The sequence below is a fragment of the Blautia luti genome, from assembly GCF_013304735.1.
Lineage (GTDB): Bacteria > Bacillota > Clostridia > Lachnospirales > Lachnospiraceae > Blautia_A.
On sequence record NZ_JAAITI010000011.1, the window covers coordinates 1 to 57,671 of the forward strand.

The following is a 57,671-nucleotide window of genomic DNA, read 5'->3' on the forward strand; positions in this document are numbered from 1 at the left end:
GGTGTGGAGCGGGGGAAAATCCGGAGATAACTTCAAAGGATTACCTATCGCTATCGGGTGCAAAATCCCAGGGAATTAAGCAGCTGATGAGCGGTGGTGGTGTTATCCTGATCGGAACACAGCTGATCCCGCTTCTGAGTGGATTATTTGGTTAAGAGAAAGGAGTAGAGATCCATGTTCAGTCAGATTTTTGATGCGATTGAGGAATGGATGAGGGAACTCTTAACCGGGATGATCACTTCCAATCTGGACACGATGTTTACTGATGTCAATCAAAAGACCGGTGAGATTGCTACCCAAGTTGGACAGACCCCGCAAGGGTGGAACAGCAGCATATTCAGTATGATCCGGAATCTATCGGATTCTGTGATCATGCCGATCGCAGGTATTATTATCACACTCGTACTCTGCTACGAATTGATTTCTATGCTGACCGAGCGTAACAACATGCATGATATTGATACCTGGATGTTTTTCAAGTACTTCGTAAAAATGTGGATCGCTGTATATCTGGTGAGTAACACATTTACGATCACAATGGCGGTATTCGATGTGGGCCAGCACGTAGTTAATTCTGCAGCCGGTGTTATCAGAGGAAGTACCGCCATTGATATTTCTTCGGCATTGACGGATCTTTCCGCAACACTGGAAAGTATGGAAATCGGAGAACTTGTTGTATTAGCGCTGGAAACCCTTATTGCCGGCTTCTGTATGAGAATCCTGTCTGTACTGATCACAGTGATCATGTATGGACGTATGATAGAGATTTACTTATATACCTCAGTTGCGCCGATTCCATTCGCAACTATGAGTAACAGAGAATGGGGACAGATCGGCACGAATTATTTCAGAGGACTCTTTGCCCTGGCTTTCCAGGCATTTCTGATGATGGTATGCGTTGCAATCTATGCAGTGCTTGTTGCAGGTATCCAGTATTCAGATAATCTGAGTTCTTCATTATTTGGCGTTATGGCTTATACGGTGATCTTATGTTACAGCCTCTTTAAGACAGCATCATTAAGTAAGTCGATATTTAACGCGCACTAATTTACAGGAAGGAGTGAAAATCATGGCATATGTCAGCGTACCGAAAGACTTAACGAAGGTAAAAAATAAAGTAGCATTTAACCTGACCAAAAGACAGCTGATCTGTATTGGGATTGGTGCTGCAATGGGAATTCCAAGCTATTTCCTCTTGCGTAATGTGATGGGAAACAGTAATGCGGCAACGGTCATGGTGCTTTTGATGTTACCGGCATTTTTATTTGCCATGTACGAAAAAGACGGGATGCACCTAGAAGATGTTCTGATGCATATGATCCGGGTGAAGTTTCTTCGTCCACCCGTCAGAAAATATGAAACTGAAAACTATTATGAAACAGATCCGGAACAGATCAGACAGTCTCCGGATGCAGAAAAACCGAAAGGAGGAAAAACGGTTGCGAAAAAAGAAAAATAAGAAAACTGTCGCAGATACCGGATGCAAAAAAGTAGACAGAAAAGAGAAAAAGAAAAAGGAAAGGCAGGAAGAAAAACACAGGCAGAAAAAACTGTCCGTCCAGCAGTCGATCGCTTATAAGGAAATGGGAAAAGATGGGATCTGCAGGGTACAGGGAAAAACGTATTCTAAGTGTATTCGCTTCTATGATATCAACTACCAGCTGGCTCAGAACGAAGATAAAAATGCGATCTTTGAAAACTGGTGTGATTTTCTCAATTACTTTGATGCCAGTATCCATTTTCAGCTGAGCTTTATCAATCATAAAAGCAGCATGAAAGAATTTGAACAGGTCATCCGGATCCGTCCTCAGGATGATGCTTTTGACGATGTTCGTATGGAATATGCCAAGATGTTGAAACAGCAGCTGGCGAAAGGAAATAATGGACTGGTGAAATCAAAATATATCACCTTTTCCATCGAAGCAGACAATATCCGGGAAGCAAAGCCAAAGCTGGAACGTATTGAATCAGATATCCTGAACAACTTCAAGATCCTTGGAGTTCCAGCCTATCCATTGAATGGAGTGGAAAGATTGCAGATTTTGTATGAGACTTTCAATCCGGATGTGATGACAGATTTCCAGTTTGACTATGGATCCATGATCCGGACAGGACTCAATACAAAGGATTATGTGGCACCGACCAGTTTTGTGTTCCGGGACAGAAATACATTCCAGATGGGAAATACCATCGGGGCTGTCTCCTATCTGCAGATCCTGGCGCCGGAGCTTACGGATAAGATGCTGGCAGAATTTCTGGATATTGATAAGAACCTGATCGTCAACCTGCATGTGCAGTCGGTGGATCAGATGAAAGCAATCAAGCTTGTAAAAAGCAAGGTCACAGATATCAACAGAATGAAAATTGAAGAGCAGAAAAAGGCGGTAAGATCTGGATACGACATGGATATCATCCCATCGGATCTGAATACGTATGGCGGAGAAGCCAAACGTCTTTTGGAAGATCTGCAGTCACGAAATGAGCGTATGTTCCTTGTAACAGCGCTCTTTTTAAATACTGCAAAGACAAAACAGGCACTGGATAATGCCATCTTCCAGACGGCCGGTATTGCACAGAAATATAACTGTGTGCTGAAACGTCTGGATTATCAGCAGGAAGAAGGATTGATGAGCAGTGTTCCGTTGGGAGTAAATCATATCCCAATCAGGCGGGCTCTTACGACTACCAGTACAGCAATCTTTGTTCCGTTTACGACACAGGAGCTTTTTATGACAGGAGAATCCTTATATTACGGATTGAATGCACTCAGTAACAACATGATCATGGTGGATCGTAAAAAGCTCAAAAACCCGAATGGACTGATCCTTGGTACGCCTGGATCTGGTAAATCCTTTGCAGCAAAAAGAGAAATCACCAACGCTTTCTTTGTTACGAAGGATGACATTATCATCGGAGATCCGGAGGGTGAGTATTACCCACTGGTCCATGCACTTGGCGGACAGGTCGTACACATTTCACCAACCAGTAAGGATTATATCAATCCGATGGATATCAATATGGATTATTCCGATGATGACAATCCACTTGGTGTAAAATCCGATTTCGTCCTGTCCTTATGTGAGCTGATCATGGGAAGCAGGGATGGCATTGAAGCGGAAGAAAAATCCGTGATCGATCGTTGTCTTCCACTGGTGTATCAGAAGTACTTTGCAGATCCAAAACCGGAAAATATGCCGGTCCTCGGTGATCTGTATGACTGCCTTAGAAAACAGAAAGAACCACAGGCCCAGAGGATTGCAACAGCACTGGAAATCTATGTAAATGGATCACTGAAAGTGTTCAATCATAGAACCAACGTGGAACTGAATAACCGTATTGTCTGCTTTGACATTAAGGAACTTGGAAAGCAGCTGAAGAAAATCGGAATGCTCATCGTCCAGGATCAGGTATGGAACAGAGTTACGATCAACCGTGGCATCAAATCTACCAGGTACTATATCGATGAATTCCACCTTCTGCTCAAAGAAGAACAGACAGCAGCTTATTCTGTAGAAATCTGGAAGAGATTCAGAAAATGGGGTGGTATTCCAAGTGGTATCACCCAGAATATCAAAGATCTTCTTGCCAGCAGGGAAATTGAAAATATCTTTGAGAACAGTGATTTTATCCTGATGCTGAACCAGGCGGCAGGTGACAGACAGATCCTCGCAAAACAGCTGAATATTTCCCCATATCAGTTGTCCTATGTGACGAATTCCGGGGAAGGAGAAGGACTTCTTTTCTATGGAACAACAATTATTCCATTTAAGGACAAGTTCGATAAAAACTTGAAGCTGTACAGTTTGATGACTACAAAACCGGAAGAAGTTGAAAAACGAGAGAAAGAAATGGAGGCGGAAAAGCATGAAGGAAATCGATAAGATCCGAATCAGGCAGTGGAACCAGGATAATCCTTACATTCAGATGAAAAATCTGGAAAATGCGCAGCCCGGATACCGTGTTCATACAGTTAATGACGATCATCATCTGTATGAGCTTCCGCTGGAAACACAGAATATTATCCTTGACTGGGTATTCTGGAATTTCTATCCGGCACAAAAGATCTACCCACATCTTACCAGTGATGATCTGAAAGAAGTTTTGTATAAACGAACCCAGATCCATCTGTACAATAACCAGTTCAAGGAAGCCATGCTGATCAATAGATTCTGGCCAAGAGATCCGAGTGAGCTGAACTGGGTATTTCATATTCAGGCAAGCTCTCCGGCAATCAGGACACAGGCAGATGGTTATCCTGGTATCCCGATTATAGGACGCCAGGAACTGAATGAGTACAGAAAGAAAAGTTGTGCCAGGAGGTGATGACCTATAGCTGGAAAAGAATTTAAAGGCAAAGATAAAAAGGTCGCAAAGATGACCAGGGATGGTCTGACAGAAGAAAATCTTCGTGATGGTAGTGTAAAAGATATCAGTCACAGGAGTCGAGGACGACCGGAAAATAAGGAAGAATTTGTTCCGGAACGGGAACGAAAAAAGGCTGAGAATGAAGATTCAAAATCGGGAAAAGGGAAACGACTGCAGATGGAAAAGATCCGGAAATCATCTGCCCGGCAGGAGATATTCGAAGATTCAGTAGAAAACGGAACAGAAGATGTAACGGATAATAAAACAAAAGATACATCGCATGATAAGTTGTCTGCCTACCAGAAGAAACTGCATCGTCATGAAAAAATCCCGGATGATGATAACAATCTGAACAGTCAAAAGAAATCCATTCGGAAGAAGCAGCTGCAAAAACAGATGACCAAAGAACAGGCAAAAGCCGGAAGATTATCCTTTGATGATGAAGGAAATCAGATGGTGAAAGGTGCTGGCATGAAACCGGGAGGGACAGCCGGGAAGTACATTGCCACACAAGCTGTTATATCTGGCATGAAAGCAGTCACTTCCGAAGAGGAAGAAACAGATGAAAATGCAGGTGTGGAAAGTGCCAGACTTGCAGAGCGTGAAACAGAAGCTGCGTTACGTGGCCTACGTCATGCTCAGATCCGGAGCAAACGAACGGATGTGAAAACCCATCGCAAAGGTTATCGTGAGGCTACTGTAGAAAAGAAACTGAAATTTGGTTCTGCAGAAAGTATGGAAGGAGTCAAACATGCAGAATCGGTAAAGAACGCTGAGCAAAAGAGACATTTCTATAACCGCCTCTTTCAGAAAAAACGATATAAGGATGCATACCGGGCAGCCAGAGCCGGAAAATCCGCTGGCAGTCTAGGTGGAGCGACAACCATTGCCGGTGTCGAGAACATGACGGTAAAAGCAAAGATTGCCTTGAAAGAGATCATAAAGCGTAATCGTGCCATGTTCGCAGGCATCGGTATTTTTGCGCTTCTTTTTCTTGTCATAGCAGTATCTCTGGGGAGCTGCAGTGCTTCTATCGAGGGTGCTGGATCTGTAATCGGTATTACAACGTATCCAAGTTCAGACGAGGATATTTATGCTGCCGAAAACAGATATGCTGCTTTGGAAAGTGCCTTGAATCAGCAGATCAATGAGATGGAACGAAGACATCCAAATTATGACGAGTATCAGTACAACATTGCTGAGATTGGTCATAATCCATACCATCTTATCTCGTATCTTACCGCAAAATACGGGGACTGGACGTACTCAGATGTTGAAAACGAGCTGCAATCTCTTTTTGAAGCACAATATCATCTGAATACAGAAGGTCGAACAGAAACGGTGACAGAAACCAGAAATGTTCGAGTCGGAGAATCATTAGGACAGGTAGTGACCAGCGGATATTGTAACTGTCGAATCTGTTGTGGTGTATGGTCCGGAGGTCCAACTGCCAGTGGGGCATATCCAACTGCAAACCATACCATTGCTGTAGATGCTTCCAATCCATTTGTGCCGATTGGCACTAAGGTAGTAATGAATGGTGTGGAATACACAGTTGAGGATACCGGAGCCTTTGCACGATATGGTGTGCAGTTTGACGTTTACTATGATAACCATGCTGCCGCTTCTGCTCATGGACATCAGACCTGGGAAGCCTATATCGCAGATGACAATGGCAGTCAGGAAGTAACGGTTACCAGTACAAGCACTAAGAAGATTCTATATGTGACACTGACAAATGGAAGCTTTGACGCTGTGGCAAGAGCCAATCTGAATGCGGAGCAGCTGATCATCTATAATGCATTAAATACGACCTATGGAAACAGAAATTATCTGTGGGATGTAAACAATGTGACCAGTGGATCAGGCGGTAATGGAATGAGTTATGAGATTCCACCGGAAGCACTGCAGGATGAAGAATTTGCCCGGATGATTCGGGAAGCAGAAAAATATCTGGGAGTACCTTATGTATGGGGTGGCTACTCTTCGTCCGGATTTGATTGCTCAGGTTTCGTATCCTATGTCATTAACCACTGTGGTAATGGCTGGAACTATGGACGATTGACCGCGGATGGATTAAGAGGCGTATGTACTTATGTATCACCGGGAGAAGCAAAACCAGGAGATTTGATCTTCTTCCAGGGAACATATAACACATCCGGTGCAAGCCATGTGGGTATCTATGTCGGCAACAATATGATGATCCATTGCGGGGATCCGATCCATTACTCAAATATCAGCACATCCTACTGGCAGCAACATTTCATGTGCTTTGGAAGACTGCCATAAAGGGGTGAACGAAGGGAGGTGAAAGTTTGAATAAAAAGATTAAAAAATATCTGGATGAGATTGCCAAGACAGAGAAAAAGATCGCGGATCTGCAGCAATATCTTAGGGGTGTCCAGACTGCATTAAAGCAGGAAGAGGACAATGAGATGATCAGGTGCATCCGTGGTATGAAGATGGATAATGATCAGTTATATGATCTTTTGGATGGTATCCAGAGTGGAAAAGTTAAATTTCAGGTAAGCAGGGAGTCTGACGATGAAGGTTCAGGCTCCTTTGTATTCACAGAAGAAAATAAGGAGGAATATCAGAATGGTGAAATGGAAGAAAATGAATAAGAAAATGACAGGACTGCTGTTGGGAGTCATGATGCTTTTTACAGCATCAACCACAGCATTTGCCTATGTGGATGAATCGGCAGAGGCATCCAAAGTAGAGACAACTCAGACGGAACAGTCAACAGACAAAGAAGAGAAAAAGGACGAGGCGACAAACACAAACGAGGTGCTGCCGGAAGATGGAACAGACAAGGGAACTGCATTTACGACACCTGGCAATGGTGAAGTCAAGGATGACATTACCGATGATTCCACAAAGGAATTTCTTACGGTTACAACGAAGAATAACAATACTTTCTATATCGTGATCGACCGCAGTGCCACATCACAGAATGTCTATATGTTATCCCAGATTGATGAGAATGATCTGTCCGAATTTCTGGATAAAGACAGCACTGCTACTGTCGTAACACCACAGCCAGATAAATCAAAGGTAGTGCTGGATGAAACAAATAATGAGGATGTAGACAAGGAAGCTACTGTTGATCCTGAGAAAACTTCATCTGCAAAATCTAATATGGGCGTAATGGCAACTATCCTTATCCTGGCTCTTGGCGGTGTGGCAGCATACTACTACTTCAAGATCTATAAGCCAAAGAAGGAAGAAGAAGAGGATGATCAGCCGGAAGGCTTAGAAACAGGGGACTTAGAGACTGTAGAAGATGATGAAGAACTGGATGACGAGCCAGAAGATTTTGAGGATTCAGAAAAATAAATAAAATTTTTTTAACGGAGAGCCTGTAAAATGCAGTCTCTCCTTTTGTATATGTGAAGGAGGTAATACATCATGTATTTAGTAATTGCAGAAAAACCAAGTGTATCAAGAGCAATCGCAGAGGTGATTGGAGCACAGGAACGAGAAGACGGATATTTAAGAGGAACCGACTGTATGGTCAGCTGGTGTTTCGGACATCTGGCAGAATATGTTTCACCGGATGCTTACGATGAGAAATTTAACCAGTGGAGATATGAAGATCTCCCGATCATCCCGAAAGACTGGAAAGTTACAGTCTCAGAAGATAAGAAAGATCAGTTCTATATCTTAAAAAGACTGCTCAACAGTCCGGAAATTGAATATGTCGTAAATGCCTGTGATGCCGGACGTGAAGGAGAATTAATCTTCAAACATGTCTATGACTTATCCGGAAGTAAAAAGCCGGTGAAACGATTATGGATTAGTTCTTTGGAAGATTCAGCAATCCTTGATGGAATGCAGCATCTGAGATCCGCAGAGGAATACCGGCATCTGGCCGAAGCTGCTGTATGCCGTTCTCAGGCTGACTGGCTGGTAGGAATGAATGCAACCAGAGCTTACACCACAAAGTACTTCAAAAAGCTGACCGTTGGAAGGGTTCAGACACCGACACTTGCCATGTTGGTGGAACGTGCCGGACAGATCAGCAATTTCCAGAAAGAAAAGTATTTCAATGTAGAACTGGATTGTGACGGAATTCCGGCAGTAAAACCAAAGATCTTTGATCCAGATGAGGCGGAACAGTTAAGAAGCAGATGCCAGGGAAGTGAAGCTAGTATCACTGCAGTAAAAGAAACGGAAAAGAAAGTAAAAGCACCAAAGCTTTATGATCTGACCACATTGCAGAGAGAGGCAAACCGTATCTATGGAATGACAGCAAAACAGACACTGGATACCTCCCAGAGCCTGTACGAAAAGAAGCTGATCACTTATCCAAGAACGGACAGCCAGTATCTGACCGAAGATATGGAGCAGACTGCTAGAAATGTGGTTCGTCAGATTTATGAGAAATATCAGCTGACAGGTCCTTTTGATCAGACGGAGCAGCCAAATGTGAAGAAAGTCATGAATAACAGCAAAGTGACAGATCACCATGCAATCATTCCAACGCTGGAGCTTGCATCCTGCCATCTGGATGAATTGAAATCCTGGGAAGAAAAGATTCTGTTCCTGATTGCAGTCCATACGGTCATGGCAATGAGTAAAGATCACATTTACCAAGAAACAGAGATTGAGGTGGAATGCCAGGAAGAAATCTTCAAGGCAAAAGGAAAAACCGTGCTGCAGGATGGATGGAAACTCTTTGAAAACTGCTTCAAGAATAAGGATCGCATGGCAATCACAGATCCGGATCAGGAAATGAAAGACCAAATCCCGAAAGTAACCAAAGGACAGACTTTCTATGCTGTAGATGCAGAAAAGACAGAGCATTTTACATCGCCACCAAAACCATACAGTGAAGATACTCTCCTTGCGGCAATGGAAACTGCTGGAAATAAGGAATTCGATGAAGATACGGAAAAGAAAGGATTAGGAACTCCGGCAACAAGAGCCGGTATCATCGAAAAACTGATCTATTCCCAGTATGCCACCCGAAAAGGAAAACAGATCCTTCCAACAGATGATGGAAAAGTCCTTGTTGAGATTCTGCCAGACTTCCTGAAATCTGCAGGTATGACTGCAGAATGGGAAAACCAGTTGCTTTTGATGGAGCATGGAGAGATTGCACCGGAACAGTTTATGACTGGGATCAAAAACATGCTTACCATGATGCTGAATGGATGTGATGCGATTTCCGAAGAAGAAACAAGAAGATTTCAGACCAGAGAAAGCATTGGAACCTGTCCGGTATGTGGAAGCCTGGTATATGAAAGCAAAACCAACTTCTATTGCAGCGACCATGATTGTCACTTTGCTCTCTGGAAAGATAACCGCTATCTGCAGAGCATGGAAAAAAACATGGATAAAAAGATGGCCGCAGAACTTCTGAAAAACGGAAGTGTGCATGTAAAAGACCTGTATTCCAGAAAGAAAAATATGTACTTTGAGGCAGATCTCCATATGGATACAGATGAAACCGGAAAGGTGAATTTTTCTTTATCCTTTCCCAAAAAGAAACCAAAAAACAAAAGCAAAAAGAAATAAGAAAACAGATTAGAGGAGGAAACGAAGAATGAATTTTAATGAATTTGTAAATGAAGTAAAGGACAATATCAAACTCTTTTTACCAAAGGATTATGAGAATGCAGAAGTATCAACGATGGAGTGTCAGAAACTGAACCGTGCCTATACGGGACTGATGGTGAGAAAAGAAGGTGAGATGCTTACCCCGACGATCAATCTTAACCAGCTGTATGAAGCATATAAAGCACAGCCTGGTGTAACAATGGAAACTGTATGCAGAAAGATTGCAGATATAGTTATTGAGGCACCGATACAGGTTGATCTGAAAGCTATTTTTAATTATGAAGATGTGAAGGACAAGCTGTTTATCCGTGTATCATCAGCCGAAGCAAATAAGGAAGTCCTCGAAAATGCGCCACACCAGCTGAAGGAAGATCTCGCAATCACCTATCATGTGGCAGTAGGTAAGGATCAGGATGGATTAAGTTCCATGTTTATCAAAAATGATCTGCTTGAACAGTATGGAATCTCTGTAGAACAGCTTCATGAAGATGCTATGAAAAGTTCACCGCGTGTCATGGCCCCGGAGGTATCAAGTATAGGTGCATTGATAGATGAAATGTACCAGAAAAATATTCTCATGCTGACACCGGATGAACGTGAAATGCTGCAGGAAACATTGCAGGAATCAAGCGAGATGCCGACATTCTTTGTTGTTACGAATACAGAAAGAATTGATGGAGCCGGTGTGATCTTTTATCCGGAATTCATGGATAACATGGGGGAACTTCTGGGAAATGATTTCTTCATTTTGCCATCATCCATCCATGAAATGCTGGTCTTGCCAGATGACGGGCAAGTGGATGCAGAAATGTTAAGAGATATGGTAAAAGAAGTCAATGCCACTCAGGTAGCACCAGCAGAACGCCTTACCAATGATGTATATCACTTTGATACAAAGGATCATGTCTTTGAAAAAGCTGACAGATTCACAGAACGTCAGAAAGAAAAAGAAGCACAGGCTGCAAAAACAGAGAAAACAGGAAAAGAACAGCCAGATCAGAAACCGAAAACAAAGAAACATGATATGGAACTTTAATACCAAGCATGAAAACCGTTAAATGAGCAAACGCCCTGCGGCATAAAGAAATGTCGTGGGGCATTTTTGAAAAGGAGAAGATTATGACGAAAGAAAACATTAAAACAAATACAAGCTTAAGATACAGCCAGTATCAAAAAAGATTATTACACACATTTTCGTTTGAAAAAATGAAGAAGCAAATTGAGATGTTACATGATCAGGAATTTATTATAAATGTGCCGATTGGAGGTGTTGTTGATGGCAGATAAATTAGAGCAGGTAGCAATTCGTATGGTGGAGCAGCCGCCACTTTATAGTAAAGAACCAATGAACAATCCGGATGCCGCCATTCGTGTTATGAATGAATTTCTTTCTCAGATGGATCGCGAACTCTTTTGTATTGTTAATCTACAGGCAGATTTAACACCAATCAATATGAATATCGTATCTGTAGGTTCATTGAATGAAGCATTGATTAATCCAAGAGAAATATTTAAGAGTGCAATTCTTTCTAATGCTCATTCAATGATGCTCATTCATAATCATCCGTCAGGAAATCTGACCCCATCTACATCGGATATCCAGACTACAGCAAGAATGCAGGAATTAGGTGAATTGATGGGGATTTCCTTGGTTGATCACATCATTACAGGACGGGATGGAAATTACTATTCCTTTCGAGATAAAGGAGAATTTCCAGATAGCAGGAACCGTTTTTCAACTCGTGTTGAAGACATTGATTTAACTAAAGGAATGGTGACAGAAGCCATCGCACCCTATGAAGAAGTAACAGATACAAAAGAAAAAGATAACGTAAGAGATATTTCAACGGTGCAGACAGCAACAATTCCATTACCGGTTCAGGGAAAAGATATGGACAGCATTATGCAGTCACTGGAATCCGGTGTGGAAGAACTTTTTACAAGTAACCGCTATCAGGAATTTCTTAAAACCATGGCAAAGTTTCACAATTATTCCTTTAATAATACAATGCTGATTGCTATGCAGCGACCGGATGCCACACTTGTTACCAGTTACAAAAACTGGCAGTCCATGGGTAGACAGGTCATGAAAGGCGAAAAAGGAATTACGATCATCGCACCAGCACCATATAAGAAAATGAAGGAAAAAGAGGTCCTGGATGAAAATCAGCGACCAATCATGGGAACCGATGGAAAACCTAAGACTGAAAAAGTGGAAGTTACGGTTCCACATTTTAAAGCAGTTACCGTCTTTGATATTGCTCAGACATCCGGGGAACCAATCCAGACACTGACACCGGAATTATTGACTGCAGCTGTGCAGAATTTTGATTCTTTCATGCAGGCTATTCAGAAAATATCCCCAGTGCCGATACGATTCGATGAGATCGATGGCAATGCCAATGGATATTATCACAATGCAGATAAGGAAATTGTGATCAAAAAAGGACTCAGTGAAAGCCAGACCTTAAAGACTGCTATTCATGAAACAGCCCATGCAAAATTGCATGACAGGGAAATCATGGAAAGCCTTGGTGTAGAAAAAGACCGATTGACAAAAGAGGTCGAGGCTGAATCCGTTGCTTACTGTGTGTGCTCTTCCTTTGGTTTGGATACATCGGATTATAGTTTTCCTTACATTGCAGGTTGGAGTAGCAGCCGGGAAATGAAGGAAATGAAAGCATCTATGGATGTGATCCGCAAGACAGCCGGTGAAATGATCGATCAGCTTACAGAAGAACTGGAAATCATTCTTGAAGAAAAACAGAAAACAGAATTACATGAAAAATACGGAATTCTGGTAGATGCACTGGAAGCAGCCGGATACCGCTATGATTATCGGGAAAGCGAACCGGGACATATTGTACTGGCACCGGATGGGACACATGAAATTGCTGGGTATTTGCAGTTTGAATCATGGGGAGATATCAAAGACTGGCTGGAAGATACGATTGCAGAAGGGACGGATGTTTCGGAAAGAGTTGATCGGGCTATGTACCCATTTAAGTATGATTATACCCTAGAGGAAGAAATGTTCAGAGGTAATGGTGACCGCTATGCGATTTATCATGTGGATGAAGACACACCGGGAAAACAACATTTATTTATGAATATGGCAATGGTCAAAGAAGATGGAATTACAATCGATGCAGAAAATTATAAATGTGTCTATTCTGGCAGATTACATGAAAATGAAAAGCTGGATGATTTGTATGCCGTATTCAACGATAATCCACCGGCAGATTATAAAGCACATTCTATGTCGGTCAGTGATGTTATCATTACAAACCGTGGTGGGGATATGCAGGCATATTACGTGGATCGATTTGGATTTGCAGAACTTCCAGACTTTGCAGCACAAAGAGAAAAAATACTCGATATTGTCCCGGAGATTGAAAATGTGGATTATGAAAATGATCTTACATGTATCAGCTTTTATGCGGCTGAATGTGCTGAATTTCCTGTAATGGGTGAAGTTCACTATGATCTGACATTACCGGAAGCCTTGGAAGCTTATGAGAAAATCCCATCAGAACGTATGCATGGACTGAAATGTGTTGGCTTTGATCTGAAAGACGGAAGTGATTATGAAGGAATGCAGAGTCTGATGATCGAAGGAAAAATACAGAAAGAATTTTTGAATTCGATTCCTGGATTTAGAGAAAATTCTTATGTGCAAAATGCAATCAGTCGTGTGGAAAAGTACTTGGAAGAAAGACATCCAAATGTGGAAAATCCACTGAAATTCAATAAGAAAGTGGATAACGAAAAAAATATAAGCGAAGAAAAAAACGAGAAGGAGCTGAATATACAGATGAAACCAATACCGAAAAAGAAAAGGGGGGAAATGAGCCTATGAGAAATGTAAACTTGGAAGAAAACGAACTGACTATTACTGCTATCTTCCAGCAGCACACAAAGGAAGAAACAATCCAAACACTGAAAGAAGCTTTGGAAGTTTTGGAACAGGAAGAAAGTGATCCTGAGAATGATGAAATGATTGAGATCATCAATTCTACAGTTGGAAAATTACAGCAGATCGAAGACAAATACTACTATTCTCTGGACCTGAATTATTATCTGAATAACTTGGAGGACGATGCCTATGAAGCTTAATCAATTTGCAGTCTACCGAGTAGATCAGCAGACAGCAGGAAAAGCACTGTGGCATCTGCCATATCAAGAAGCAAGACAGCAGAATGTGTCGATTACTGTCGAAAATTACCGAGTAATCTCGATTCATGAAATGCAGGAAGAAGAAAAAGTCGCTGACATCTGGAAACGAATGAAAAAGCAATGTGAAGTCAGTGACGTACTTGTACTGAACAGGGATGGAGAAATCAACTGCTACTATGTAGATGAGAACTATCCACAATATCTGGCCGGATTCATTCGTATCAATACATCGGGCGCACTGATCACTATGGAGACTGAGAATTATCAAATTGACGGAAAAAAAGGGAACTGGATTGCAACAGACACCATCATCATCGACGGGAAACAGTTTTATCTGATGGAGCATCAAGTATACCTGGATCAGGCTCAAGGTGTTATCCTGGATGCCTATGGGAAAATGGTTGTCGAAGAATGTAAGAAATTCGACGAAAAAACAAAACAAAAGATCCATAATTACATTCAACAGCAGGCACCGCTAAATTCAGTCGAACAGTTAAAACAAGATGGTCAAATCCGTCTGGAACATTACCAGAAATTCTACCAGAACGGCACTTATGAACGGAGCAGAGAATCCGGTACCGAAGCTAATTATGATATGGTGGATGGTTTGGTGAATAATCAGAAGAGGAATCAGGAAAAGACCTTTGATGTTCGCAGCAACAAACAGACTTCCCGAAATGAACAGGATAATAAACCTAAGAAACGAAGATCTGTGATCAAGCGACTCCATCAGAAACAGATTGCTATTGCTCGCCGGTCCGGAAAGCCGATACCCAAATACCTGGATCAGGAAATGGAAAGAAAGCGGGGGTAGAATATGCGAAGGTTAAAGTGTGAAAAAGAAACGATTATTCTGACCAATGAAGATGACGGATTCTATGATGTGTATACCTTCAATCAGAGTTTGCAGAAACGGTTACGGACCTTTGCTGAGAAGTATCCGGATGATTGCTGGTTGAAAGGATCTGCGGAGGATGGAAGTGAAACGTATATGATCAGAAAGGGACGGTTGTCTTTAAAACTGGTACCACCATATAGCACTTCAAGAAAAATGCAGGCAAAGGATATCAGCAAGATGAAAGAACTATCATAGGATGCGATTTAAGAGAAAAATGTCATGTGTAGACATGGAAAAATGAAAGCAAAATACGTTAGTTGATAAAGTGTATAGGCTCAAAAGGGAAAGTGCCCTTTTGGGCCTTATTTTGTGTTATTCCTCAAAAATGGGAATTATAAAGATTTAATTTTTTATTATGGATGTATATTGCAAAAGCTTATTTTGCTATACTGACAATATCAACAGAAGCCGGAGAGAGGAGCTGATCGTGGTGTAAGATAAAATTCCCATCCTGATAGGTAACTGCATAGATAAAGTTATCTATCAGGATTTTTTGAGTTATAATATCATTTTTTAACAACATGTATTTGACAGATTTCCTCGTAGAAAGTATCATAAATATATGCAACAACTGAATATCGTGGACTGTCCAGCTATATTTTTTTATTTGAATAGTCTTGCGTACAAGAGTATATAATCAATAAATAAATGTCTAATAAATCTTCTGGTCAACAGGTACAATATTGGTAACATAGACTAGAAGAGAGGTGTATATACTTGTGTGTGGAAGAGTATATTCCGTTAAGAATTGCGGAACTATGCCGGAAGCGAGGATATACAAAATATAGGTTAGCTCAGCTTACAGGAATAACGCAGACGGCTCTGGGAAATATGCTGAATCAGAAGAGTATGCCGACGATGGCTAATCTGGAAAAAATATGTGATGCATTTGAAATTACAATCGCACAATTTTTTTCAGATGATGAAAGCAGATTGGATCTGACAAAAGAGCAAAAAGAAATACTTGAGATTTGGGATGGCTTGGATGAGAAGGAAAGAGAAATTTTTATGACTTTTATCCGCAGCCTGAAGAAGTAATGGACAGTTCGACAAAGATGCGAGCTGTCTTTTTTATTTGAATCTATATAAAATATGCATTTTATACGCATGAAGAAATTGACAGAAAATTTCGGGGGGGGGTATAATTACACTGTATACTTATGCCACTTTTGAAAACACAACATCAGATGCTGGTACAACCAAAGTAAACAACAAAAGACGAATTTGACGAGGTGCTGAATGGCTTATACGGTAAAACAATTATTAGAATCGAAACAATTTCCTGATATGAGATTAGTGACATGTAAAGAAAATCTGAATCAGGAAATTAAAGGTATACGAATTATCGAAATAGAAGATATGGAAAGATATCTGACTGGAGGAGAGCTTCTTCTTACAAATATGAAAGTGTATTTCGGAGAAACGGACAGAGAGTTTCGGAAACATTTGAATGAACTGGAGAAGAAACAGGTCAGTGGATTTATTATAAAGCAGCATCCGGACATGGTACAGAAAGTCAATTATTATGATATTTTATTAAAGTTTTGTTCGGAACGTAATATTCCAGTGATAGAAATTTCGGAAGATGAGTATTATTGGGGTATTATAAAATATGTTATTCTGCAGATCTATGATGAAAATATCGCACGGTTGATTTATTTCAAATTGACACACGACAATATTTCTAACATGTTATTGGATGGAGAGGATTTTGAAGATCCAACTAAAAATATTTTGTTTCTATTGTCTTCCATGATTGATAATCCGGTAGCGTTATATTATAGTAACTTAACTTGCTGTGCGTCCACAACGCAGGATCTGTCTGATTTTGTATTTGAGAAAAATGTTGAGAAATATAAACCGGATATTGTTACCAGATTTGAATACAAAAAACAGAGAAAAGAGCATACGCAATATATTACAAAAATACATGTGTTAGGCCGAACAGAAATTTATTTGGTAGTCACGGAAGTGAATATGCCATTAACAATACTGGACTATATGGCATTGGAAAATGCTGTTATTACTTTACAGTATAGTTTTATGGAAACATATGCTAAAAATGAGATAGAAAAAAAATATCAACGAGATATTGAATATAGCTTGCTTAATGGTTTATTAACGGGCGATGAATTGAGTAAAGCTGCAAGAATGCTAAAATTGAAAGATACAGCTCAATATTGTGTGGTAAGTTTTCATACGATTTCAAGCAATAGCGAAGATTATTATACAAAAGAAGAATTAGAAGAAATCGGAGTGATAGAAGGCGAGATTCAGAGATTACTTCCGGATGAACATATTTACCAGAATCTGAATCAGATTGTGTGTATTCATGAAATTAAGCATGGGGAAACACAAGCAGGGTTCCGGGAAGAAATGGAAAAATTATATCAGACAGTACAGAAGCAGATTTTTCACAGAAATAAGACAACGGATTTTCAGATTGGCATTGGAAGTATTGTTAATGGATATGGAGATTTGAAAAAATCTTTTAAGGATTCAAAGAAAATCATAGACTATATGGATATGTTCAGATATCTCTATGGTGATAAGAATATATCGGTAGCCGATTTTTCTAAGCTCGGTTTTTTCCAGATTTTTGAAAAAATCGAAAATCGTGATGAACTGATGGAATATGTGCCAGAGTCACTTGTGAAATTATATTGGTATGATAAAGAACATGATGGAGAACTGATTGAAACGTTGCAGGCGTATCTGGACTGTGATAAGAGTGCGAATAAAGCAGCTGAAAAACTCTATGTAAATTATCGTACTCTTTCAGGGCGATTGAAAAAAATAAAAGATATTTCCGGCATTGATTTCAAGAATTCTGCTGAGATGCTGGCTGTTAGAAATGGAATCGTTTTATTCAAAATGGCAGAAACACTGTAATTCAAAGAGAAACTATATCTCTATGGTATGGTTTCTTTTTTTTGCGAAAAACCGATAACTACAAATTTTTTGTAGCAAAACGTGAAAATATCTTCCTATTCTCTGTATTATTTTTGCAAAAAACAAGTGCTATACTTTAACCAGTACATAAAAGGATACCTTGATTATCTAAGTTGATATGAAGCAGGAATGAAACATGAAAAAGAAACAGGTTGAGAAAGAACAGAATAATGAGAAACAGCTTCCCAGACAGGAAACGACACTGGGAGAAGATATCTTTCAACTGTTATTGAAGATTGTTCTTATCATTTTGGCAGTCATCCTTGTTTTTACATTTATGTACGGGATGGCGAGAATCAATGACGTATCTATGAAACCAGCAATAAAAGATGGTGATCTGGTCATGTATTATCGACTGGACAAGCGTTTTGTGTCCGGTGATATTGCAGTATTTAAGAAAGATGGCAGAACAACCACAGGCAGGGTCGTAGCAGTCGCAGGTGATACCGTAGATATAACAAAAGACGGTTTGATGATTAACGGTGCTACGCAGATTTCACAGGATATTTATTTTGACACCACACAGTTTCAAAATGGAGTTGACTTTCCAATCACTGTTGGCGAAGGTCAGATATTTGTACTGGGTGATAACAGACCGGAAGCGTCAGACAGCAGAATCTATGGCTGTATTAATATTAAAGACGTCAAAGGAAAAGCGATTGCGGTTATTCGGACCAGAGGACTCTAATCTCCTCCTCCGTTAATCAAATAAAAACAAACAATATTATTTACAAGGGAGGAATCATTATGAGCATGAACAAAATGTTCAAAAAAGTGCTCGCAGTTGTTGCTGCTGGTGCCATGACGATGGGAATGGCAATGCCAACATTTGCGGCAGATCCGGGCAAGACAACGGAGGCATGGATTACTAAGACCTACAATACAGAGGCCGGAAAGGCTGAGAAGTTTAGCTTTACAGCAGAGCAGGTCAAGACAGGAACTGGTATAATTACAACAGATGCAGCGGTTACTATGCCGGAGATATCATTTACCGATACTGAAACAGGAAAAACTTCTAGGAGAGGTAAGATTACATTTCCGACATATCCAGAAGCAGGAAAGTATGAGTATACTGTAAAAGAGATACAGACAGCAGATCCAGCAGTAGTCAACGGTGATCATGAAAAAATGATCATGTCAGGGGCTGAGTATACAATGGATGTATATGTTACAGATGGTGCAACTGGTACAGAAATTTCTAATATCGTTGTAAATAAAGTGAAAGATGATGCAGGTCAGACAGAAACTGGTAAAGTAGATATTGGAAATACCGATACTAATACTTTCAACTTTACTAACACTTATGTACAGGAAGCTGGTACAGGTACAGATCCTACAGATCCAGATCCGACTTATAATAAGTTTGGCTCTTTGAATGTGTCTAAAAAGATTGTTAATGCAAATGGTACAACAACAACTCCTGACGATGAGTTCGCTTTCACAGCAACATTTGCATTCCCGGATGGAACAGATGCAAACACACTTGGCGGAATCAAGGCTGCTAATGGAGATACTGTTACATCTGTTGAGGGCGGAACATACACATTCAAGTTGAAAGCAAATGAAAACATGAAGTTCACTGGTGTTCCAGTAGGAACAACAATTACTGTAAAAGAGTCTGCAGCTAAAAACTATAAAGGTAGTGCTGAAATCACTATCAATGGTACTAAGCTGACTCCTGTTGCTGAAACATCATACAACAGAGAACTTACAGCAGTAAATAGTCAGAAATTAGGTCAGAAACAGAATACCGTTGATGTAACCAATACATACAACGATGTACCTGTAACTGGTATCATCATGAACACTCTTCCATACGTTCTGATGATTGCACTTTGCGGTGTAGCACTGATCGCTTTTGTAGGATTCAAACGCAGAAGATTACAGAAATAATAAAATATAGCAACCAGGAAAGGGGATGTGTGCGGCGTTGCTCCGCCGCATCCCTTTTTGCTAATTTTGCGAGCAAATTGGTCAGATGAACCAGTTTTGATAAATATAAAAGAAACAGAAATGGTGAAAGGAACTTGTACATATGCTTCGGATGAAGAAAGTGCTGAAAGGAATTATCAGAGGATTAGACCATATTGTAAACTTCACAGCCTTATCGCTGATTCTTGCAGCCATGTTTCTCTCAGGTTATATGCTGTGGGACTCCCACCAGGTATACCAGACAGCAGATGCAAAGAACTATGAAGCATATATTCCGACAGAAAAGAATACAAAATCTTTTGAAGAATTACAGAAAATCAATCCGGATGTGATTGGATGGATACGAGTGAATGACACAAATATCAATTATCCACTGGTGCAGACGGACAATGATGATACTTATATGAATACAGATGCGGAAGGAAACTATTCCTTAAGCGGAGCAATCTTTTTACATTGTGCAAATAAGCCGGATTTTTCGGATTTTGATAATATTATATATGGTCACCATATGGAAAAGCACATGATGTTTGGAGATATCGGTGAATTTACAAATGAACAGTATTTCAACGAACATCCATATGGAAATCTGTTCTTTGATGGAAAAAATCATGGAATTGAATTCTACGCATTGTTACAGGTAGATGCTTATAATGAGACGATTTTCAATGTGTGTCTGGACACACCAGAAGCGAAACAGGAGTATCTGCAGGAAATCGAGAACAATGTTTTATATAAAAGAGATATGAATATAACGGAAGATGATCATCTGGTTTTGCTGACCACCTGTACATCGGATATGACAAATGGAAGAAATATCCTGATGGGACGCTTAACAGATCAGATATATCCGGAAAAAGAAAAAGCCAAAAACGTAGGTACAGGAATTGATGAACTGAAAAATGCAGTAGGAAAAGTGCCAGTTATTGTATGGTTTATCCTGATTGTCCTTGTACTGATGCTGATAGCAAGACAGATAGAAAAGAAAAGAAACAAGAAGAAAGAAGGAGAGGGAGAAGCATGAGAACAACACGTTTGACAAAAATAGCCATGGTTATATTCCTGTCCATGATATTCTTTCTGGGTGTTCAAAAACCAGTACTGGCAGCTGGCAAAAACACAACAGTGAAAATACCAGTGGAACAGATATTTGAAGTAAACAATTCTGCAGATGCTGACAAAACAGGCTCTTATGTTTTAATAGCAGATCAGATACAAAATCCAATGCCGGAGGGAAGCAATAGAAGAACATTTACCTGGAATATGAGTGGTAATTCTTCTACAGAGCTGATTATGAATGTCGGACAGGCAGGAGAATATCATTACAAGCTGTACCAGGCAACAGAGAATAAAGAAAATTATACATATGATTCAAAAACCTATGATGTAACGATTGAAGGATTCTTTGATTCCAATAATGAACTGATGGCGGTAACAGTGGTCAAAAATGAAAATGGAGATAAAGTATCGAAGGTTTCATTCAAAAACTCGTATACCGGTCAAACTGGTAAAAATCAAAACCCGGTTCCATCTTCCCCAAGATCAAAGGATATTATTCATAATGGTTCGCCGGTAAAGACAGGTGATGATAGTCCGGTTGCAGGCTATTTGTTCTTATTCTTTGGCTCAGTTATCTGCCTTTGCGGATTACTCATGGAGAAGCAGAAGAACAGGAAGGAAGATGCGAAAAATGAGGCATAAGAATTGGAAAACATATTTGAAAATAGCATGTTCCTGGCTTCTAATCTTTTCTGATTCTTCCTTTTTCAATCAATGAGTTTATGTACGGAACAAAGAAAAGAGAGAGAGGTGAGCACTTATGCAGCTTACTAATACAACGGATTATGCAATCAGGATTGTCTGTTATTTGGCAATAAAAAAGCGCAGGGTTACAACGGCAAAATTAGCTTCTGAATTAAAGATTCCGGAGAGCTATATTCCAAAAATCACAAAGCAGTTAAAAAAAGAGAAGATTATTTCAGCTTCTGAAGGTATCAGTGGAGGATATGCCCTTGCCAAAAATCCAGAAAAAATTTCTTTATTTGATGTCATATCATGTATGGAATCAACAATGGCAATCAGTCGCTGTCTTGAAAAGGATGGATTTTGCTCCAGAAACTATACGGATTGCTGTAAAGTACATCAAGTCTTATTGGACTTACAGAACACTTACAATAACCGATTAGAAAATGTGAAAATCTCTGATATTATCAGACCGGGGAAAGATGAATATTTTGGGCGATTTTATATCATTCTGAAAGTTAATTTAGCGGAAAACAGTTATGAATGTATCTATTCTCATAACAGGGGGATTTATGATGATGTAAAAACTGCAGGAACATATGATGATTTTCTGAAAGTATATTGTGAAAAATATGTATGTGAAAAAGATTGTGAAAAACTGCAGGAATTTTTGAAAAGCGATTCGTTGACAGAGCATTTGAAAAAGGGCTGTTCAGAAGAAGATATCGTTTATCAAAGAAGAAGCGAGAAAAACTCAGAGACTTATGTTTGGATGGAAGTAAAAAGATTTGTGGATGAAAATGAGAAAACTGCTGTTATTACATTCCATAATGCAAAAGTTATCCCTAACACAATTGTAAATATGGAACGGGAATTAAGACAAAAAGCACAGGATGAGACAAAACAGTATTGGAAAATGGTTTCGCTTCTGGCTGCAGTGTTGAATCACAATAATCTTATAGAAACAGAACATCAGGATGATATCTGTTTTTATACAAAACAAGTGTATCTTCAACTACAGAAAAACTATCCGGAGTATGGGATTACAGAGGAAGAAATAGAAAATGTCTCTCATCTGGCTCCAATTCATGATATTGGAAAAATCCGTGTGCCGATAGAGATATTGAACAAAAACGGTAAATTAACAGCTGATGAGATGGAAATTGTAAAGCAGCATCCTCTTACAGGGGCAGAGATGACATTGCGGTTTCCACAAGGAACTACGACAGAAAAACTTAATAAGTATAGCTATGAAATATGCAGATATCACCATGAAAGATATGATGGATCTGGTTACCCGGATGGACTAAAAGGTGATGAAATACCACTTTGTGCTCAGATAGTAGGCCTTGTGGATGCTTATGATGCATTGGTCAGTGTACGCCCCTATAAAAGAAAATTAAAGCATGAAGAAGCCATAAGAATGATTGCCAACGGTGAATGTGGTGTATTTTCAAAAAAACTATTGCAGTGCTTTATAGCAGCGGCAATGCAGAAGAAATGGATAAAAAAGGCAGATAGTTGAGAAAAGTAAAATATGTTTTTAGGAGGAATTTGTGTGAAGAGGAAAAAGAGATGGCTAAGATGGATAGCCTGGACACTTTTATTGGTTTTGTGCATGAATAGCGCAGGAACGACAGTTTTGGCAGTTTCAGTGGAAGAAGAGAATATTCCAAATATAAATAGTACTCAAGAGGGTGAAATGCGCACAGAAGATTTTATTCCGGAGGAAAGTACATCATTGTCGGAAGAGACGTCGAAAGAAGAAAATACTTCGCCATCAGAAGAGACTCCTGGAGAGGAAATCACCCCGCCATTAGAAGAGACTCCTGGAGAGGAAATCACCCCGCCATTAGAAGAGATTCCGGAGGAAGAAATTACTCCATCCCAGGGAGAGCTTTCAGAAGAAGAAAAAGCCTTCGAGGAGCAGATTGCACAAGAGGAATCACCGAAACTTCAGGAGATTTCCGAAGGCTTTGATATTGATTTCTATGTCATTATCGACGGAAACAAGGTAAAGCTTCAGCATAATGACATTACTGGCATTGCAACATGGAAAGACGGAAGAACTACCTATTATGGTGTTTCCATGGAGGACCTGCTTCTGATATATGAAGAATTTGGATTTGTGAAAAATGGTGAGAATCAGAATCCGGATGCAAATAATAAGTTTGTATCTGCATACCGGGGAAAAAGCGGGATAGAATACGGAAAAGTTTATACAGACACAGAATCCGGAAAGACATATGTTTCTTACAATTATGGACAGAATAAACAAGGGGAAGCGATAGATGTTTACTACCTTCCAAATGGAAAAGGCGTTGCATTAAATTTAAAAGATTCTGTAAAAAAGGACAACTCGTTTTATTCCGTAGAGGTAAAGGGAGAAGGGCAGGATCGGATTCGTTATGCATTAACAGGAACTGTAGTGGAAGAAGCTGTGGCTGATTTTAATCCCCAATTGTCGGACCAGACAGACCAGATCGAATGGACCTGTATGGGAACAGATGATAAGGTGATAGATGGTATACGGGAATCAGGGAACCAGACGAGGTTCACAATCGGAAAGATCACACAGTCTTATGTGATCCAGAGAGCGGATCAGACAGCCTTTGACATTCAGTTTTATATATATGCAGACAATGAGGTTCGAAAGCTGCCGGCTGATTCTCTGAAAAAGGTGTATAAATGGAACCGTCAGGGCAGATGCTATTTATCTGTCAGTGATCTTGCTGAGATTTATAGAGAGTTCGGCTTGAATGCAGAGGAAACACAGTCCGGAAATTATTTTCCATATACAGTCCGTGGTGAGAAGACATTAGCACAGGCGACAGTGGTAACTTATAAAGGACAGCAATATGTATCTTATAACCTGGACAAGCAGGAAACAACTGTACCAACAGACGTTTATTATATGCCAAAAGGAGCATCTGATGGCGAAAAAATTCCGGATAATAATTCAGACCAGATTAAGCAGAATAAGAACAGTTTCTATTCGGTTACAGTGATCAATCCGGATGGAAATCGAACGGTGAGTTACTATAAGAAAGATTCTGCGGTCACAATTTCCGTTGATCCAGGAGATACGAAGGAAAGCGACTGGCTTTGTGCCAGTGAGGATGAAAATGAAACAATTTTTCCGGTGAAACAGGGCGATAAACTAACCTTTTCTATTGGGAAGATAGAGCAACCATATACGGTTGCATGCAGCACTTTTGCACCAGCAACCTTGAACATTAAATTCTATACTTTTGTAAATTATGAGAGATATAATGTTCTAAACGAAGAAATTCCTGTTATAAAAGATACTACAACAAAGCCGGGAACAGTTTATTATTATATTTCTAATGATGAGTTAAAAAAGCATTTTGAAAAATTTCATTACGATGGTTCTATTCAAAATGGAGCAAAAGAGCGTTTTTATTATTCCAAGAGAGATTACGATACAATCCATAATGCAGGGAAATACACGATAGAAGGTCATGAATGTATTTATATAGGAAAGTCCGGAGAGCCGATGGATGTGTATTACCTGCCAGACGGACAGAATATGATCACCATGAATGCAAAGACCTTACTCGAACACGACGATGATAGATATAACGGTTTTTACAGTGTGACAGTACAGGATGACGATGGACAGGTTTACAGCCAAACAGCTTTGCGTGATCTTCCGGCAATTGATTTTGTTGCAAGAAAGTCAACACTTACAAGAACAGTTAGTACAAAGCCGCGTGTAGAAGAACAAACGCAGGATATAAACTGGGAATGCAGAGAGGAAGATGGTACTCTTTCAGCAGTTACATGGAGTAAAAATGAAGAAGAGCATACCATGAGCTTTACTATTAAGCCAGATGATGCAGTACGTCCATATGTGATTGTTCCTGATAATACAGAAAAACCGGCAGCAACAAAAGAAGCAAATATCAGTTTTTATGTATTTATCGATGGACATTATAAGCTGATAAAGAACCTCAATGCTGAGCAGCATTACATAATCAAAGCAAACAGTGGCCGAGCCAGTCGTTATTATTTGCGAGCTAAACCAGATGATACGATTTCTAAAATTTACAGTGAGTTTGGTTTCACTCCGAGCAAGCTGGAGCCCGGCGCAGATCAGAAAGAGAAGATTCTGTTTGGTTATGCGACAGACAGCCGTGTGTTTGTACAGCACCCTTATAAGGACAACGATGGTACATGGTATATTCCTGTCCTGAAAAACGGGAAAGATGTATCTGTCTATTATTTCTCACAGCCAAACCCACTGAATCCAGACAGAATCGAAAATTATTTTGATCGTTTGACAGGACTTTCTTCTCAGGTTGGGCTGGCAGGAAGACATTTCAGTGTAGAGGGAAGTTTTCATCTGATTGAAGTGTTGGATCCACTGAACCTGACCAAAAGAGAGGCGATTAAGAGACAGTATGTAGGCCATGGGGAAGCATATACTGTGGAAGTACCAAAGAGGGCAAGTTTAGAAGGTGAGTATTATGGCAAGGAGATTGTCTGGAGTTGTACATCTAATGACAGGGACGAAAATGAGGTTCTTCCGGAACCGTCCGGAGATGATAAGGTAAAATTTGAAATTCCGAATGTTAACTCATCTTATGAGGTGATCGCAGACAAACCGCTGGAGTCTGGGGCAGTCAGGGTTATCTATAATACAACTCGTTATATGAAGAAACTTCCTAAGGAAGCTAAGTTGACCCCTCAGGTTGAGAATAAGACAAGACATACAGATGATTATGAGAATGAAATAGAAGCTGGAAAACATAACGTTAAGTCACCATATCCTCTGGTTTATGATCATGAAGATAATGACAGCAAAGAGTTGGAACAGTATGAATTCGATCATTGGGATTACAGAAACAAAGACGGAAAGTGGCAGGAATGCGGTGCAGGGGATTCTATTTCTGATCTTATAAATAATAATGCAAGACAGCCAATCACCCTCTATGCAGCGTGGCGTAAGGTGAGTAACCAAAATCGAAAACAGGTACAGTTTTATATCTGTAAGTCAGCGATGCCGGAAGATGGTTCGGTAGCATTACCAACCACGAATGTAGACGATTATACAAGTGCGGTTGCCGTGGCAAACTGTAATGTGAAGGCAAGTATATTGCATGATGTTCCAGTTCTTGGAAATAAGAATCCATCTACGTGGGAACAGTATGCGGATGGAAATAAGAGAGTGCAAGAACTTTTGCAGGGAACTAAACCAGATGAGGGATATATTGGAAATGGAGACTATATCTACAAGATAGATAGAATTCCTTCCGATGAAGAGGTATTCCAGACAATTCGTGAAAGCGGACGTATGATTCGTATCGGAGACAGGGAGATTCCGCCATCGAAATTAGATACCGAATTCTTCACCATTTATTGGTATTCTTTCAAAAGTGAAATGTCCGATGGGTGGCATATTGACGGACGTATTGTAGCAAAAAATGGTTACCTGACAGTAAAGAAAGATTTTGTCGGAATGCCGGAAGCAATAGAGAAAGTCAAGAAAGATTATTATATCCAGGTAGATATGGATGAAAAGCTTTTAGATGGAAAACCTCAGCCACCTGCATTTCATGAGCATATGAAACTTGTGCTTCCTTCAGAAGATAGCCAGAAACCGGATGCAGAAGCTCCGCAAGCGGAGGATGCTCCAATAGAAGTTGTAGGTACATGGACAGATGATACACATACAAGCTGTACGTGGATCGTTAAGGCGGACTCATTCTGGAAATACACATTAAAAGAGTACAACTATAAGCCAAAAGATTCGAATGTGAAATTTTCAGGTTGGTACAATGTTCACAATTCTCATGAACAAGGAGATAATGTAAATTCATGGGAAGCATATCCAGAAAGTGGAATTCAATTCACAGGACGTGGAATTGGACGCGGTGGTGAGACTCTTACTATTGAATTGGAGAACCGTTATCAGAAAGAGGGAATACTCACACTGAACAAATTTGATGAGTCTACCGGACGGGGAATGGAGAAGATCAATTTTGCTGTCAGTAAGAACGGTGTTGAGGAGGAAACGGTAACAACTGATAAATACGGAATCGCACAACTTCACATTCCGTTACAAGATGAAAACAAACAGAACAGAACAGCAACTGAGACGTATTTGTTGCGAGAGACAAACTTACCGACGGGATATGTAGACACAGGAGATATACAGATCACAGTTGAGATTGCCAATGGAGCATTCAAAATCACTGATGCAAAACTGGTGGATAGGGAGGCTAACGAAAATCAGGAGGCTGTTAAGGCACCAGTTGATGGTAAGATAGACGGAAAATCTGTTCTGCTTCAGCGAGGAGATACCAGCCTTAATATCCGAAATTTTGCTAAAACAGGCACTCTGCATATCAAAAAGACATGGGAAAATCCAAATGATGCACTGACGGAAAAACAGGTGAAAATCAGATTGTATCAGAATGGAATTTCTACAGGACAGGAATTCTTGCTGAATGAAGAGAACGGATGGGAACACACAGTCGACAATGTTCCACTATTCCAGGACAGAAATCCGGTGGAATATAAGGTGGAAGAAATCGAGATAGGAAAGACACATTATTCTTCGGACTACGGGGATGGTTTCCTATATTATGAAGTTATTTATCCAGAGATTCAGTATTTCGATTCAAATGGACAACAAATATTCCCGAAGGATGAGAATGAGTTCAAGGATGTTTCCAAGATGGAACTGGAAGTGCAGAATCTGCATTTCAATCTTGCTGAACGAAGTTTCTTAAAGACGGATGATCTTCCAAGAAACCGACTTGCTGGTGCAGGTTTTCTGTTCTACAAAGTACCGTATGATGATGTTACGAAAGAATATGCGGATGATACAGGATATACAGTAGATTATGACAATACACAGAGCAAGGACGATATCGTTCTGAAAAAGGATGGAAAAACGTGTACGACGTATCGTTCCTTAGAAACAGATGAAAATGGAATGCTTCAATTACCGGAGGACTTTGAGAACGGACGATACTGGATGGTAGAATCTGTTACTCCAAACAAAAAGGACAAAGCAGATAAAACCAAAACACAGTATCAGGATAACTTTAATTTATATATGGTCGATGTAGAATCCGGTATTTTATTCCTATATGAGAAATCATCGATGACAAATACTTGGAGAGCTGTTTCGGACAGACATATCGTCAATCATCCGCAAAAAGGCGGGGTGACGGTTGAGATTACAAAGGAAGTCACTGGTCCACTTGGAAACCGCAAGAAGCCATTTGATATGGAAATTCTCTATTGGGAAGATGGTCAAAAGCTGCGTAGCAAGACAATTAGAACTTCTTTGAAACATGGAGATAAAGTTACATTAAAAAATGTAGATATATCTTCGGATATCATAATAACAGAAACTGTTGATACATCAAAATACGCTGTTTCGATTTCTAAAAAAGAAGAGAATGATAAGTATTCAAATCCAGTGCAGGCAACATCGAATGGAAATACGGCTGTCATGAAACAGCGGATTGAGGCTGCACGAGGAGATGTGATCGAGTTAAAAATCACAAACGAAAACACACAATTAATACCGGAAACAGGGGTTCGTCTGGGAACAAGCAGGCATGTATGGCTATTACTCGCTATAAGTATCGTTAGTCTTGGTTTGATTGTAGGATTATATAAAAAGAGAAAAATGAAGTAGCCATTATTTAAAGAAAACTGATCCATTGCGGTGGAATCAGTTTTCTTGTGTTATACGGTTTAAAACGTTTCTGATATTAGTGTTGAAGTGGTGGTGCAACGGTACGATTGATATCGTTGTTTGATATATGAGGAGCATTGAGTAGTACTGTGAAATTCTGCTGGATGATATCTAGTGTTTTCTGTTTTTTCTGCAATTCCTGTTTTCCTCGGACAGTAGCAGCTTGTTCAGATTCAAGATGTTCAATCCGCTTCTGAATTTTATTAGAGCTTGGGATTTTGGTAATACCGAGATCTTGCAGTTCTTTTTTTAGTGAATCGTGGAGCTGGTATTCTGCCTGATGCTTGGTACGGTAAGCTTTTGGATTTTTTGCAGATTTGCAATCTTCAATCACTTTACGGCAGAGCCGGTAAGAATCGCAGTGTTTTTGAATGACTTTCTGTGTACTCAGCTCACTGGTGATTTGAGCTATTCTCTGATCAGTCGCTTTAACAGAAGAAGCAATGAATCCGGAAGAAGATATAACTAATACTATTATGTATAAGGGTAATAGAAATTTTCTGATGCAATTTTTAGTAACAAGTTGCAAAAAAATGAAGGTGTATCATGTTGGTGACTCCCAGAATCGGGAAATGATTTTAGATAAATTCAGATTAGCTCTTTTAAATGAAGAGTATATTATTTCCACGGATATTCAGGAAATATTAGGACGTGGTTCTGTCTTGTCATTCCGGCAATCATTGCTATATAAATTTTCTAAATCAAAGTTAGAGAAAATGTCTGCATAAAACAAATTCGTTTTACGCAGACGTTTTTTAGCTAGCGGGGAAAAATCAACCCAACTCTGCCCCAAGTTCATACCTCCAATACTCCGCGGCCTCATACTCTCTGGGTTCTGAGAGTACCGGTACGGTAAAGAGTTCAACCGGAACACCGAGTGTTGATGCGAAGAGTTTCATAAGATCCTCTTTCGGTGTTCGGACATCGCTTTCGTACTGAGCAATCCGGACATCGGCACAGCTGTCGGGAAAGCCAACAGCCATGCCAAGTTCTTTCTGAGTAAGATGATTTTTCTGTCTTAAGTGTTTTAATTTTCTTCCAAATGTAATCATAGTATTATTCTCCTGTACTTCCAAATGCCCCAGTTCCTCGTCCTTCACCAAGGTCCAGGACAAAGTCTGCGATCACGACTGGTGTGATTACCAGCTGACCGACGCGTGTGTCTTTATGAATGGTCTGAGAAGATGTGCTCACGTTACTGATAATGGCATGGATCTCACCACGGTAACCGGAGTCAATCGGTGGAAGTTCGCATACCAGTCCTTTTGCTGCCATGCTGCTTCGAGGAAAGACATATCCGGCAAATCCATCCGGGATGATGAGACCGAATCCAAGCGGAATTCTTGCAATCTCACCTGGTTTTAATACGCAATCATAAGGCATGAATACATCAGCACCGGCATCATTTTCATGTGGCCGGAAGGGATGATGATCTGCTTTCAGACCAAAGTCAATCAGTTTAATCTTTATAGCTGCTCACCTCCCTTCTGATGAGCAATGGATAATCTGCTTTTAAGATATCTGATGGCATCCAAAGTTTTGAAATAGGATTCTGGCAGGACATCTGTTTTTCCATGCAACTTCCTCTCTGACAGAATGGACCGGTCAGATCCGGTGCAAAAAGGATCGGGCTTAATTTGTACAATCTTTGCCAGATATAGAGCATCACAATCCTGGTTTCATCCGTATTCCTTCTGCAGGTTCTCTGGCCGATCATATGCTTCCACTGGTAAGGTGTCGCGCTGATGATCAGTACGTTTCGAAGTCCCTGAGGTGTAGCATATCCGGCTGAATCATGATCAATGCCTAATTCACAAAGCTCTGCATAGTGATCCAGATCTGACTGACAGCTTTCCTTGTAAATATCCTGGATTTCTTTATCTGCTTTCATGATTCCATATGGAATAGCAAATGCAGCATGACCGGAATAATTGCTGTACTGCAGAGATGCACTCATGTACTTTACTTCGTTTTGATGCCTTGTGATCTGTGCCAGGAAGCGTCTGCTTGCACCAACAACAGCCACGGTAATGACCATGAATTTCTGTACTGTTGGATGGGGAAGTCCTGCAATGTTTTCTACGGTCTTCTGACTGTAGGATTGATGGTAAAGATCCATCAGATCTGCCATGTTCTGGATCGTATGTCCGTGTTGTGTGAGCCTGGCAGCAAAGACCATATTCTGTTCTGCTTCTCGGATCCCATAGCAGTTTAAGATAGCTGTTTCAATGTGATCCATAGGCCTGTTCCTCCTTTACCAGAGCTTTTAAAAGAATCAGATAATTGATGCAGTCTGTGATCTTTTCATCCCACTGTTCCATGTCAAAATGTAACAGAGTGGAATAACACATATCGTAAAGGGATACGACATGTTTCGACATCATACCGGCCAGTGCTGCTTTTGGATCGCAGTTTTGTAAAGCGGCAGCAATCTTGAATGCACTGAGGCGGTCAATATTGTCACCGGTATATTCTTTCTTTTTATGTGCCAGGATATCAGCACATTTCCTCATTTGAAGTTCAAATACAACATTAAATTCTTCTTGTGTCATGTAATAGTTCCTCCTTCGTTTTGTGATAGTTATCGTTCGAGATCTTTGGTTTTTGATCTCTCTGCTTCTGGAATCTGCATCTGAAGAATGGCATCAACATTCTGATCGGCAGTATCCAGATCTTTTAATTTTTCTTTCAAGCTGCTTATTGCTTCTTCTTCGGAAGCTATCTGCTGTTGCAGTTTTTCTTTTTGCAAAGTCAAGGCTTTTAGGCTTGTCATCTTTCCATCCTGATAAAAGGATCTCAGCCAATCTCTGGCTTCTTCATATTTCTGAATTTCCTTCGCATGTTCTTTTCGGTACTTTCCTTTGTACTTTGCATTTGAAAATTGGGAATAAACTTTCTTATTTGCGTAGTACTGACCGGTATAGCGGATCTGATCATTGAGGATCCTTAGATTGGACCGATGCTGAGCAACCTGTGTCTGCATTTCTTTTAGTTCCTGCTTTGATGCAAGCAGTGTATTTTTCAGATCTGACTGCGTATCAAATCCATGTTCCTGTACATAGATAATGGTATTTGCCATTTGCTGCAGGTTAGAAAGTTTTACCCGATGAGCATAAGCCGGGCTCTGCATTGCTTTCACATTTGTCTGGAGATTTACAACCAGGCGAAGGTGAGATCTGACGTAGAGAATAGCCAATGGATCTTTGCGTAAGAAGGTCTGTTCCAGGTGTTCTTTTCCATATCGTGTTCCCAGTGCACGTTCAGTAATCCGCTTCTGTCGATCAGGATGAAGATAGCTGTATCTGCCCCGATGATCAATCACAGAGATCTGAAATAGTTCCAGAAGTTTAGATTGGAATTCATCAAAATTACTGGAAGTGACAGCACATTCATCAATCGCTTGTCGCAAATATTCTTTCTGCGTAAGGAATACGGTGGATGTTGGTTTGAGACCATCTTCGATAATTTTCCGATTGATCTCATCTATTGTTTGCTGGCCGTGTTTCTGTGCCATATACTCTTTCTGAGTGATTTTTCTTTCAGCCGGAGCAAGAAGATCTATCTGGTGAAGTCCTTCCTGTAGGCAACGATCCATGACAGTTTTCTTAAAAGTGTTCATGAATTTATCCGTGGAACGATGCTTGTATCCGGCAACTTCTTCATGTGGTTTATCCATATAAGGCTGCCTTTCCACTGCAGTCTTCCTCACACTGTTGATGACGATGTGAGTATGGATATTTCCGGATTCATTGTGGCCATCGGTGTGAGTAACTACCAGTGCCTGATATCCGGGAAACATCTGCTTTGCAAGTTCTAAACTGATTGTCTGTGCTCTCTCACCGGTAAGTCCATTTTCTGTAACATCGGCTGGATCATAGCTGATAATGTAGTGGTGACTTTTGATATCTTCACGTTTCTTGTTTTTGTGAAAATGAGCATTTGTCAGTTCACATTCCTTGTCAAAAGACATCGGATCACAGTTCAGACCATCCATATAAAACTCTTTTCGCAGGATGCTTCGACCGGATTCATCTACAATCTTTTTTCCGGTTTTTTCATCATGTTCAAACAGAAGGTAATTAATAGCAGCCGAGTAATTTGCATTTCTGCTTTTAATGTGTTTTACGATTGCCATTCATACCACCTGCCAGTTTCAGTACCTCTTTTCTCAATAGGAATAAGTCCGTGATACACTGATGGATTTCGTTTTCTATAGCACGAGACTGACTGCCACCACTGTTAAAATGCTTGGCAATCTGATTGAGATTCGATCCGATTTTTCCATATTCACTGACCAGTTTTCTGAGATCGTTCATGTCTGCAACAACTTCAATTTGGTGATTGATTTGCTTTTCAAGCAGGAGTTTTCTCACATATTCAGAACGAGAAAGTCCTGTAACGTCAACGGCTTCATTTAATACTGCCAATTCAATATCCGTTAATTTTAATGTGATGATGTTACTCCTCTTGAGATTCTTTTCTTTCTTCTTTGGTGCCATAGTCCTCCTTCTTTTTTGATAAGACATCTTGGATGTGCGATTACACTTTTTAACCGGCTGTCCCTTCCGGTTATATAAAGTGCTGCGACTATCTTTGATAGAGAGCCAACAGATATCTTTGATGTCTGTACGAGGGTATGGGGAATCGGAATCCCCATCAAGAGGTTTACCCGGAGGTATGCCGTAGCCATAAAATGGCGATACGGTAATACCTGGGTGGATCTTGCTCTAATCTACGAACCCTCTTACATATACAAAAGATGGAGGGGGAAAATACAGGGTGTGAGAGAAAAGAATTTTAGAAAAATCAAAATAACTCAAAAACTTGACTTTTAACAAATACATAATTTTTCTCTAAATCCGAAAAAAATTGCATATCAGAGGCTGTATTTTCACCCTCCTTCTTTTGTATATATGAAAGATATTTTTTTATGTACGAAGGAAGGAGGTTTTTTCATGCCTAAAGTCAGAAAAGAAATTCCAGAATTGGAAAAGCTGGTGCAGGTCGGAAGAAAGAAATTTGTCCGTTATGAGGAAGGGGCACAATTATATTCTATGGGGTTGCATACATTTCAGGAATTAGCGAAAGATGCGAAAGCAGTCTATCATGTGAAGAGAGTTGTTCTGGTCAATACAGAGATTGTGGATGAATATCTTGAAAATTTCAGAGATGAATTATAAAAAATAAAATGTAATACATGAGGAGCAAAACACGTTGACTTGTTGTCGGACATAAAGTATAATAGTGTTGTAAGGAAGGAGGAAATAGTATGGCAAAGATGGGAAGACCAAAGAGTGATGATCCCATGAATTATCGTTTCACCATCCGTTTCTCCAATGCTGAGCAGAAGCAATTGGAAGCTTATGCTGAAAAGTACGATCTTACAAAAGGGCAGGTGCTTAAGAAAGGATTGGAACTATTATACCGACAGGATAAGCACAGCTAAGATGCTCCTCACGATTAGTGAGGTGAGAGGATGGCAAAATCAAGAAAAGACAGCCGGGGGTATGTGTTGCGAACCGGTGAGAGTCAGAGAAAAGACGGTCGCTATTCTTATTCTTATACAGATTTAGATAAAAATAGACGAACTGTTTACGCAAAAACATTGGTTGAACTCAGAGCAAAAGAAAGAAAAATCATCCGCGACAAAGAAGATGGACTGAATCCGCAGCTGGCTGACAGGATGACGCTGAATGAACTGTATGATCGGTTTATCGAACAGAAATATGATTTGAAACCATCAACAAAAGTGAATTATCTCTATATGTATAATCACTTTGTCAGACCAACATTTGGAAAAAGACTGATTGGTAAGATCAAATATTCTGATGTGAAAAAATTCTATTATCGTATTATCCTGGATGAAGAAATGAAAGCAAATACGCTGGATAGTATACATACACAGTTGCATCCGGCATTCCAGATGGCTGTAAGGGATGGACTGCTCAGACAAAATCCAACAGACGGATTAATGGCAGAAATCAAAAAGAGCCATATCTGGGAAGATAATCCGAGACATGCGCTTACGATTCCACAGCAGAAAGCTTTTATGGATTACTTAAAAGCCCATCGGGAATATCAAGGATGGGTACCTATTATAACGGTCCTTCTTGGAACAGGAATGCGAATTGGTGAATGCATCGGTCTTCGATGGGATGACCTGGATTTTGAAAAGCGCATTATCAGTGTGAATCATACTTTTATCTACAGACCTGATGAAAACAGAAAATCGGTCAAGCATATTTCTACACCAAAGACGATTTCAGGACGGAGAACTATTCCGATGATCGATGAAGTGTTCAATGCTTTTTTGGATGAGTATGAGATCCAAAAGTGCATTGGCTTTTCCTCAGAAGAGATTGATGGATATTCAAATTTCGTTTTTGTAACGGCAACCGGAACGGTATATTTACCAAATGCAGTTAATCGAGCGATTGAAAGGGCAAGAGTTGCATATAACAAAGAAGAAATAGAAAAAGCAGAGAAAGAGGATAGAGAACCACTCATTATCCCTCATTTTTCAGCTCATCATTTGAGGCACACATTCTGCACAAGACTGTGTGAGAATGAATCGAATTTGAAGGTGATCCAAAGTATCATGGGTCACTCAGATATTACAACAACCATGGATGTTTATGCGGAAGCGACACAGGAGAAAAAGCAGGAAATTGTTGCAAATCTCCAGGGAAAGATTATAATATAAGTAGAGAATTGTCTTGTTACTTGAAGAGACAATCTATATATCAAAACAATTTGTACAACACGAATGACACAGCTGACTTGTGGCTCTATGGACCTCAGTGGAAGACCAAAAAAATCGGTTTTTGGATGTGTACGGTGCCTGACGGAGCTCGGCGGACAAGGGTGGAAGGAATCGTTCAATTAATCCCGACAATGAAGTCCCTGGACGCTGATAAGAAAACTGGAAAGTCAACAAATGGCACTTCCGAAGAAGCTGCTCCGGCGAATGATAACAACGGATTCTTTACTGCAAACGAGAAGATTGACTTCTCCAACGTAAAAGTAGAGCCGCTGTTCGAAGAAGCAGTTGACTTTGATACCTTCAGCAAATCTGATTTCAGAGCTGTTAAGGTTAAAGAGTGTGTTGCAGTACCGAAGTCCAAGAAACTCCTTCAGTTCACACTGGACGACGGAACAGGCACAGATCGTACAATTTTAAGCGGTATTCACGCTTATTACGAGCCGGAAGAACTGGTAGGCAAGACACTGATCGCTATCACAAACCTTCCACCACGTAAGATGATGGGAATCGAGTCCTGCGGTATGCTGCTTAGCGCAGTAAACAACCTTAAGGATTCCGAAGATGAAGAACTGCATCTGATCATGGTTGATAACCATATCCCGGCTGGTGCAAAGCTGTACTAGAATGATGTAAGGATGTACCGTTTTACTAAAATAACGGGATGTACTTCATTTGGTCAAATCCATATAAAACAGTGATTTACATCAAACTTACATTATTTGATGCGTGAATTTGTGCAAGCACGAAAAAATTGCATAATTATTTGATGCGAAACTGATTTAGGATAAGTAGAATTTAATATTGTATAAAGAGGCGTTTTTAAGTTACCCCTGTGATATAGCATTAGCTGTACGGTAACTTAGAAGCGTCTCTATTTTTTTGGAAGTTATATGAGTGCAACAAAGATTATATTGAAAAAACTAGTTTTATTTTCTGTCCTGCTCATTTTAAGCGAACGGTTACAGTAACTGTTCAACTGGGGTGATGAATTGATTGTAGGAAACATTATCGGCAAAAAAGCACTTGCAGGAGTCGATGCAGCACATTAATTTACAATTTGTTTATCACCGTTATTGTTGGTTTCACTTCCGGCTTATCAGTTCACTTTCGGGGGCTGTATTAATAGTACCGATTTTGAAAGCACTCAATATACCGACGGATTTATTTGAATATGCGAGGGAATATCTGGGAGGACAATGCGTAATGTAAGAAGCCGGATGAAGAATGAACTGGAGTATCGGATAAATGAGAAGCAGGAAAATTGTATTCGGTTAAAAGACTGATGGGTGGCAGAGTGATTAAGAAAAACAGAATTTTTATAGATACCTTATCTGCCGTTTGCCACCTGCCAGTGTATAAATAATAAAAAAGATTGCGAACTGCTTGGAATTTGCAATCAAACGAAATATAATGAAGAAAAAAGAGGAGGCGATATCTATGGCAAGAACAGCAAATGTATTTGCACGTGTTGAGCCTGAAGTGAAAGAACAGGCAGAGCAGGTACTTGATCGACTTGGTATTCCAATGTCCAATGCGGTAGGAATGTTTCTGAGACAGATTGTACTCCAGAGAGGAATTCCTTTTGAAATGAAACTTCCGGCTTATGAGGAACCTGTTGCGTATGGTTCTTTTACAAAGGAACAGTTCGATGCAGAAATAGAAAAAGGCATGGAAGATATTAAAGCTGGCAGAGTATATTCAGCAGATGAAGTTGAAGCAGAAATGAAACGGGAATTTGGAATATGAAATATAAAGTGATGTATACAGCAGGAGCCAAAAGAGGTCTGAGAAATATTTTCAGATATATTTCATAGGAACTGTTAGCTCCAGAGAACGCTGCCGGACAGACAGATCGAATTATGGCTGCCATTCGAAAGCTGGACACCATGCCGAATAGAAACCGGCTTTATGAGGAAGAACCATGGCATAGTAGAGGACTTCGGTTTGAAGAAATGCCGTATAATAACACAGAATTGTTAGATATATTGATGAAACGTTTGAAAAAGTAACGTTGGCAAAAAAGATAGTGAAGGCTTAGAGTGGCAGTGCACCATCTAAGCCTTGTTTTTTGAGAAGTGAAAGTAAATTCTGCGTTATAAAGTTTCGAGAAAACGAAAGTTTCATGATTGTAAAACGGCAGCTTTAATGCTAGAATGTACATATATCTTGCTGTATTGATAGGGGATCAGAAATGGTAAATTATAATAACTTATGGGTTGTTATGAAGCAAAAGAAAATGACCAAAACGGAATTGAGATTGGCAGCAAAACTGAGTACAAGTACTTTTGCAAAGCTGAGTAAGAATGAGATGGTTTCACTAGAGGTGCTTGTTCGTTTATGTTATGTTTTGGGATGTCAATTAAGTGATATTTGTTTTATCCCGAATGCGAAAGAGGGGGACAGCATTGAGTAATATAATGGACATTATTGCAAAAGAGACAAATGGAAAAAGTTATAAGACATTTAAGTATACTTATGAAGGATCAGATGTGTTATCTTTTGCTTATGATGATCATCAAGAAATAACATGGGAACGATACGGAGAAACTGTACCTCCAAATGGGTCTATCAATTTGAAAAGAAAGGCAGATTCTATTGCAAACGATAAACCATTATTTGGATTTTTTTTAGATGGATCACGACACACATATAAAGTTGATGATATCGCATACAAAAATAAGGTATATCCAGTTATTGCGGGACAGGTAGGCGTTAGCTGCTGTCAACGTATAGATAAAGTAATGCATAGTTATGAGTTTGATCGTAGGCTGGCAATTGCGTTGCCTAAAGTTGCAAGCCAGAGTGATTGGAATAAAAAAGTTTTTTTTGCAAATCTCTGTAAAAAACTTAATGAGGAATCTTATTTAGAAACAATAGGAATTCAATTTACAGATGTTATTCCATATGCAACAAAAGTTGATGAGTTTGATCGTATAGAAGGAAAAGGAATAGCGGTTATTCAGGATTTGATGATTCAAAGAGAAGTAGCCATGGTGACTAAATTGGTAGCTGAACATAAAATCAATAATAGAAGATATTTGCTCAAAGATGGCTCGTTGGAATACAGAGTAGATCATTTAAGAAATGACAGAGAAAAGCGTCAGTTTCAAAAGAATTTTAGTTTTGTTGTTGGAGTATCAAAATCATTTAATCCAGAAAACTGTAAAGATAAGAAAGGTAAGAATAATTCAAATATGATTGCTGATCTTCCGCTATATCATAGAACTCCAGTGAGTATGTATAGTTCTCCACGACTTGAAGGAATGAGATATGCTGTATGGTATTTGAGAATAAGAGATAAAAGATATACGACAAATACTTTTGATGGCATTTTAAAAATAGAAAAAATATTGGTTACAGATGAACAGATTCATAATGGCTTAGAAACAGAAGAAGTGGATTTAATTTCAGCAAACATAATAAATGAAAGAAATCCTGTCTGCTATGGAGCTGACAGTAGATGGGCAAATCACTTGTATCCGGTTTATGTGACAGAGTGTTTTGCAAAAAGTAAGTATCTTAGTGATACAATGTTTTTGAATCTTTTTTAGGAGATAGTGTTATGGGAAAAGTGATAGGAAAAGTAATTGCGACAGAAAAGAATCCATCGACAATAGATGATTTTTATTTTTGGACAAAACAGGATTTGATATTAAACCCTTTCGATGTTGTGAAAGTTAATCATCTTCAACATAGTGTTTCTTATGGTGTCATTGAAGAAATATCTCATATTACAGATACTGCAAATTTTTTGGCAGATTATGTGTCGAACGATTTTGGAGATGTCGATGCAACAGAAAATACACATCGTATTGGAATGAACTATGTAAAAGCAAAAGTTATAGGAAATACGGGAAATATATATATTCCTTTGATTAATAATCAAAAAGTTGAATTGGCAAATGAAGATGAAGTGGCAGAAGCTTTGGGACTTAAAAATGTCAAAAATCCAGTGACATGTGGTTATTTGGAAATGTATAATGGACACGAGGATAACATCAAGCTGCCGGTTCAAATGGATTCTCGTTTTTTGATTGGTCCAGAAGGGGCACATTTAAACATTTCAGGAATATCTGGACTTGCAGCAAAAACTTCATATGCTATGTTTCTTTTAAAGGCAATTCAAGATAAGTGCATGAGTAATCCAGAGCAAGACGATGATGTCGCTTTTGTTTTGTTTAATGTGAAAGGAAAGGACTTGCTTGCTTTGGATGAGCCTAATGAATACGAATCAGTTGCCGAGAAAAATGCAACCTATGCTCTTTATGAAAAATTACATATGTCAACAGAACCATTTAAGAATGTTCAATATTACTATCCGTATGCAGAAAATAAGATTGGAAATACCTATTTACATAGAGAAGCATATGATAACCAAAGAAGTCAGGGAAAAGCACATCTATATAAGTATTCATATGAAGAAGATAAAGACAATTTGGATTTGATGTTTGCAAGTATGGATGATCCACAGCAGACAATGGATTCGATTCTGAACTATATTATTTCTAATCAAGGGAGTTTTGGAGGACTTGATGGATGGGACGATTTTTTGGATGAAGTTCAAAAGTATTGTAAAGCTGGATCTGGTGGAGATAAGGAAATAACAGTAAACAGTTGGAGAAAATTCAATAGAATTATAAGAAAGTCTATTTATCGAAATGAGATTTTTGATTCTGTACGAGATAATGGTGAAGAGGTTCGAATTGGAGAAGCGCTGAAACATATAAAAAAGGACGAAGTCCATGTTATTGATATTGCAAAATTAAATGAAGATATGCAGGGCTTCGTATTTGGAGATGCGATTAGAGCTATTTATGATTTACAGTTAGGTCAATTTAGTGAAGATAAAGATGTCAATCCGCCGAAAAAAATAGTTATTTTTATTGATGAGTTAAATAAGTATGCTTCGACTGATACGCCTAAGAGTTCACCAATCTTACGTCAGATTTTAGATATTGCAGAAAGAGGACGTTCATTGGGAATAATTCTTTTTTCAGCAGAACAATTTAGAAGTGCTATACATAACCGTGTAACGGGAAACTGTTCTACGCATGCATATGGAAGGACTAATGCAATCGAAATTGCAAAGCCTGATTATAAATTTGTGCCACCGGTATACAAGAACATGATGACTCGTTTGAAACAAGGTGAATATATAGTACAAAATCCTGTATTTCGGTCATTACTTAATATTAAATTTCCTAAGCCGATTTACAAACAATATAAACAGTAGAGGGGTATTTGAATATGGCTGTAGGAAAAAATTTCCTTGAAAATTTAACAGTAGCTATGTATGAAAATAGTTTTACTGTATATAGAGAGTTTGTGCAGAACGCAGCAGATTCTATTGATAAGGCAATTGCCAGTAAGCTGGCAGAGCCAGATGATTTTTATATAGATATTTCTATTGAATATTCTAAGCGAAGAATTTGTGTATATGACAATGCATGTGGTATTCCGATACATTTATTTAAGAAAAAAATGTTGGATGTAGCAGATTCTGATAAAGATCGAGATACAGAAAAAGGATTTCGAGGAATAGGAAGATTAGCAGGTTTAGGGTATTGTGATAAACTAATTTTCCGAACGACATCAAAGGGTGAAGATAAGGAATCTATTATTACGTGGGATGGAGTTAAATTAAAAGAGATTGTTGATGATCCGACACAGCATCCATCTTCAGAAGAATTGATTAATACAATTACAGAAATTGAATATAAATCGGCAGACGAAGATGATCATTTTTTTGAAGTAATTATGGAAGACGTTATTTTTGAAAGTGATGATTTGTTGGATGAGGAACAGGTAATAAAATACTTACAGGCTGTATCACCAGTGCCGTACGCAAATTATTTTATATTTTCATCAAAAATTCAGGACTTTGCTAATGAAAATAATTTTAAAATAGATGAGTATACAATTACTGTGAATGGAAATCAGTTATTTAAGCCTTATAAAACGAATTTACTTGAGGGTACATCGGATAATAGCAAATCATACGATGAAATTAAAGATGTTGCTTTTAAAATTTTCAAAGGTAATGATGGAAAACCAATTGCTTGGATGTGGTATGGAATCGCAAAGTTTGAAAAACAGATACCGGTTGTAAATGAAATGAGATGTATTCGTCTGAGGAAAGAGAATATTCAAATTGGCGATGAGTCAACTATAGGATATCCAAAATACTTTAAAGAACAACGTGGAAACAGTTACTTTATTGGTGAAGTTTTTGCTGTTGATAATGGATTAATTCCTAATGCCAGACGAGATTATTTTAATCAAAATCCTGCAACAAAACAATTTGAAAAAGTATTGAAGCCTTTTTTTTATTCGGAACTTTATAATTTATATCATTATGCAAGTAAGGTTAGAAGTGCACAAAAAACGATGAGTAATTTCCAAAAAAAGGAAGAAGAATACAAAGAAAAATTGAATAACGCCGGATTTATTGATACTGAAGAGAGAGAGACAGCACAAAAGGAACTAGAAGAAGAACGTGCCAAGTCCCTAAAAGCACAGCGTGAAATAGAAAATCGTCGTAAAGATGCTGATGAAAATGAAGTTCTGAATAGAGTATTTAACGAAATAGAAAAAACTTATAAGCATTCGGATTCGCAAGAAGAACCAACTCAAAAAAAGAAAAATGGTTCTGAAAAAGGCGAGAAGGGTAATAAATATTTAACACAATCATTATCAAAGTATGGGAAAAAAGAGCAAAAATTGATTGCAAAAATATATAATATTATCAAAATGATTTTACCTAAAGATTATTCGGAAATGGTAATAAAAAAAATACAGGAAGAGTTGAGCAAATAAATGAGAAAGATTTTGCTTGTTGAACCAAATTATAAAAATAAATATCCGCCAATGGGACTTATGAAAATTGCAACTTATTATAGGCGGTTAGGGGATGATGTTACTTTTTTTAAGGGTAATCTTAAAGAACTTGTTTTGAACAACACATATGAAGCACTTTTAAAACAGTTATATGCTAATGACGATACAATTTTTTGGGAAAAATATAAACCTCAGATATGTAAATATATTGCACGAGGAACCAAGGAAGCATTAGGCGAAATCCCTTTAGTAAATGAAAACATAATTATATTTGAACTTTTGAAATATTATAGAAGATATTTCAGAAATAAGGAATATTTCAAAGCAGAAAACAGAATATACGATAGAGTTGGTATAACTACATTATTTACATTTTATTGGGACATTACAATACAGACCATTAATTTTGCAAAACAGCTCTGTAAAAATGAAAAGGATGTTATGATTGGTGGGGTCATGGCATCCATTTTGCCGGATCAAGTCGAACAAGCAACGGGTATTAGGCCGTATGTAGGAACATTGAGCACTCCAGGACAGTTAGACCCGGGAAATGACATGATTATTGATATACTTCCACTTGATTATTCAATTTTAGAAGAAATTGATTATGTATATCCTGCCAATGATGGATATTTGGCATATATGACCCGAGGCTGTATCAACAAGTGTGCATTTTGTGCAGTTCCTAAACTTGAACCGGAATATAAAGATTTTCTTCCAATTACGGAGCAAATTGAATATACTAATCAAAAATTTGGCGGAAAGAAAGATTTATTATTATTAGATAACAATGTTCTGGCATCTTGTCAGTATGATCATGTTATTGATGAAATAAAAAAAGCTGGTTTTACGGTGGGAAGTACCTTTGTTCCTCCTAATATGTTTGAAATTGCGGTGAAAAACCTCAAAGAAGGATATAATGAACGAGGATACATTAAAACTGTAGTTAGACAGTACAAATTATTGATTGAAAAATATGGTGAAAAAATACAGGATGTATATGATCTTTTAGAAGAACACTATCTGTTAAATGATTATACTGCCAAAAAAGAAGCTGTATTTGAGACATATGATGTTGTAAAACCATTATTTGAGGAGTTCTATAAAAGAAAAGGGCGAAAACGATATGTTGATTTCAATCAAGGTATTGATTCAAGATTGATAAATGATGCTAATATGGAAAAAATGTTTGAGATACCTGTGAGACCAGTTCGTATTGCATTTGATCACTGGAAACTACATGAACGTTATGAAGAGGCTGTTAGAACAGCAGTGCGTCATGGACACACAAGCCTTTCGAATTATGTTTTGTATAATTTCGAGGATAAACCATTGGAATTATATTGGAGACTTAAGTTGAATGTAGATTTGTGTGAAGAACTAGGAATTAGTATTTATTCTTTTCCAATGAAATATCATCCAATTGAAGATCCAGAGTACTTTAGCAATAGAGACTATATTGGACTATATTGGAATAGAAAGTTTATTCGTACTATCCAAGCGGTTTTGAATTCAACCAAAGGGAAAGTTGGAAAAGGAAAAGAATTTTTTGAAAAGGCTTTTGGCAGTAATGATGACGAATTTAATAAGTTGTTGCTTATGCCGGAAGCAATGATCATATATAGATTCTATTTTGAAGAAATTGGGCTCACTGATGAATGGTGGGAACATTATAGTGCTCTTACAGAAATACAGAAAGGTATAGTTAACCCTATTATTTACAGCAATATCTTTGATGAGTATGAAGAAACAGTAGAGGATGAGGATTGTTTAAAAGTGTTGTCATATTATAGAATACGGCGAGAAGATGCAGAAAGTGCTATAAAAGGGAAATTCAGTTAATCGGGTTTTCCTTTTTACAATAAATTTGTCAAAAATAATTGATGGATTGCTTTATAGTACTATTCATAGAAAACATGGTATAATTGGCAGATGAAGAATATGAGGGGAAGAGAAGCATGCAGTTATGGACTTTACAACCATTAGAAATTTGGAAAATCCTTCAACAATCCGATAGCTTTCATTGTAACCCTGAAAAGTGTTCTATGCCGGAATTTCAAGAGCAATATGGCTGGCTTGTAGAGCAAATGTGCAACAAGATAGGTCCTGCACCACGAGGAATTGAATTACCTGTATGGGCATGGTACAAACAGAATTGGAAAAACAGAAAACCAGATCTTCGATCAGAACGCTGGACTTGCGGACTGGAAGATCAGGATTATGTGTGTATGGAGCTATCAATTGACGAAAAACGAGTTGTATTGTCGGATTTTGATTCTTGGGGAATTATATTAAATAATGGCTTGATTTCCCAATCTGAGGAAGAAGATGAACAATTGGAAAATAAGTATGAACAATTATCTGACAGTGAAAAAAAGCGTTATAAATATGAAAATAGAAGATGTCCAAGCTGTGAGATTCTTCCGTACGGGAATTTATAAAAGGTGATTTGAGTTGGTAATATGTGAGCAGAGTAATAATCTTCATATACTTATGAAAAAAGACTTTTAACAATAGTAGAACGGGATAAGATTTTATGCGAATACTTATGCTAGGTAACAGCTTTACTTTTGCCAATCATATGCCAGATATATTGGCTAGACTCACTGGTGCAGAGGTAGTTCATCACACTCGTGGTGGTGCGAGGTTGGCGGAGCAGCTGAATGAAAAGACAAGGATGGGAAAGCTGACACAAAGTGCACTTTGGAATGAAAAATGGGACTATGTTGTGTTACAGGAAATGAGTAATGGTCCGATTACTTCAAAGAAAAAGTTTCTGCAAAATGTGGAGCTTCTATGCAAGCAGATTTCCGACTGCGGTGCTGTTCCGATTCTGTATGCAACATGGGCGTATGAACGTGACAGTAAGCAACTGGAAGCTTTGGGAATGGAGTATGATGAGATGTATCAAAAAATGTATGCATCTTATCATGAAGCAGCTGAATTGACAGGGGCATTGATTGCTGATGTGGGACAAAGATTTTATGAAATAGCAGATCAAAAGAGAATTTATGCTTCCGATGGCTGTCATCCGAATGAGATGGGTTCTATAATTGCAGCAGAAACAATTGCTGCGGTTATTCGAGAAGATCAGGAGAAAAAGAATACGGATAATACGCTTGCATATTACAACCAAAATGTGCTGAATTTTATTTGTACGACACAGTCTGTTGATTTGTATACGGTAAATAGTTAGTACCGTGCTTTTCACCTAAAACCATGAGATAATCCCTTTGTAAAACTAAAAGTTTTTTAAAGGAGGATCTTATGGATAAGATCACACGTCAGGTCCGCATTGAACATTGGACCCAGATCATGAATGAATGTTTGAACAGCGGTATGAATAAAACTGAATGGTGCCGGGCTAATGGGATCTCAGACAAACAATTCTTTTACTGGCAAAGGATTCTCAGAAAAGAAGCTTTTGCTGCTTCGACATCAAAGGACCTTTCGGTTATCACAGACCCGGCAGATGAAACCAGCCCACAAAAGATTTCGTTCGCAGAGATCAGCATTCCAATAAAACAGGAGTCTGTCAGAAATGGATTCCATCCGGATATCATCCTCCGAAAAGGACCGGTCTCTGTAGAGATATCCAATTCCGTTTCAGCAGAACTCCTGTCACGTATCGGAGATATCTTTCATGCTGAATGATGCTTCCGGGTTCCGCAGGATCTATCTCGCTACCGGCTACACAGATCTGAGACGTGGTATGGAGGGGCTTGCATCCATTATCAAGTTCAATTTTCAGCTGGATCCGTATCAAAAAGATATTCTGTTCCTGTTCTGCGGAAGACGTACTGACCGCATCAAAGGGCTGGTCTGGGAAGGCGACGGCTTCCTGCTTCTATACAAAAGACTGGAGTTGGGTGCATTCAACTGGCCCCGCACAAAAGAAGAAGCATTGGAGATCACCCCAGAGCAGTACCAATATCTCATGCAGGGACTGGAAATTGTTGCACGCCATCCGATCCAGGAAGTCAGACCGGATAAGATCTTATAAGATCCTGTGCAAAACAGAGAAAATAAAAAAACATCTTCCAATCATCATAAGTCCTGAAAAAGAGTTATCCACTTTTCATAATTCCGCTGCCTTCATTTATTCAGGAGTACTTTCAGGCCCCTTTACAGGGCTTGTGGATAAGTACTCTGAAAAGCCCGAAAAACTAATAGTTTTTTGAGTTTTTCAGAGTATTCATCTATTAGTAAAAATGACGAATACCCTGTCTGCCTGATTCGCTTTTTCTTTATCTTTGCGTTACAATAGGAACATCAGATAAAGGAGAACGGCATCCATGGCAAAAGTATATACAGAAGAAGAACTGAATAATTTCAGCAGGGAAACACTTATGGCAGTCATCCTGTCCATGCAGGATCAGATTCACCAGCTGAATACAAACATGGAGCGCCTGATCGAGCAGATCGCTGATGCAAACAATAAGCGTTACGGCCGTTCTTCCGAAAAACTGGAAACGATCTCCGGACAGCTGGAACTGGAGCTTATATTTAATGAGGCTGAAGTACTTACGGAAACACTGTATGTGGTTGAGCCTGTTGAGGAAGATGTGATACAGCCGCGTCGTAAAAATAAAGGAAAACGGGAGGCAGATCTAAAAGATCTTCCGATTGAAGTGATCGTCCATACCCTGTCAGAAGAAAAACTCCAGGATGTCTTTGGCACAGATGGATGGAAACAGCTTCCAGACGAGATATATAAAAGGGTACGTGTGCAGCCGGCAGTCTATACTGTTGAAGAACATCATGTGGCAGTCTACGCTGGTAAGGACAACCAGACAATCATAAAAGCGGACCGTCCGAAGAATCTGCTCCGTAACAGCCTGCTTACTCCGTCACTTGCGGCAAGCATCATGAATGCCAAGTACGTAAACGGGCTTCCTCTTTACAGGATCAGCCAGGAATTCCTGCGGAATGACATCCATATCTCCAGACAGGTCATGGCAAACTGGATGATCCAGTGTGCGGACAGGTATCTGGGAATCCTTTATGACCGGCTCCATAAGGAGATGTATCAGTTTCATGTACTTCAGGCTGATGAGACTCCGGTCATGGTCACTAAGGATGGACGGCCGGTAAACAGTAAAAGTTACATGTGGATCTATCGGACCGGAAAGAGTTATACGGATACTCCGATCATCCTGTATGAATACCAGCGAACCCGAAAAGCGGACCATCCGGAAGAATTCCTGAAGGATTTTAAAGGGATCGTAGTATGCGACGGTTACTCTGCATACAGGAAGCTGGACAGGGAAAATCCAGACATCGTCTTTGCCGGCTGCTGGTCACATGCAAGGCGCAGGTTTGCGGAGGCATTGAAAGCCCTGCCGAAAGCAGCACAGAAAAATGCGAAAGAGACTGTAGCTTACGAAGCAGTCAGCCGGATCGCAGCAATCTATCATCTGGACAACCAGATGGAGGGACAGCCTGCAAAAGTCAGAAAGATGTACCGTCAGGCCAATATCAGACCTCTTGTAGAGGCCTTCTTTGCATGGGCAAAAGAGATCCAGATTAAAAATCAGCTTTCCAGAGGAAAGACTCTGGATGGGATCAACTACTGTATCAATCAGGAAGTTTCTCTGAAAGCCTTTCTGGAAGACGGTGATATTCCTATGGATAACAATGCGACAGAAAGTGCTCTGCGTAGCTTTTGTCTCCATAAGCATACATGGAAGCTGATCGACAGTCTGGATGGCGCAAATGCCAGTGCCATTATCTACAGCATCACAGAAACGGCAAAAGCTAACAATCTGAATCCTTTTCGGTATCTTGAACATGTCCTGACTGTATTGAAGGACCACCAGGATGACAGGGAATATAGTTTTATAGATGATATCCTGCCATGGTCTGAAAAACTTCCAGCAATATGCCGGAGCAAAACAAAAGCAACTAATATTTAAAATCTTGCCGCCGGAAACGGCGGCTTAAAGTTAGAGCAGTACGGATAGTTTACCGTATACAAATAAACAACAGGCTGAACAGCAAAGTATGCCATTCAGCCCATCACATTATATTTTTGTATTCTATAAACCTATGATTTTATCATCAATCTGAGAGGTTTACACAGAATAATTTACACTACCCTTTATGTATCTTTAAACGCCCAAATTAGAAATATTACTCTTCTTCACTCTTCTTCAACTTCGAATAATAACTATCCGCAGTATAAAGCGCCGCCACCGGATTATGCCCCAATACACGGTCTTTCGTCACTGCTGTCGTAGTCAGTGCCTCGGAATATTTGTAAAACAGACTGTCATGCCCCACACAAAGTCCGACCACAACATTCAGGTCCGTCTTCGCCTTGTTCAGAAGCTTTGCCTGCAGGATCGGATTACACATATTCACACCGACACCTTCGCAGCATTCCGGGATGCCGACCGATGTCTTCTTCTGTGTTCCGGCTTTACAGCCGACACCATACACCTCAAAGCCATGTCTGCGCAGGATATCTGCCAGGATACGGCTTTCTTTCAACAATCCGACACAGGTTGCGATCCCGATCTTTTTCGCATTAATCTTCTTTGCAAAATCCATGATTTCTTCGACACGGGTATGTTTGCAGTAATTCTCATACTCTACTTCAGCTGCAGCGATTGTTACTTTGCGGTTCTCGTCTTCATTGTAGCATTCCATAGCTTCATTTAGAACTTCTTCATCCATGTGTGTTGTCAGACAGAAATCCGGATAGGTTTTATCCATTTTACTGCAACTTTTTACTGCGCAGTCGATACAGGACATGGCTTCTTTTTTCATTTTTTCACTCTCCTTTTGTATACCTTGGTATCTACAGAGGCCTGCCACTGGCAGATTCTCTAGATTAAGCTTTACTTTGTAAAATATCCTCTATTTACTTCATAATAACAAATACTTATACTACAGACAATGGTTTTCCGTTTTTATTTTCTTATTTTTTGTAGTTCTTTTCTATGAGAAACGTTCCCCGATTCAGGGTTGATTTGTCATGAATTGTCGATTCTGATTTTTGAAAAATTATTGAAAATTATCTTTTTAAACTTGAAGATATATAACAGTCTCTCTGATAGACCATCATCTTTGGATTTATACTATCATGTATAGGTTATTTCGTCAATCAAAACATTTATCCACTTCCCTCATTTCAATCCTAGCTCTTTCAATACCTCAGCCGAATACTAGCTACATGGAAGCCAATAAACCATGCAACGGCGGTTCTTTTATTCGCCAGTATATGCAATTTCTATCTCATAGCCGCCGTTCTCATAGTAGGCGTGGGAAAAATAGTATCTTATTGTTATTTCTGAAATATAAAATTTGAATCATAAAACTTCTTTCCCTCTCAAATCCATTTTTACCAAACCAACTACTAACAATCCAATAAAAATTGCCGTGTCCACAAATAACAGTACAACAACACTTTTTACTACTCCGAAAGTAAAAAGTATGGAGAAGATTTCCACTGACAACACAATAAAACACATATAATTTGTCAAATACTCTGTTATAATTTCTCCATAATAATTGTTCATCTGCAATTTCGCATAGATAAAAGGTTTTAATAAATAACGGATTATGATACATATAACAGGACAAATAAAAATCCAGTTTTTATTAACTAGGGATGTTGCCACTCCTTTACTCCATTGTACTGGAATTTCTGTCGGCAACTTAGAATAAGACAAAGCCCCAATAATCAAGCATAGTGCAGTAATCATAGTCCAGGTAAGCATACTTCCCCATATATACAAAAAGCTGACGGAATCCAGTTTGAAAACAGTTCGATTATCTTTCCAATAGTCATGCAAATCTGTTACATATTGTTCTACCTGTAATTTTTCATAACTAATACTTTCTTCATCCAGCATTTTTTCGCACATGAGTTTCGCCTTATTCAAATCAGTAATCTGATTTTTTAATACTTCCTTTTGCTTCTCAAGCATTTCCTGCAATGTTACTTTTTCGGATATAATACTTCGTATATCTTCAATAGAAATTCCCAATGTACGTAGATATGCAATCTTCTTTATATTTTCCACATCATTTTCAGAATAATCTCTATAACCATTACTTTCATTTCTCGAAGGCTCAATAAGTTTTTCCTTTTCATAAAAACGGATATTAGAACGGGCTAAACCTGTTCGCTCTTCTACGTCTTTTATAGTCATATTATGCCCTCCTTTCGAGCAACTCTATTTTACTTAATAATAAGCTATAAACAAGGTTTACAGTCAAGCATTTATCAAAAAACTATAGTTGTTGATAAGGACATGAAAAGCTGTCCAAAATAGAAGGTGAACCGGATTGCTGCTCCGACTCAATCTTCCACGTGGAATACATCTTCCACCAGCATATTAAAGTATTTTGATATCCGCAGCATAAATTCGGCAGATGGGGTGCTGTCCCCACGTTCTATCCTGCCAACAGTTTTGGTGCTGTATCCGATAGCAGCGGCAAGGTCATCCTGGTAAATGCCACGCTGTTCCCGGATTTCTCTGATATTATTGGTAACCGCCATAAAAATCCCTTCTTTCAGTTCTATAGATATTTTCTTATTGTCAATTATGCAAAATAATGTGTCCAATAAAAAGGACTTGCAATTTTATCGGCAATGCTTTATCGGCAATGTCCTGTAATAGCAGAAGCATCAGATTTTCCAAGAACTTTTCCAAATATGTCTAAGCGGTCATTTTCACTAACCTTGATAGGTGCATACTTTTCATTAAGAGAGATAAGGAAAATTCCGTCTTTATCGTTTTGTAATTTCTTAATATAGGCTTCTCCGTTAAGAGCGAAGATGCCGATTTCTCCATTAGCAACAGATTCCTGTTGTAATACCCATGCAATCTGACCATCATGGAATTCAGGTTCCATACTGTCACCACTAATACGGATACCGAAAGTAGTATCTTCCGGCAGGATAGATTCATCTATGCGTACAGTCTCTTTCGGTCCGTCTACAAGGAAGTTACCGGTTCCGGCTGATACGGCATTTTCAAAAATATCAATGCTACGGAATGGAATTATCTTAGCAGTCTGCTTTTCATACATTCCGGATGCGTGGAGCAGATTGATATAATCCATAGCTTTTGCGGTATGCTCCTCAGTGCTATTCATGAAGAAGAAGGCGAAGAAAAGCTTCATCTTCTGATGGTTGATAACCATATTCCGGCATGTGCTAAGCTGTACTAAAATTAAATATAAAATATCTAAAACCATGATGTCAGACCACAGTTGACAACAATTTGACAACAAAATTTGGGATAATAATGAATCGTTATGAAGCATGACGAATTTCAGGTGAAAGGACACAGGTTTGAGAATGAAATCAAAATTGATTCACTGGATCAATGATTGATATGCATGACAACAAGAGCACTTCTTAGAGTTAATCTGAGAGGTGCTTTTTTTTCGCACTAAAAAATATATCCCGGCAGTCAACTTCTGTAAAACAGTGAATTACGCGAAAATATCATGGATAAAAATTATAAACCAATCACAAGTATGAAGGAAGTATCGGAGCAGCTTAGAAAATTGCGCCGACAGTATCTGCGTTATCAACAGGCAGAGATTATTTACAGTATTTTTCATAAGAAATTATTTGAACTTGCCAGTGATGCAGGTGCGATTTACAGAATAGATGGAACCGTATTGATCAACCGGGATATTTTTGATGTCTATCTGGAACAATTCCATGAACTGGCGACAGGAAAGGATAAGGTGGTGTATGGGATATGCACGTAAAGATGTAGAGAAAACAAAGAAAATGGCAAAGAAATTTGTACGCTATCAGGAAGGGGCAGAGCTTTACAGCATTGGACTGAAGTTCCTCTCAGATTCCATGAAATGCCCGGTATTCCCGGTACATTTCAATCATATTTTTTTTTGCATTTTTCAAATAAGAAGTATCGGCGCTGATTCGTCCAAGAAGAAAATATCCCTGATAGATAGAAAGCATGCGCTGAGAAAGAATTTTTGCATGATCTGGAGACAATCCGGAGCATAACAATACTTCCTGAAAAATCTGCTCAAATTTTTTCAGTCCTTCCATAAATACAGATGCAACTGCAGGCTTGCTAAGTGCTGTTTCCATGCCCATCACCGCATACGGGCAGCCTGCAAATGTTTGTCCATTTGTCCTTTCAGATAAAAAATCAAAGATTTCTTCAATAAAACTTTCCCAGTCATTTCCCTGAGAACTATTTTGAAATTGTTCCAGTAAGATTTTTTGATAGTATTCCGTTACCGCTGTTGCCAGGTCATCCTTGCTTTTGAAATAAAAATAAAAAGATCCTTTTGGAAGGTCTGTTTGTTTGAGGATTTCGCTGATTCCAGTAGCAGAATACCCATTTTTCCAAAATAATTCAGCAGCACACTCGATCAGGCGTTGTCTGGATTCTTCACCCTTTTTCAATTCGCATTTCCTCCTTCAGTCTGGAAAACAGATGCGTAAGTGCAAACATAAGCGTTTCATAATGCATGTAATCTAAAGTATTCCTATCTGCAAGAATTTGAAGACTTGCCGGGAACTCGTCATCAGCTTCCCAGAAACGAATGATAATCGGCAAAAAAGGAAAAAGATTTAATTTAAAAGCAACATCTCCTTTTTCCAGTTCCTTTCCGGAAAGTGATATACAGGCATTACGCAATTCAACGGTTTTTCCGTTAAAAAAGTCAGCGGTATTCTGAAAAAATCCTCTGTTCGGCGAGAGATTTCCTGTTCGGACAGAGGAAAGGCTGTTTATATTTACAAATTCATGTGACAGATGGCATCTATCCTTTGAATAACATAAAACATCATAAATAGTCATTGCTTCATTATGATTGGCTTCATGAACTATTTCAAAATCATTATCTGACCACTGAACACTTCCCGTTTTTCGGTTAATACGATAGGTACGGTTAATAAAAGTAATATATAACCAGTCAGAATTGTGATCTAATGAATATTTATGTATCATTGTAGCCTGATCATATTGCAGGAAAACATGTGCCATTGAAATTTTTGTTTTATCATAATTATTGATAGCTTTCGTCATATATTTCTCCAAGAATATTTTTGTTGTAGTTATTTACAAAATAGACTAATCGGTCTATAAAGTCAATACATTTTGCGTACCAAATAAAAATTAATGATCATGAAAAGTAAATGACTAAGACTTCCCATACCTTCTGATGGCAGATGACAGAATCCCGGCAGTCAACTACTGCAAAACAGTATATAACAGTTGACAACAGTATTATACTGTTATATACTGTTTGCAACAGGAGAGAACATATGAAGATTATAATCAATAATACATCGATGGTACCAATTTATGAGCAGATCATGGAGCAGATCAAGGCGCAGATCATCTCCGGAGAGTTAAAAGAAAATGATATATTGCCGTCCGTGAGAACAATGGCAAAGGAACTGAAGATCAGTGCACTTACTGTGAAGAAAGCATATGACAATCTGGAAGCAGAGGGCATGACAGTCACAGTTCATGGGAAAGGAACGTATGTAGCGGCTTCGAATACACAGCTGATGGAAGAAGAGCGCAGGAAAGAGGTTGAGGCGGATCTGGAAGCAGCAATTCAGAAGGGAAGGCGCTGCGGAATGAAGGAGGAAGAGATCCGTTCGTTGTTTGAACTTATCATGGAGGATGAATGATTATGTTGGAGATCAAAGGAGTAAAGAAAAGCTACGGTGAATTTCAGTTAGACTGTTCGTTAAATGTAGAAAAAGGAAGAATCACTGGTCTGGTTGGAGAGAACGGAGCCGGTAAGAGTACTTTGTTCAAGGCAGTGCTCGGACTCATTTCTTATGATGCCGGTGAGATAAAGATCTTGGGAAAAATACCGGAAGAGTTAAGTGAAAAAGAGAAAGAAGAGCTGGGAGTTGTCCTGGCAGAAACCGGATTCAGTGGATACTTGAAAGGGAAAGATGTTGAGGCAGTCCTTGCCAAATTGTATCCAAAGTTTGAAGCAGAAAAATTTCATCAGATGTGTGAAGAATATCAGATTCCGTTGGATAAATTTATAAAAGAGTACTCAACAGGAATGAAAGCAAAGCTGAATCTGATCATTGCATTGACACATCAGGCAGAATTCCTGATGCTGGATGAGCCGACAGCAGGGCTTGATGTCGGAGCGAGGGAAAGGATGCTGGATATTTTAAGAGAGTATATGGAAGAAGAACCGGAGAGAAGTATCTTGATCAGTTCACATATTTCTTCGGACTTAGAACATCTGTGTGATGACATTTATGTGATACATAAAGGAAAGATTGTACTTCATGAAGCGATGGATACGATTCTTGAAAAATATGCAGTGTTGAAGGTCAGTGAGGAACAATATCAGGCAGTAGATAAAAGGTATCTTTTGAAAGAGAAAAAAGAGTTTTTTGGAGTTGCCTGTCTGACGAACGAGAAGCAGTATTATATAGAAAATTATCCGGAAATCGTAGTAGAGAGCGGATCACTCGATCAGGTGATCCTGATGTTGACAGGGGGCGAAAGATGATGAAAGGAATCAGAGGGCTTTTGGAAAAGGATTTTCGATTGTTTTTTCGGCAAGGTGGTAATCTTTTTTTGGTGTTAGTGTTTGTAGCATTGTTTTTTATACTTACAGGAAAAACGGCAGCTGCTTTCATTGCAATGTATATCCCATCTGTTCTGGCGATATATTCAGGTAATACGATCAGTTATGATGAAAATGGCCATGGTTACACATATTTATTTTCTTTACCTGTAAATAAAAAAATATATGTCAGAGAAAAATATATTTTTTCCTTTATCATGACAGCATGTGGATGGTGCATTGGAATGATCTGTGCAGGAATTATGGTACTCATAAATCCTGAAGAGGTGTTTGATCTGGAAATGCTGGCAATGGAGTTGATCACATTTTTTGTGTTTCAGGCAATTGCGGGAATTATGATCGCGATCAGGATAAGGTTCGAAGGAGAGAAAGGGCGAATTGTGCTGCCGATTGCAATTTTAATTATTTTTGCAATTTGTTATACAATTGGATTTTTTGTGAAGGCTAACTTGGGATTAAAAGAAATTATTCTGCATGTGATAGGTGGAATAGGGGATCTTGAAATTGCGATTGCCCTTATTGTGCTAAGTCTGCTTATATGGTTTGCTTCGTATAAGTATAGTATGAGCGCTATGAAGAAGAAAGAGTTTTAAGATAGGTGTGGCAAAAATGATCCATTAAAAATAATGATTATAAAGATGTAATAGCTACCAAAAATATGAGAAAAACTTTGTGAAAAAATAGGCTTGTGTTTCGTAAGAGTCCCTTGTAAAATAGCGGACAAGGATGAAAAGAAAAGGAGATTCTTATGGGAACCAATGAAAAAGATATGACTGCCGGATCTCCCGGAAAACTGATCATAACTTTTGCCATACCAATGATGCTTGGAAATATTTTTCAGCAGTTTTATACAATGGCAGACACCATGATTGTCGGACAAGTGGTAGGAGTTGAAGCACTGGCGGCAGTAGGTGCCGGAGATTGGCTGGTATGGCTGGTGTTGGGGATCATGACAGGTATCACACAGGGTTTTTCTATTCTTGTATCTCAGTATTATGGAGCAAGGGAAAAGGAAAATCTGAAATGTGCAGTAGCGAAAAGCTATATCATGACAGCATTACTGTCTGTGGTCGTACTCGCAGTAAGTGAAGGTACAGTTTATCATGTTCTTTTATTTTTACAGACACCGGATAATGTCATTGATCTGACAATGCTATATTTGCGGCTGATCTTTGCAGGAATCCCGATCATAGCTGCTTATAATATATTTGCAGCGATCCTTCGGGCACTTGGAAACAGCAGATCTCCGTTGATCGCAATGATAGTGGCAGCAGTGATCAATGTGGGACTGGATCTGTTATTTGTGGCGGTTTTTGGCTGGGGTATAGCCGGAGCAGCAGTGGCAACCGTTATCGCACAGGGATTTTCAGCCTTGTACTGTTTGATCGTATTACGTAAAATCCCGGATATCCGCCTGGAAAAGAAGGACTTTTACAGGCAGCCCTCTATGAGCCTGCGGCTTTTGGAACTGGCGGTTCCTCTTGCGATACAGAATGTGATCATCTCCGTGGGAGGACTTGTGGTACAGTATGTGATCAATGGATTTGGTTTTCTGTTTGTGGCGGGATTTACGGCATCGAACAAGCTGTATGGGGTTTTGGAGATGGCTGCCGTTTCATATGGATATGCTATTACAACCTATGTGGGCCAGAATCTTGGTGCAAAAAAATACCAGAGGATTCGAAAAGGCGTGCGCAGCGGCACTTATATGGCAGTGCTCACTTCGGCTTTCATTTCCGGCATGATGGTACTGTTTGGACGTAATGTACTGTCCCTGTTTGTATCCGGTGAACCGGATCAGACCCGACAGGTATTGGATATAGCATATAAGTATTTGTTTATTATGGCTGTCTTTTTGTGGGTGCTGTATCTGCTGTATGTGTATCGTTCCGCTATCCAGGGCCTGGGTAATACTTTGATTCCGCTTGCCAGCGGCATTGCAGAATTTATCATGCGTGTCAGCGTTGCACTGCTGCTGCCCAAAATGATCGGCGAAGACGGAATATACTATGCAGAGATCTGTGCATGGAGCAGCGCAGCTGTTTTACTATTCGTAAGTTATATGATCATTATACGAAAATATAAAGAAGTATTATGAGGCAGGACTTCCGGAAACAAAAGTCATAAGA

General features: G+C 39.1%; 54 protein-coding genes and 3 pseudogenes. 44 read left to right on the forward strand and 13 right to left on the reverse strand.

Going from position 1 to position 57,671, the window contains the following annotated elements; translation table 11 throughout:
- Positions 1-56: 56 nt before the first annotated feature.
- From G5B06_RS19000 to G5B06_RS07955, 23 genes and pseudogenes are all read left to right on the forward strand, one after another.
- A pseudogene (locus G5B06_RS19000) lies at positions 57-155 on the forward strand (Maff2 family mobile element protein); the annotation flags it as partial.
- A 19-nt stretch (positions 156-174) separates the two neighbouring features.
- Positions 175-1,047, forward strand: coding sequence for a VirB6/TrbL-like conjugal transfer protein, CD1112 family (locus tag G5B06_RS07850; protein WP_117683025.1), 873 nt, complete (start codon positions 175-177; stop codon positions 1,045-1,047).
- Positions 1,048-1,069: 22 nt separating this feature from the next.
- The gene (locus tag G5B06_RS07855) at positions 1,070-1,459 is read left to right on the forward strand and encodes a PrgI family protein (protein WP_005423573.1); all 390 of its coding nucleotides are present in this window, start codon (positions 1,070-1,072) and stop codon (positions 1,457-1,459) included.
- On the forward strand, positions 1,410-3,881 hold the full coding sequence (locus tag G5B06_RS07860) for a VirB4-like conjugal transfer ATPase, CD1110 family (protein WP_173690227.1): 2,472 nt from the start codon (positions 1,410-1,412) through the stop codon (positions 3,879-3,881). The genes G5B06_RS07855 and G5B06_RS07860 overlap by 50 nt, the downstream gene beginning before the upstream one ends.
- On the forward strand, positions 3,865-4,323 hold the full coding sequence (locus tag G5B06_RS07865) for a hypothetical protein (RefSeq protein ID WP_005423581.1): 459 nt from the start codon (positions 3,865-3,867) through the stop codon (positions 4,321-4,323). Before G5B06_RS07860 ends, G5B06_RS07865 begins: the two co-directional genes overlap by 17 nt.
- 51 nt (positions 4,324-4,374) lie before the next feature.
- Complete coding sequence (locus tag G5B06_RS07870) at positions 4,375-6,654, forward strand: CD1108 family mobile element protein (RefSeq protein WP_173690226.1); 2,280 nt, start codon at positions 4,375-4,377, stop codon at positions 6,652-6,654.
- Positions 6,655-6,680: 26 nt separating this feature from the next.
- Entirely contained in the window at positions 6,681-6,989 is a 309-nt protein-coding gene (locus G5B06_RS07875; protein ID WP_173690225.1) for a DUF4315 family protein, read from the forward strand.
- Positions 6,964-7,704, forward strand: a complete 741-nt coding sequence (locus G5B06_RS07880) for a CD1107 family mobile element protein (RefSeq protein ID WP_173690224.1) — start codon at positions 6,964-6,966, stop codon at positions 7,702-7,704. The genes G5B06_RS07875 and G5B06_RS07880 overlap by 26 nt, the downstream gene beginning before the upstream one ends.
- Before the next feature lie 72 nt (positions 7,705-7,776).
- Positions 7,777-9,888 carry a DNA topoisomerase 3 gene (locus tag G5B06_RS07885; RefSeq protein ID WP_173690223.1) on the forward strand — a complete coding sequence of 704 codons (2,112 nt, stop codon included), beginning with the start codon at positions 7,777-7,779 and terminating at the stop codon, positions 9,886-9,888.
- Between the two features lie 28 nt (positions 9,889-9,916).
- Positions 9,917-10,966 (forward strand): DUF5688 family protein, encoded by a 1,050-nt coding sequence (locus G5B06_RS07890; protein ID WP_173690222.1) that lies wholly within the window; start codon positions 9,917-9,919, stop codon positions 10,964-10,966.
- A gap of 83 nt (positions 10,967-11,049) precedes the next feature.
- On the forward strand, positions 11,050-11,217 hold the full coding sequence (locus G5B06_RS07895) for a hypothetical protein (protein WP_173690221.1): 168 nt from the start codon (positions 11,050-11,052) through the stop codon (positions 11,215-11,217).
- Entirely contained in the window at positions 11,207-13,789 is a 2,583-nt protein-coding gene (locus G5B06_RS07900) for a JAB domain-containing protein (RefSeq protein WP_173690220.1), read from the forward strand. Before G5B06_RS07895 ends, G5B06_RS07900 begins: the two co-directional genes overlap by 11 nt.
- The gene (locus G5B06_RS07905) at positions 13,786-14,046 is read left to right on the forward strand and encodes a transposon-transfer assisting family protein (RefSeq protein ID WP_005423594.1); all 261 of its coding nucleotides are present in this window, start codon (positions 13,786-13,788) and stop codon (positions 14,044-14,046) included. Before G5B06_RS07900 ends, G5B06_RS07905 begins: the two co-directional genes overlap by 4 nt.
- Positions 14,036-14,920 (forward strand): DUF4316 domain-containing protein, encoded by an 885-nt coding sequence (locus G5B06_RS07910; protein WP_173690219.1) that lies wholly within the window; start codon positions 14,036-14,038, stop codon positions 14,918-14,920. Before G5B06_RS07905 ends, G5B06_RS07910 begins: the two co-directional genes overlap by 11 nt.
- A 3-nt stretch (positions 14,921-14,923) precedes the next feature.
- Positions 14,924-15,199 carry a hypothetical protein gene (locus G5B06_RS07915; RefSeq protein ID WP_004843816.1) on the forward strand — a complete coding sequence of 92 codons (276 nt, stop codon included), beginning with the start codon at positions 14,924-14,926 and terminating at the stop codon, positions 15,197-15,199.
- Positions 15,200-15,727: 528 nt separating this feature from the next.
- Positions 15,728-16,042, forward strand: a complete 315-nt coding sequence (locus tag G5B06_RS19240; RefSeq protein WP_233447348.1) for a helix-turn-helix domain-containing protein — start codon at positions 15,728-15,730, stop codon at positions 16,040-16,042.
- A 201-nt stretch (positions 16,043-16,243) separates the two neighbouring features.
- A complete protein-coding gene (locus G5B06_RS07925) occupies positions 16,244-17,896 on the forward strand; it encodes a PucR family transcriptional regulator (RefSeq protein ID WP_173690218.1) in 1,653 nt (550 codons plus the stop codon).
- Between the two features lie 196 nt (positions 17,897-18,092).
- Positions 18,093-18,644 carry a signal peptidase I gene (gene lepB / locus G5B06_RS07930; protein WP_055169112.1) on the forward strand — a complete coding sequence of 184 codons (552 nt, stop codon included), beginning with the start codon at positions 18,093-18,095 and terminating at the stop codon, positions 18,642-18,644.
- A gap of 59 nt (positions 18,645-18,703) precedes the next feature.
- Entirely contained in the window at positions 18,704-19,849 is a 1,146-nt protein-coding gene (locus G5B06_RS07935) for a DUF7601 domain-containing protein (RefSeq protein ID WP_173690217.1), read from the forward strand.
- 142 nt (positions 19,850-19,991) lie between these two features.
- Complete coding sequence (gene srtB, locus G5B06_RS07940) at positions 19,992-20,912, forward strand: class B sortase (protein WP_117805298.1); 921 nt, start codon at positions 19,992-19,994, stop codon at positions 20,910-20,912.
- Positions 20,909-21,589, forward strand: a complete 681-nt coding sequence (locus tag G5B06_RS07945) for a Spy0128 family protein (protein WP_117542264.1) — start codon at positions 20,909-20,911, stop codon at positions 21,587-21,589. Before srtB ends, G5B06_RS07945 begins: the two co-directional genes overlap by 4 nt.
- Positions 21,590-21,707: 118 nt before the next feature.
- The gene (locus G5B06_RS07950; protein WP_173690216.1) at positions 21,708-23,156 is read left to right on the forward strand and encodes an Rrf2 family transcriptional regulator; all 1,449 of its coding nucleotides are present in this window, start codon (positions 21,708-21,710) and stop codon (positions 23,154-23,156) included.
- A 177-nt stretch (positions 23,157-23,333) separates the two neighbouring features.
- Positions 23,334-29,309 carry a Cna B-type domain-containing protein gene (locus G5B06_RS07955; protein WP_243863540.1) on the forward strand — a complete coding sequence of 1,992 codons (5,976 nt, stop codon included), beginning with the start codon at positions 23,334-23,336 and terminating at the stop codon, positions 29,307-29,309.
- 76 nt (positions 29,310-29,385) lie between these two features.
- Here G5B06_RS07955 and G5B06_RS07960 read toward each other — a convergent pair whose 3' ends face one another.
- The 7 genes from G5B06_RS07960 to G5B06_RS07990 form a co-directional block, all read right to left on the reverse strand.
- Positions 29,386-29,898, reverse strand: a complete 513-nt coding sequence (locus tag G5B06_RS07960) for a hypothetical protein (RefSeq protein ID WP_243871097.1) — start codon at positions 29,896-29,898, stop codon at positions 29,386-29,388.
- Positions 29,899-30,142: 244 nt separating this feature from the next.
- Positions 30,143-30,421 (reverse strand): helix-turn-helix domain-containing protein, encoded by a 279-nt coding sequence (locus G5B06_RS07965; RefSeq protein ID WP_092072478.1) that lies wholly within the window; start codon positions 30,419-30,421, stop codon positions 30,143-30,145.
- Positions 30,422-30,425: 4 nt separating this feature from the next.
- Complete coding sequence (locus G5B06_RS07970; protein WP_173690255.1) at positions 30,426-30,839, reverse strand: dUTP diphosphatase; 414 nt, start codon at positions 30,837-30,839, stop codon at positions 30,426-30,428.
- Positions 30,829-31,608, reverse strand: coding sequence for an FAD-dependent thymidylate synthase (locus tag G5B06_RS07975; protein ID WP_173690214.1), 780 nt, complete (start codon positions 31,606-31,608; stop codon positions 30,829-30,831). Before G5B06_RS07975 ends, G5B06_RS07970 begins: the two co-directional genes overlap by 11 nt.
- Entirely contained in the window at positions 31,595-31,921 is a 327-nt protein-coding gene (locus G5B06_RS07980) for a hypothetical protein (protein ID WP_029471619.1), read from the reverse strand. The genes G5B06_RS07975 and G5B06_RS07980 overlap by 14 nt, the downstream gene beginning before the upstream one ends.
- Positions 31,922-31,950: 29 nt before the next feature.
- Positions 31,951-33,504, reverse strand: a complete 1,554-nt coding sequence (locus G5B06_RS07985) for a relaxase/mobilization nuclease domain-containing protein (protein WP_173690213.1) — start codon at positions 33,502-33,504, stop codon at positions 31,951-31,953.
- Complete coding sequence (locus G5B06_RS07990) at positions 33,482-33,868, reverse strand: plasmid mobilization protein (RefSeq protein ID WP_173690212.1); 387 nt, start codon at positions 33,866-33,868, stop codon at positions 33,482-33,484. The genes G5B06_RS07985 and G5B06_RS07990 overlap by 23 nt, the downstream gene beginning before the upstream one ends.
- A gap of 456 nt (positions 33,869-34,324) precedes the next feature.
- Between G5B06_RS07990 and G5B06_RS07995 the strand changes: the two genes are divergently transcribed.
- From G5B06_RS07995 to tnpC, 16 genes and pseudogenes are all read left to right on the forward strand, one after another.
- Complete coding sequence (locus G5B06_RS07995; protein ID WP_009245419.1) at positions 34,325-34,549, forward strand: DUF6462 family protein; 225 nt, start codon at positions 34,325-34,327, stop codon at positions 34,547-34,549.
- 89 nt (positions 34,550-34,638) lie between these two features.
- Entirely contained in the window at positions 34,639-34,815 is a 177-nt protein-coding gene (locus tag G5B06_RS08000; protein ID WP_004843915.1) for a hypothetical protein, read from the forward strand.
- Positions 34,816-34,845: 30 nt separating this feature from the next.
- The gene (locus G5B06_RS08005) at positions 34,846-36,072 is read left to right on the forward strand and encodes a tyrosine-type recombinase/integrase (RefSeq protein WP_173690211.1); all 1,227 of its coding nucleotides are present in this window, start codon (positions 34,846-34,848) and stop codon (positions 36,070-36,072) included.
- A 173-nt stretch (positions 36,073-36,245) separates the two neighbouring features.
- Positions 36,246-36,755: pseudogene (locus tag G5B06_RS08010) on the forward strand (lysine--tRNA ligase); the annotation flags it as partial.
- An 814-nt stretch (positions 36,756-37,569) separates the two neighbouring features.
- Entirely contained in the window at positions 37,570-37,878 is a 309-nt protein-coding gene (locus G5B06_RS08015; RefSeq protein WP_173771690.1) for a type II toxin-antitoxin system RelB/DinJ family antitoxin, read from the forward strand.
- Positions 37,875-38,078: pseudogene (locus G5B06_RS19790) on the forward strand (type II toxin-antitoxin system RelE/ParE family toxin); the annotation flags it as partial. The gene G5B06_RS08015 and the pseudogene G5B06_RS19790, both read left to right, overlap by 4 nt.
- Before the next feature lie 245 nt (positions 38,079-38,323).
- Positions 38,324-38,545, forward strand: coding sequence for a helix-turn-helix domain-containing protein (locus G5B06_RS08020; RefSeq protein WP_173771692.1), 222 nt, complete (start codon positions 38,324-38,326; stop codon positions 38,543-38,545).
- Positions 38,538-39,683 (forward strand): hypothetical protein, encoded by a 1,146-nt coding sequence (locus tag G5B06_RS08025; protein ID WP_173771694.1) that lies wholly within the window; start codon positions 38,538-38,540, stop codon positions 39,681-39,683. The genes G5B06_RS08020 and G5B06_RS08025 overlap by 8 nt, the downstream gene beginning before the upstream one ends.
- Before the next feature lie 11 nt (positions 39,684-39,694).
- Entirely contained in the window at positions 39,695-41,365 is a 1,671-nt protein-coding gene (locus G5B06_RS08030) for an ATP-binding protein (protein ID WP_173771696.1), read from the forward strand.
- Between the two features lie 14 nt (positions 41,366-41,379).
- Positions 41,380-42,948, forward strand: a complete 1,569-nt coding sequence (locus tag G5B06_RS08035; protein ID WP_173771698.1) for an ATP-binding protein — start codon at positions 41,380-41,382, stop codon at positions 42,946-42,948.
- Positions 42,949-44,811, forward strand: coding sequence for a hypothetical protein (locus G5B06_RS08040; protein ID WP_173771700.1), 1,863 nt, complete (start codon positions 42,949-42,951; stop codon positions 44,809-44,811).
- A 116-nt stretch (positions 44,812-44,927) separates the two neighbouring features.
- On the forward strand, positions 44,928-45,410 hold the full coding sequence (locus G5B06_RS08045) for a DUF3841 domain-containing protein (RefSeq protein ID WP_173771702.1): 483 nt from the start codon (positions 44,928-44,930) through the stop codon (positions 45,408-45,410).
- Positions 45,411-45,505: 95 nt separating this feature from the next.
- Positions 45,506-46,165 (forward strand): SGNH/GDSL hydrolase family protein, encoded by a 660-nt coding sequence (locus tag G5B06_RS08050; RefSeq protein WP_244094543.1) that lies wholly within the window; start codon positions 45,506-45,508, stop codon positions 46,163-46,165.
- 71 nt (positions 46,166-46,236) lie between these two features.
- Positions 46,237-46,623: an IS66 family insertion sequence element accessory protein TnpA gene (tnpA, locus tag G5B06_RS08055; RefSeq protein ID WP_059085448.1), complete on the forward strand. Its 387-nt coding sequence runs from the start codon at positions 46,237-46,239 to the stop codon at positions 46,621-46,623.
- Entirely contained in the window at positions 46,613-46,972 is a 360-nt protein-coding gene (gene tnpB, locus G5B06_RS08060) for an IS66 family insertion sequence element accessory protein TnpB (RefSeq protein ID WP_015524382.1), read from the forward strand. The genes tnpA and tnpB overlap by 11 nt, the downstream gene beginning before the upstream one ends.
- A gap of 292 nt (positions 46,973-47,264) precedes the next feature.
- Positions 47,265-48,884 (forward strand): IS66 family transposase, encoded by a 1,620-nt coding sequence (gene tnpC, locus G5B06_RS08065; RefSeq protein ID WP_173771704.1) that lies wholly within the window; start codon positions 47,265-47,267, stop codon positions 48,882-48,884.
- A gap of 217 nt (positions 48,885-49,101) precedes the next feature.
- On the opposite strand, the gene G5B06_RS08070 is transcribed toward tnpC, so the two are convergent.
- The 4 genes from G5B06_RS08070 to G5B06_RS08085 all read right to left on the reverse strand — a co-directional run bounded on the left by G5B06_RS08070 (position 49,102) and on the right by G5B06_RS08085 (position 52,179).
- Positions 49,102-49,740 (reverse strand): DUF1847 domain-containing protein, encoded by a 639-nt coding sequence (locus tag G5B06_RS08070; protein WP_147603690.1) that lies wholly within the window; start codon positions 49,738-49,740, stop codon positions 49,102-49,104.
- A 542-nt stretch (positions 49,741-50,282) separates the two neighbouring features.
- Entirely contained in the window at positions 50,283-51,128 is an 846-nt protein-coding gene (locus G5B06_RS08075; protein WP_173771706.1) for a MerR family transcriptional regulator, read from the reverse strand.
- Positions 51,129-51,277: 149 nt separating this feature from the next.
- Positions 51,278-51,478, reverse strand: a complete 201-nt coding sequence (locus G5B06_RS08080) for a helix-turn-helix transcriptional regulator (RefSeq protein ID WP_004611564.1) — start codon at positions 51,476-51,478, stop codon at positions 51,278-51,280.
- Between the two features lie 98 nt (positions 51,479-51,576).
- On the reverse strand, positions 51,577-52,179 hold the full coding sequence (locus G5B06_RS08085; protein ID WP_244094544.1) for a S24 family peptidase: 603 nt from the start codon (positions 52,177-52,179) through the stop codon (positions 51,577-51,579).
- A 255-nt stretch (positions 52,180-52,434) separates the two neighbouring features.
- On the opposite strand from G5B06_RS08085, the gene G5B06_RS08090 reads away from it, so the two are divergent.
- The gene (locus G5B06_RS08090; protein ID WP_173771709.1) at positions 52,435-52,704 is read left to right on the forward strand and encodes a DUF6462 family protein; all 270 of its coding nucleotides are present in this window, start codon (positions 52,435-52,437) and stop codon (positions 52,702-52,704) included.
- A gap of 88 nt (positions 52,705-52,792) precedes the next feature.
- Here G5B06_RS08090 and G5B06_RS08095 read toward each other — a convergent pair whose 3' ends face one another.
- A complete protein-coding gene (locus G5B06_RS08095; protein ID WP_021650919.1) occupies positions 52,793-53,374 on the reverse strand; it encodes a TetR/AcrR family transcriptional regulator in 582 nt (193 codons plus the stop codon).
- The gene (locus G5B06_RS08100) at positions 53,361-53,999 is read right to left on the reverse strand and encodes a DUF3786 domain-containing protein (RefSeq protein ID WP_173771710.1); all 639 of its coding nucleotides are present in this window, start codon (positions 53,997-53,999) and stop codon (positions 53,361-53,363) included. Before G5B06_RS08100 ends, G5B06_RS08095 begins: the two co-directional genes overlap by 14 nt.
- A gap of 239 nt (positions 54,000-54,238) precedes the next feature.
- Between G5B06_RS08100 and G5B06_RS08105 the strand changes: the two genes are divergently transcribed.
- From G5B06_RS08105 to G5B06_RS08120, 4 genes are all read left to right on the forward strand, one after another.
- Positions 54,239-54,613, forward strand: a complete 375-nt coding sequence (locus tag G5B06_RS08105; protein ID WP_015526677.1) for a GntR family transcriptional regulator — start codon at positions 54,239-54,241, stop codon at positions 54,611-54,613.
- A gap of 2 nt (positions 54,614-54,615) precedes the next feature.
- The gene (locus tag G5B06_RS08110; protein WP_114002685.1) at positions 54,616-55,464 is read left to right on the forward strand and encodes an ABC transporter ATP-binding protein; all 849 of its coding nucleotides are present in this window, start codon (positions 54,616-54,618) and stop codon (positions 55,462-55,464) included.
- Positions 55,461-56,135, forward strand: a complete 675-nt coding sequence (locus G5B06_RS08115) for an ABC-2 transporter permease (RefSeq protein ID WP_147603684.1) — start codon at positions 55,461-55,463, stop codon at positions 56,133-56,135. Before G5B06_RS08110 ends, G5B06_RS08115 begins: the two co-directional genes overlap by 4 nt.
- 155 nt (positions 56,136-56,290) lie before the next feature.
- Complete coding sequence (locus tag G5B06_RS08120) at positions 56,291-57,640, forward strand: MATE family efflux transporter (RefSeq protein WP_173771712.1); 1,350 nt, start codon at positions 56,291-56,293, stop codon at positions 57,638-57,640.
- Positions 57,641-57,671 lie beyond the last annotated feature (31 nt).

Bases quoted from the DNA above. Each gene is read 5' to 3' on its own strand.
- G5B06_RS08110 (WP_114002685.1), top strand. From the start codon at position 54,616: ATGTTGGAGATCAAAGGAGTAAAGAAAAGCTACGGTGAATTTCAGTTA.
- G5B06_RS07965 (WP_092072478.1), bottom strand. From the start codon at position 30,421: ATGATTACATTTGGAAGAAAATTAAAACACTTAAGACAGAAAAATCAT.
- G5B06_RS07950 (WP_173690216.1), top strand. From the start codon at position 21,708: ATGCAGCTTACTAATACAACGGATTATGCAATCAGGATTGTCTGTTAT.
- G5B06_RS08090 (WP_173771709.1), top strand. From the start codon at position 52,435: ATGGATAAAAATTATAAACCAATCACAAGTATGAAGGAAGTATCGGAG.
- G5B06_RS07955 (WP_243863540.1), top strand. From the start codon at position 23,334: ATGCGCACAGAAGATTTTATTCCGGAGGAAAGTACATCATTGTCGGAA.
- G5B06_RS08115 (WP_147603684.1), top strand. From the start codon at position 55,461: ATGATGAAAGGAATCAGAGGGCTTTTGGAAAAGGATTTTCGATTGTTT.
- G5B06_RS07985 (WP_173690213.1), bottom strand. From the start codon at position 33,504: ATGGCAATCGTAAAACACATTAAAAGCAGAAATGCAAATTACTCGGCT.
- G5B06_RS07905 (WP_005423594.1), top strand. From the start codon at position 13,786: ATGAGAAATGTAAACTTGGAAGAAAACGAACTGACTATTACTGCTATC.
- G5B06_RS08075 (WP_173771706.1), bottom strand. From the start codon at position 51,128: ATGACTATAAAAGACGTAGAAGAGCGAACAGGTTTAGCCCGTTCTAAT.
- G5B06_RS07980 (WP_029471619.1), bottom strand. From the start codon at position 31,921: ATGACACAAGAAGAATTTAATGTTGTATTTGAACTTCAAATGAGGAAA.
- srtB (WP_117805298.1), top strand. From the start codon at position 19,992: ATGCTTCGGATGAAGAAAGTGCTGAAAGGAATTATCAGAGGATTAGAC.
- G5B06_RS08000 (WP_004843915.1), top strand. From the start codon at position 34,639: ATGGCAAAGATGGGAAGACCAAAGAGTGATGATCCCATGAATTATCGT.
- G5B06_RS07880 (WP_173690224.1), top strand. From the start codon at position 6,964: ATGGTGAAATGGAAGAAAATGAATAAGAAAATGACAGGACTGCTGTTG.
- G5B06_RS07945 (WP_117542264.1), top strand. From the start codon at position 20,909: ATGAGAACAACACGTTTGACAAAAATAGCCATGGTTATATTCCTGTCC.
- tnpC (WP_173771704.1), top strand. From the start codon at position 47,265: ATGGCAAAAGTATATACAGAAGAAGAACTGAATAATTTCAGCAGGGAA.
- G5B06_RS08120 (WP_173771712.1), top strand. From the start codon at position 56,291: ATGGGAACCAATGAAAAAGATATGACTGCCGGATCTCCCGGAAAACTG.
- G5B06_RS07870 (WP_173690226.1), top strand. From the start codon at position 4,375: ATGACCAGGGATGGTCTGACAGAAGAAAATCTTCGTGATGGTAGTGTA.
- G5B06_RS08040 (WP_173771700.1), top strand. From the start codon at position 42,949: ATGAGAAAGATTTTGCTTGTTGAACCAAATTATAAAAATAAATATCCG.
- G5B06_RS08105 (WP_015526677.1), top strand. From the start codon at position 54,239: ATGAAGATTATAATCAATAATACATCGATGGTACCAATTTATGAGCAG.
- G5B06_RS08045 (WP_173771702.1), top strand. From the start codon at position 44,928: ATGCAGTTATGGACTTTACAACCATTAGAAATTTGGAAAATCCTTCAA.
- G5B06_RS07895 (WP_173690221.1), top strand. From the start codon at position 11,050: ATGACGAAAGAAAACATTAAAACAAATACAAGCTTAAGATACAGCCAG.
- G5B06_RS08050 (WP_244094543.1), top strand. From the start codon at position 45,506: ATGCGAATACTTATGCTAGGTAACAGCTTTACTTTTGCCAATCATATG.
- G5B06_RS08015 (WP_173771690.1), top strand. From the start codon at position 37,570: ATGGCAAGAACAGCAAATGTATTTGCACGTGTTGAGCCTGAAGTGAAA.
- G5B06_RS08070 (WP_147603690.1), bottom strand. From the start codon at position 49,740: ATGAAAAAAGAAGCCATGTCCTGTATCGACTGCGCAGTAAAAAGTTGC.
- G5B06_RS08020 (WP_173771692.1), top strand. From the start codon at position 38,324: ATGGTAAATTATAATAACTTATGGGTTGTTATGAAGCAAAAGAAAATG.
- G5B06_RS07925 (WP_173690218.1), top strand. From the start codon at position 16,244: ATGGCTTATACGGTAAAACAATTATTAGAATCGAAACAATTTCCTGAT.
- G5B06_RS07935 (WP_173690217.1), top strand. From the start codon at position 18,704: ATGAGCATGAACAAAATGTTCAAAAAAGTGCTCGCAGTTGTTGCTGCT.
- G5B06_RS08005 (WP_173690211.1), top strand. From the start codon at position 34,846: ATGGCAAAATCAAGAAAAGACAGCCGGGGGTATGTGTTGCGAACCGGT.
- G5B06_RS07850 (WP_117683025.1), top strand. From the start codon at position 175: ATGTTCAGTCAGATTTTTGATGCGATTGAGGAATGGATGAGGGAACTC.
- G5B06_RS08085 (WP_244094544.1), bottom strand. From the start codon at position 52,179: ATGGTTTTAGATATTTTATATTTAATTTTAGTACAGCTTAGCACATGC.
- tnpA (WP_059085448.1), top strand. From the start codon at position 46,237: ATGGATAAGATCACACGTCAGGTCCGCATTGAACATTGGACCCAGATC.
- G5B06_RS07995 (WP_009245419.1), top strand. From the start codon at position 34,325: ATGCCTAAAGTCAGAAAAGAAATTCCAGAATTGGAAAAGCTGGTGCAG.
- G5B06_RS07975 (WP_173690214.1), bottom strand. From the start codon at position 31,608: ATGGATCACATTGAAACAGCTATCTTAAACTGCTATGGGATCCGAGAA.
- tnpB (WP_015524382.1), top strand. From the start codon at position 46,613: ATGCTGAATGATGCTTCCGGGTTCCGCAGGATCTATCTCGCTACCGGC.
- G5B06_RS07915 (WP_004843816.1), top strand. From the start codon at position 14,924: ATGCGAAGGTTAAAGTGTGAAAAAGAAACGATTATTCTGACCAATGAA.
- G5B06_RS07865 (WP_005423581.1), top strand. From the start codon at position 3,865: ATGAAGGAAATCGATAAGATCCGAATCAGGCAGTGGAACCAGGATAAT.
- G5B06_RS07855 (WP_005423573.1), top strand. From the start codon at position 1,070: ATGGCATATGTCAGCGTACCGAAAGACTTAACGAAGGTAAAAAATAAA.
- G5B06_RS08035 (WP_173771698.1), top strand. From the start codon at position 41,380: ATGGCTGTAGGAAAAAATTTCCTTGAAAATTTAACAGTAGCTATGTAT.
- G5B06_RS07885 (WP_173690223.1), top strand. From the start codon at position 7,777: ATGTATTTAGTAATTGCAGAAAAACCAAGTGTATCAAGAGCAATCGCA.
- G5B06_RS08080 (WP_004611564.1), bottom strand. From the start codon at position 51,478: ATGGCGGTTACCAATAATATCAGAGAAATCCGGGAACAGCGTGGCATT.
- G5B06_RS07860 (WP_173690227.1), top strand. From the start codon at position 1,410: ATGCAGAAAAACCGAAAGGAGGAAAAACGGTTGCGAAAAAAGAAAAAT.
- G5B06_RS07900 (WP_173690220.1), top strand. From the start codon at position 11,207: ATGGCAGATAAATTAGAGCAGGTAGCAATTCGTATGGTGGAGCAGCCG.
- G5B06_RS07910 (WP_173690219.1), top strand. From the start codon at position 14,036: ATGAAGCTTAATCAATTTGCAGTCTACCGAGTAGATCAGCAGACAGCA.
- G5B06_RS07890 (WP_173690222.1), top strand. From the start codon at position 9,917: ATGAATTTTAATGAATTTGTAAATGAAGTAAAGGACAATATCAAACTC.
- G5B06_RS07990 (WP_173690212.1), bottom strand. From the start codon at position 33,868: ATGGCACCAAAGAAGAAAGAAAAGAATCTCAAGAGGAGTAACATCATC.
- G5B06_RS08030 (WP_173771696.1), top strand. From the start codon at position 39,695: ATGGGAAAAGTGATAGGAAAAGTAATTGCGACAGAAAAGAATCCATCG.
- G5B06_RS08100 (WP_173771710.1), bottom strand. From the start codon at position 53,999: ATGACGAAAGCTATCAATAATTATGATAAAACAAAAATTTCAATGGCA.
- lepB (WP_055169112.1), top strand. From the start codon at position 18,093: ATGAAAAAGAAACAGGTTGAGAAAGAACAGAATAATGAGAAACAGCTT.